Source organism: Metabacillus dongyingensis, from assembly GCF_019933155.2.
In the GTDB taxonomy this organism is placed as follows: Bacteria; Bacillota; Bacilli; order Bacillales; family Bacillaceae; genus Bacillus_P; species Bacillus_P dongyingensis.
This window is the reverse complement of the sequence record NZ_CP082944.1, coordinates 3,429,156-3,486,125: the sequence shown is the minus strand read 5'-3', so window position 1 is coordinate 3,486,125 and position 56,970 is coordinate 3,429,156. Positions and strand designations below refer to the sequence as shown.

Here is a 56,970-nt window from a genome sequence, read left to right as displayed (position 1 = left end):
AAGAACAATGCCAGTCATTTCTTATATAGATGCTGTCACGATGGCGATTCGTGAAGAGATGGAACGTGATCCAAAAGTTTTCGTGCTTGGGGAAGATGTAGGCAAAAAAGGCGGAGTTTTTAAAGCAACAGCTGGATTGTACGACAAGTTTGGAGAAGAGCGTGTCATTGATACTCCGCTTGCAGAATCAGCGATTGCAGGTGTAGGAATTGGCGCAGCCATGTACGGAATGAGACCAATTGCAGAAATGCAATTTGCAGACTTTATCATGCCTGCAGTCAATCAGATCGTTTCAGAGGCAGCCAAAATCCGCTATCGTTCAAACAATGATTGGAATTGCCCGATTACGATTCGCGCTCCTTATGGCGGCGGCGTACATGGCGCTCTCTATCACTCTCAATCGGTCGAAGCTTTATTTGCCAATCAGCCGGGTCTTAAAATTGTGATGCCTTCAACTCCTTATGATGTTAAAGGACTGTTAAAGGCTGCAATCAGAGACAATGATCCAGTTCTGTTCTTTGAGCATAAAAGAGCTTACCGTCTCATCAAAGGCGAGGTTCCGGATGATGATTATGTGCTGCCGATCGGAAAAGCTGATGTAAAGCGCGAGGGTGAAGATCTTACAATCATCACTTACGGCTTGTGCGTACATTTTGCTCTCCAAGCTGCAGAAAAGCTTGCGCAAGATGGAATTTCAGCGCATATTCTTGATTTGCGCACAGTTTACCCGCTGGATAAAGAAGCGATTATTGAAGCTGCATCTAAAACAGGAAAAGTCCTTTTACTGACGGAAGATAACAAAGAAGGAAGCATCATGAGCGAAGTGTCAGCCATCATTGCTGAAAACTGCCTATTTGATTTGGATGCACCAATCATGCGTCTTGCAGGTCCTGATGTGCCGGCAATGCCATATGCTCCAACAATGGAAAAATATTTTATGATCAATCCAGATAAAGTTGAAGCGGCTATGCGGAAGCTTGCTGAATTTTAAATAAGATTTTCATTTGAGGAGGGAACAGACATGGCAGTTGAACAGATGACCATGCCCCAGCTTGGGGAAAGTGTAACGGAAGGCACCATCAGTAAATGGCTTGTATCAGTCGGTGATACAGTAAACAAATACGATCCGATTGCTGAGGTTATGACAGATAAGGTAAATGCAGAGGTTCCATCTTCATTTACAGGCGTAATCAAAGAATTGGTTGCAGATGAGGGCGATACGCTTGCTGTCGGCGAAATCATTTGTAAAGTCGAAGTCGGCGGAGGAAGCGAAGGGTATTCAGCAGAAAATGAACCCGTCACGCCGGCTTCTGAGGAAACAATAAAAGAGCAGCCTGAACAGCAAACGGATCAGTCAAATAAGAAACGATATTCTCCTGCTGTCCTGCGCTTGGCCCAGGAAAACGACATTGATCTTGAACAGGTTACCGGTTCAGGCGCCGGCGGAAGAATCACAAGAAAAGACCTGCAGCAAATCATTGAGAGCGGAAATATCCCCTCATCAGGAAACAGGGGAAATGCAGCTGTTCAAGAAGCGCCAGCTAAAGCTGAAGCAAAGCAAAATGTACCTGCAGCTGCACCTCAGAAAGCTGCACAACCAGCTGCAGCTTCTGTTTCGGCACAGCCGGGAGATATTGAAATTCCTGTTACTGGCATCCGCAAAGCGATCGCCTCTAACATGCTTCGAAGCAAGCACGAGGCACCTCATGCCTGGACGATGATTGAAGTGGATACAACCAATCTGGTTGAATACCGCAATTCTATCAAGAATGAATTCAAGCAAAAAGAAGGATTTAATCTTACATTCTTTGCGTTTTTCGTCAAAGCTGTCGCTCAAGCACTAAAAGAATTCCCGCAAATTAATTCTATGTGGGCTGGCGAAAGCATTATTCAGAAGAAAGACATCAATATCTCTATCGCGGTTGCAACAGATGATGCTCTGTTTGTGCCGGTGATTAAGCATGCAGATGAGAAGACAATTAAAGGCATAGCCCGTGAAATTTCTGAACTTGCAGGCAAGGTCCGTGCAGGTAAATTAACTGCAGATGAAATGAAAGGCGGCACCTTTACTGTAAACAATACAGGTTCATTTGGATCTGTGCAGTCTATGGGAATCATCAACTACCCGCAGGCTGCGATTCTTCAGGTGGAATCAATCGTAAAGCGTCCTGTTGTAATGAACAACGGCATGATTGCAGTGCGGGATATGGTGAATCTGTGCATGTCGCTTGATCACCGTGTGCTTGACGGATTAGTGTGCGGCAGGTTCCTGGCCAGAGTAAAAGAAATTTTAGAGAATACGTCTAAAGACACGACTTCTGTTTATTAATAGAAAAGCCATCACATTTAGTCATGTGATGGCTTTTTTTGTTTTATGGAAGAATAAAATCAGCAGTGTATTTGTACTGCGTTCCTTATTTTTCATCTTTAGGAGCGAGCATTTGAAAATGATTATGTAAAATCGTGATGGTTTCCGGTGTTTTTGAATAAACCTCACCGTCTGTATCAACGCTCATTTCTTCTTTTGTTTCAATTTGCATGCTGCTTGCCTGATAGTGCATCAGCTGAGAATCAATATGATCCCACTCAATGTTGTCTTTCATTGTCATAACTTCTTTGATAAGCGAAAAACTGGCTTCCTTGATAATGAAAATATCGGCGAGACCGTCATCGATTTTGATATCGGGATAAGGCAGCACATTAGTGCCGATGATTTTGCCATTGGCGATCAGCACCATGATCGCTTCATCTTTAATCCAGGTATCATCAAGCTTCAGTTTGAAGTGAAAAGGCTTCATGCTTTTAATCGTTCGAAAGGCACTCAAAAAATAGCTGACTTTTCCGAACAGAGCTTTTTCGGTGTCATTAATATTTTCAGATGTTTCAGCCACAAGACCGATTCCCCAAAAGTTGAGGAAGTAACCCCTGCTTGTTTCAGCAGCGTCCGTACCCTGAATTTTACCTGCGAACAATGCTTCAGCAGCTTTCTTTAAGTTTTGCGGAATGCCAAGCGTTCTTGAAAAGTCATTGCATGTGCCGCCTGGCAAAATGGCGATTACCGGCCTTTGAATCAGTCCTCCAAGTCCATTGATACACTCATGCACCGTGCCGTCCCCGCCCAGAATAATCACGATGTCCATGTCTTCACCGTGCTTCCTGCAGTATTTCTGTGCATCAAGAGGCTTTGAAGTCTGAAGCAGCAATAGCTGTTCCACATGCAGGGAAATAATCGGAACGCAGATGCCAAGTGTTTTTTCAGCATCTTTCTGGCCGGCATTTCCATTATAGATCAGCATGCCTTTTTTATATTTTGCCATAAAAAAACCCCTTACGAGCTTACAGAATAGTTTTAGAAATTTAGTAAATTGATAAAGAACCTTATAGTAGAGATAAGGATTCTAAACGGAAGAAGAATTAGAAATTCAATGAGGTCGGGTACACTCCAGTAAAGTGTCGAACACCTAATTTCCCCTATTTTTTCCGTTTCTTTTTTTCTCCGAATTTTCTCTTCATTTTTAAATTAACCTCTCTTTATATAATTGAAACATTTATTTAATAAATACGCCTCACTAAGCTTTAAGGTTTCAAAAGTGAATTGGAATTGCTGATTTCCTAAAGGTATAATAAAATGAAATAGATTAAGTTTTTACTATTTTCAAAAATGTAAACGCATTCTTTTGCGTCAAGGGGGTGGGCTTCCTATCCGGGAAGCAGTAGGATGAAGCAAAGAATCAATCACGAAATAAATGATTTTGAAAAAGCATCCGAACAAATGTGGGTGGAAGAGGCTGAGAAAGCTTTAAAGGGGAAAAGCATTCAAAGTCTTTCAAAAAAAACATATGAAGGCATTACACTAAATCCATTATATACTGAGCACAATACGCAATTCAGCGGGGAAAAACTTGGTATGACAGCCCAGGAGAAAAATGAATGGTCTGTGAGCCAAAAGCTTCAGCGGTCAAAAACACCTGAACAGCTAAATGAAGAAATTCGGGAAGCCATGAAGCGTGGACAGGATATCATTCACTTAGAACACATTGGGTATTTAGAAACCTATCAGGATATTTGCACAGCATTTGATGGGCTTGATTTGGAACAAATAGAATTCCATCTTTCACTGCAGGGCAATATCGGATTTTTCCCATTGTTTATTACTTATTTGAAAAACAAGAAATGTAGAGGCACATTCGCTTTTGATCCATATGGAGAATGGATTGGCGGAACGGATCTGCTTCCTCCAGCTAAGAAGATAGAATTGCTCGCCGAGATGATCACGATACTGGATGAGGAGAATTTGCCTAATGTAAGAGCTGTTTTATTTGATGGTGAAATGTTCCATAATTCGGGGGGATCTGCAAGAGAAGAGCTGGCATATACGTTTTCCAACTCAATTGAGCTTTTTAATGCATTAAAAGAACGCGGTTTTTCCATTGATAAACTTGCTGATAGGGTCGGCTTTTCTTTCTCAGCCGGATCTCATTTTTTTATCGAGATTGCCAAGTTCAGAGCGGCTAAAAAAATATGGGCAACCATTTTGGCAGCATTCGGGACAAGTCCCGATCGTCATCCAATCATTTTACATGCTGCAGCATCTTCTTTTAACAAAACAAAGCATGATTTGCACGTAAATATGCTGAGAGCAACTACAGAAGCATTTTCAGCCGCTATCGGCGGAGTGAACAGCATAACAGTCGCACCTTTTGATGAAGTGCTTGGAGAAGTCAGTAAAACAGGTGACAGGATTGCAAGAAATACTCATTATATTTTAAAAGAAGAAAGTCTGCTGTCTAAAGTCGCTGACCCTGCAGGCGGCTCGTGGTACATTGAAGAGCTAACAGCAGAGCTTGCAGATCTTGCCTGGAAGGAAATTCAGTCTATCGAAACCATGGGCGGATTCGTGCAGGCAGCAAGGCAAAATTATATTCAGGACAAATTGCGTGGACTTCTAGCTCGAAGGCTGGAAGATGTCAATAAACGAAACGTACATCTGATAGGAACGAACCATTATGCGAATTTGCAGGAGCCCGAAAGAGAAATCCAAAAAGCTGAAGCGTATATCCCTATTACAGAAGCTGCTGAGAATAACCCCGGCAAGAGATTGAAAGATTGGATGATAGAAGCAAAAACGGTTAAAGCAAGTGAAATAAATGCAGGAATATTTAGTGACAAGTCCATGGCTGAATTGAAATCTCTGACCTCAATGAGGCTTGCTGAACAATTCGAAGGATTAAGGGCTGATTCAATTAAATACAAAAGCATTTTCGGGCATTATCCGAAAGTTAATATTATCGTGCTCGGAAAGCTGCTTGACTATAAACCAAGACTTGATTTTGTTACAGGTATGCTTTCTGCAGGAGGAATAGAAGCTGTGATCTTGAAGCCTGATCAGCCTGAATGCTCTTCAGTGGACAAGCCTATAATCGTATGCGGGAAAGATGAGGCATACGAATCGTTTGATTTTACACAAGTAACCCAAGGCGCCAATGTTTACGCAGCGGGCCGCCTTAATAAAGATCAGCTTGATCAGTCCGGCATTCATGAATGCATCTATCAGGGGATGGATGTTTATGTCTTCTTGAAAAAATTGCAGTTTCAACTGGGGGTATCGTAAAATGGCTCGAATTAATTTTGCAAATGTAGAATTGATCAGCGATCGTTTTGCTGAAAAAAATCAGGAGAACGGACACGCAGCAGAACCTTTTAAATCGAATGAAGGAATTCCTTTAAAAGCTGCTTATACTTCAGAAGACAGGAAAAATATGCCTTATTTGGACAGTTATCCGGGTATTGCGCCATTTCTGAGAGGTCCTTATTCAACCATGTACGTGAACAGACCGTGGACAATCAGACAGTATGCCGGTTTTTCAACCGCAGAAGACAGCAATGCTTTCTACCGGCGGAATTTGGCAATGGGACAAAAGGGTTTATCAGTCGCTTTTGATCTCGCGACGCACAGAGGATACGATTCAGATCACCCGCGGGTCGAAGGGGATGTGGGTAAAGCAGGCGTAGCTATTGACTCCATTCTTGATATGAAAATCCTTTTTGATGAAATTCCATTGGATCAAATGTCTGTATCGATGACGATGAATGGAGCTGTCCTGCCCATTATGGCATTTTATATTGTGACAGCTGAGGAACAGGGTGTTTCAAAGGAGAAACTTGCAGGCACCATTCAAAATGACATTTTAAAGGAATATATGGTCCGGAATACATACATTTATCCTCCTGAAACATCGATGAGAATAATAGGGGATATTTTTGAGTATACAGCGAAGTATATGCCAAAGTTCAACAGCATAAGTATTTCCGGGTACCATATGCAGGAAGCGGGTGCTACAGCGGATATTGAGCTCGCATATACCTTGGCCGACGGGCTTGAATATATTCGGACAGGGTTAAAAGCAGGACTTGATATTGATCAATTTGCTCCGAGACTTTCTTTTTTCTGGGCAATCGGCATGAATTATTTTATGGAAGTGGCAAAAATGAGGGCTGCCAGATTAATGTGGGCAAAAATTGTGAAGGGATTTGATCCTAAAAACCCTAAATCACTGGCCCTCAGAACGCATTCACAAACTTCAGGATGGAGTTTGACTGCACAGGATCCATTTAACAATGTTGTCAGAACATGCATTGAAGCCCATGCCGCCGTTATGGGACATACCCAGTCACTTCATACCAATGCTCTGGATGAAGCCATCGCTCTTCCAACTGATTTTTCAGCACGCATTGCCAGAAACACTCAGCTTTATTTGCAGCAGGAAACCGGAATATGTGATGTGATCGATCCATGGGGCGGTTCTTATTATGTAGAATCACTTACAAAACAGCTGATGGATAAGGCCTGGGCGCATATCGAAGAGGTTGAAAACCTTGGCGGAATGGCAAAAGCGATTGAAACAGGACTGCCTAAAATGAAAATCGAAGAAGCAGCAGCCAAGCGCCAGGCTAAAATAGATTCCGGAACGGAAACCATTATTGGCGTCAATAAATTTCAAGTGGAGGAAGAAGACCCAATTGAAATTTTAAATATTGATAACACAGAAGTAAGAAGAAAACAGATTGAGAGACTTCAGACTTTGAAGGATACACGCGATCAGGTCAAGGTGGACCAAACCCTTGAAGCGTTAACAGAAGCTGTAAGAAGCGGAGAAGGCAATCTGCTTGAGCTTGCTGTAGAGGCAGCAAGAGCTAGAGCAACCTTAGGCGAAATATCCGATTCGGTTGAGAAGGTATCCAAACGGCATCAGGCAGTGATCCGTTCCATCAGCGGTGTGTACAGCTCTGAATTTTCAAATGAAGAAGAAATCGAAAGTGTAAGAAGAATGACAGATGAATTTTCTGAGCTAGAAGGAAGAAGACCCCGCATCTTAATTGCCAAGATGGGCCAGGATGGTCATGACCGCGGAGCAAAAGTTGTGGCAACGGCATATGCAGATCTTGGTTTTGATGTGGATATCGGTCCTTTATTTCAAACACCGGCGGAAACTGCTGCACAGGCAGTTGAAAATGATGTTCATATTGTCGGCATGAGTTCTCTTGCTGCCGGCCACAAAACTCTTCTTCCTCAATTAATAAAAGAACTGAAGGCGCTCGGCAGAGAAGATATTGTCGTGATAGTCGGGGGCGTGATTCCTTATCAGGATTATGAATTTTTATTAAACAGCGGGGCATCTGCTATATTTGGACCCGGTACCGTTATTCCGAATGCAGCAAAAGTGATGCTTGAGAAGATCTACGAAAGACTTGGCTATGAGGATGCAGAAAAATGACAGGAAGTCCTCAAAAGCGTAAAAAAGCGGGAAGCATTGAAAAGAGTGCAGAGCAGTATATTGAGGGTGTGCAAAATGGCGACAGAGTGGCTGTTGCGCAGGCTATCACTCTAGTGGAAAGCAACGCCGAAAAACATTTTGAAAAAGCGCAGCAAATGATTGAAGAGCTTCAGCAAAAAGAGACCTCTTCCATAAGAATTGGGATAACAGGGGTTCCGGGTGCAGGAAAGAGCACGTTCATTGATGCTTTCGGGACGTATTTGTGCAGTCTCGGACATAAAGTGGCAGTGCTTGCTGTCGACCCGAGCAGCCAGGTTTCAAAAGGAAGTATATTGGGTGATAAAACGAGAATGGAGAGGCTCTCCCGTAATCCTGATGCTTTTATCAGACCTTCTCCATCAAGCGGAACACTTGGAGGGGTAACGAGAAAAACAAGGGAATCCATTATTGTCTGCGAGGCGGCAGGGTACGATGTGATTCTCGTTGAAACGGTGGGTGTCGGGCAGGGGGAGTTTGCAATAAGGGGCATGGTCGATTTTTTCCTCTTATTAGTATTGACCGGTGCCGGAGACGAGCTGCAGACAATGAAAAAAGGAATTATGGAACTTCCCGATCTCGTGGTTGTCAACAAAGCAGATGGAGATAACCTTAAAAATGCAAAAAAAGCTGAACAAGAGTACAATCATATTCTTCATTTTCTAAAATCCTATACACAAGGATGGGAAACTAAAGCAGTGACCGCTTCTGCCCTTTATGAAACAGGAATACGCGAAATATGGGAGACAATAACCGTTTTCGCAAATGAAACGAAAGAAAACGGAACATTTGAAGGCAGAAGGAAACTTCAGCAGAAGGAATGGCTCTATGAAATGATTCAGGAACAGCTGAAGCATCACTTTTTTCAGCATAGCTATATAAAAGGCAATATGCTGAACTATGAAAAAGACGTGGTGGAAGGAAAGCGGCCGGTTTCAGGCAGTGTGAAAGAGCTGATTTCTGCTTTTTTAAGCAGATAAGCAGTTTTTCTGCCGAAGCTTTGGTGGCGGAGCCTTATCTGTCTGCCTGCGCTATACATGCAGTTCCGCATTTCGGTGGTCATTTACCGCAAATCTTGGTAAAATGTATTTATTGTAAGCAAAGGAGAGATTATGACGTGAATATCGATTTTAATATGTTTATGAATGATGTAGTCGCACAGGCAAGAAAAGAAATCACGGCTGCAGGATATACAGAATTGACATCGCCTGAAGAGGTGGAAGAAACGTTTAAAAAAGAGGGAACAACCCTTGTGATGGTCAACTCGGTTTGCGGCTGTGCAGGCGGTATTGCAAGACCTGCAGCTGCACACTCTGTTCATTATGATAAAAGACCTGACCGTCTTGTGACTGTTTTTGCTGGCCAGGATAAAGAAGCAACAGCATATGCAAGAGAGCATTTCACTGGATACCCGCCTTCTTCACCATCATTTGCCCTGTTAAAAGACGGCAAGCTTGTGGCTATGGTTGAGCGGCATGAAATTGAAGGACACGATCCAATGAGTGTTGTATCAAAGCTTCAAGAAGCTTTTGATCAGCATTGTGAAGAAATTTAAGCTGCCGTTAATACGGCAGTTTTTTTTGTGATTTTTTTATTTCTGAAAAGTTTAACATTCTTTTCCACTATAGTAATATTGCATAAAAACAAATAATTTATCTTTATATTGCATATTTATAAGTATGTGTTAAAATACATTAAGTCGGATATTTATTAGTAAAAAATTGCTTGTAATATATTATTCTATAGAAGATAATATTATTAAATTTAGAATGTTAAGAAAATAAAAGGAGGAAGAAAATGAAGAAAGTATTATTGTTTATGATTTCGATCTTAGTAATTGGAGTTCTCGCTGCATGCGGATCTTCAGACAATGGATCAGGAGAAGAGAAAAAGGTATTAAAAATGGCAACATCTGCAGATTATCCTCCGTTTGAGTACATTGATACGGCAAAAGGCAGCGATATAATCGGATTTGATGTTGATCTTGCAAAAGCAATCGGAAAAGAGCTTGGCTACGAAATTAAAGTAGAAGACATGGATTTCACTGGTTTAATTCCAGCACTTCAGGCTAAGAAGGCTGATATGGTTTTAGCTGGGATGACGCCAACGGAAGAACGCAAAAAAAGCGTGGATTTCTCAGATGTATATTATACAGCTAAACATATGATTATTTCTAAAAAAGGCAGCGGCATTAAATCTGTTGAAGACTTAGAAGGCAAGACGGTTGGTGTTCAGCTTTCTTCCATCCAAGAGGGTAAAGCGGAAGAACTTGCTAAAGAAGTAAATATCAAAGTTGAAAACCGCAACAGAATTCCTGAACTTATCCAAGAAATGAAATCAGGCCGTTTCGATGCAGCAATTATTGAAGATACTGTAGCAAAAGGCTATTTTGAAAAGGATAAAGAGTTAGAAGGCATAACAATTGAAGACGGGGAAACTGAAGAAGCAGGTTCTGCGATTGCTTTCCCTAAAGACAGCAAATATACTGAAGAATTCAACAAAGTACTTCAGGAAATGAAAGAAAACGGCGAGCTGGAAAAATTAGTAGTGAAATGGTTCGGCGGAGAAGCAAAATAAGCAGAACAAAAGAAAAGCGGAATCGACCGTTTAGCGCAGATATGACAGATATGAATCCTGCAGAAAAGTCCGTGTTTGGCTTTTTTGCGGGATTTGTTCTGGCTGAGGCGTTGGGGCGATTGAGCCAGAGCAACATTGCTCAAAACTTTTTCTATAAATAAATGTTCAACGGAACGAATGTTGAACGTTTTTTATTTCCATATACAGAAAGGAGTGTCATGAAAAATGAATCTGGATTTTCCGGCTATAGCGCCTTCCATACCCTTTATTCTTCAAGGGATACCTGTTACATTGAAAATTGTCGGTCTTTCTGCTTTAATTGGATTTATTCTGGCTGTCATTCTTGCTCTCATGAAGATCAGCAGAATTAAGCCGCTGATGTGGATTGCTGACGCATATACGTCCGTTTTTCGCGGCACGCCGCTCATTCTGCAATTATTAATTATTTATTATGGTGCACCGCAAATACTTGGCTTTGAGATTGATCCTTATCCTGCAGCAGTTGCAACTTTTGCCCTGAATTCAGGTGCATATATTTCTGAGGTAATCAGAGCAGGCATCATGGCAATCGATAAAGGTCAGCGCGAAGCTGCGATGGCTCTTGGTGTTCCTTATTCAAAGATGATGAAGGATATCATTTTCCCTCAGGCCATTAAAAATATTCTTCCTGCCTTAATGAACGAGTTCATTACACTGACAAAGGAATCAGCTATTGTAACCATCATTGGAGTTCAGGATATTATGAGAAGTTCTTATATTGTCGGCGGACAAACATACCGTTATTTTGAACCGATCTTAATTGCGGGTTTAATCTATTATGTCATGGTTATCATATTAACGCTCCTTGGCAAACTCGTTGAAAGGAGAATGGCGCGCAGTGATTAAAGTAGACAAGCTTCATAAGTCATTTGGGAAATTAGAAGTGCTGAAAGGAATCACTACATCTATTGCTGAAAAAGAAGTAGTGGCGATTATTGGGCCATCGGGCTCCGGAAAATCAACCTTTCTCCGCTGTTTAAATCGTTTGGAAGACCCTACAGACGGACATGTTTGGATTAAAGATCAGGATATTACGAATCCCAAAACAGATATAAACAAAGTACGTCAAAATGTTGGCATGGTCTTTCAGCATTTTCATCTTTTTCCTCACAAAACCGTTCTTGAAAACCTAACATACGCTCCATTAACTGTTAAGGGAACTTCTAAAAAGGAAGCAGAAGCACAAGGGCACGAGCTTTTAAAGAAAGTTGGTCTTGCTGAAAAAGCTCAAGTATATCCAAGCAAGTTATCAGGCGGACAAAAGCAGAGGGTTGCCATTGCCAGAGCACTTGCGATGAACCCGGAGGTTATGCTGTTTGATGAACCGACCTCTGCTCTTGACCCAGAGATGGTCAAGGAAGTGTTAGAGGTTATGAAAAATCTGGCGTTCTCAGGTATGACAATGGCAATTGTTACCCATGAAATGGGATTTGCAAGAGAAGTAGCAGACAGAGTCCTCTTTCTGGATGAGGGCATTTTAGTTGAAGATGCACCGCCTAAGGAATTTTTTACAAATCCTAAAACGAAACGTGCTCAAATTTTCCTTGAAAAAATGCTATAATCCTAAAGTAAAAGATGATCATGATGATCATCTTTTTCTTTTTGGCGCTTTCTAATGATTTAGACCTATTCATTTATAGATATCGAATTCAAAAGAAACGCCTTTTCATTAACTGCTCAAAAAAGAATCTTCAGCAGCGAACATGTAAATTATTCAAAAAATCATTCTTCTTTTGGTTACACTAATAAACAGAATGATGAAGCAAGGGGAAAGCAAATGTTTAAAATCGGATACCGCACACTTAAAACAGCATTGGGAGCAGCGTTTGCCATCAGTCTGGCACAGCTGTTTCAGCTTGATAATTTTGCCTCAGCCGGAATCTTAACGATTCTCTGTATTCAGGTAACAAAGAAAAAATCATTGCAGACTTCCTGGGCTAGATTTTTTGCCTGTTTAATTGCCATTCTTTTTTCTTTTGTTTTCTTTGAAGGAATTGGGTATTATCCTTTTGTAATCGGACTTCTTCTATTATTCTTTATCCCTGTGACTGTGATTGTTCATGCAAAAGAAGGGATTGTAACTAGTTCCGTCATCATTTTGCACTTATACACATCCTCACATATTACGTTCAGCCTTGTTTTGAATGAAATCGCACTTATCTCCACTGGAATAGGGGTGGCCCTGATTATGAACCTTTATATGCCAAGTGTTGATAAAAAGCTGAAGGAATATCAGCTGAAAATTGAAGATAATCTTTCAAAAATCTTTCTGGAGATCGAGGAATATTTACTTTCAAACGATAGTTCATGGGACGGTAAAGAAATAACGGAGACCGCTCAATTAATTAATGAAGCAAAAACTCTGGCATTCAGAGATGTGGAAAACCACTTTATGAGGCATGAAAATCTTTACTACCACTATTTCAAGATGAGGGAAAAACAATTTGAAATTATTGAACGTGTTCTCCCAATTATTACGTCTATTAATGTGACCGTTGATCAGGCGCAAATTATCGCTGAATTTATTCAGGAAGTAAGAGAAGCGATACATCCTGGAAATACGGCACACAAGTTTTTAGTCAAGCTGCATCATATGAGAAAAAGCTTTGAAGAGATGCCGCTTCCTGAAACACGCGAAGAATTTGAAGCAAGAGCTGCTCTCTTGCACTTTGTGCGGGAGATGGAGCAGTATCTTGTTTTAAAAAGTCAGTTTAAAGGCATAATTGCAGAGCATGAATTTCGCCCTTCCCGTGCAACATAAAGAAAAAAGGGTGATTCGTAATGAAGGCATTGCTTCTATTCATCATGTTCCTTTCTCCGCTTTGGCCGCTTGGAGAAAATCCATCTGTAGGCGATCCATATGTCATTATCAATAAGCAGACAAACGAACTTGCATTTATTGATAATGGTCAGGTAGTGAAAGTATTTGACGTTGCTACAGGCAAGAATGAAGAGCTTACACCCGAAGGGGAATTCACCATCACCGTGAAAGCGGCAGATCCGTATTACCGAAAAAAGAACATTCCGGGCGGTGACCCTAAAAATCCTCTCGGCACCAGGTGGATTGGATTCGACGCGGAAGATTCAGATGGCAGAACGTACGGCATTCACGGAACGAATAATGAAGATTCAATTGGCTCCTTTGTTACACAGGGATGTGTGCGCATGTACAATGAGGAAGTAGAAATTCTGTTTGAACATATTCCAATTGGAACAAAAGTATTTATAACAAAAAACGCCAAGCCGTTTGAAGAAATTGCTGCAGAAAAAGGAGCAATGAAAAAAGGTGATTCCTGACCTGAGGGAATCACCTTTTTTGTTTAATAAATGCCGGTCATATGCCGATTACGATTTTTCACGATGCCAGGCCAGAGCTAAACGGGCGAAGCCGCTTTTTTATTAAAACCACATACTCATTCCAGCAAGTAAAGTTGTGGCAATCATTACGGCAAGCATCAGATATATAACCACTTTTTGAAATCTTTTAGACATAATTTTCACTCCTATATAGGATTCTATTTATATTTTAACGTGAATAAATGGGCTGGACAAGGGATGAGATATGAACAAAATTGCACATTTTAGTCGAAGCAGCAGGAATTTTGACAGCAAATAAAGAAGTAAGTCATGTTCATAGGAGTTAAGCGTTTTCATCAAGAGGAGGGGAAAAGGTGATTAAAAAGGTAGATCACATAGGGGTAGCTGTTCGTTCGATTTCCGAGGTGCTTCCGTTTTATGAGGAAACTCTCGGTTTAGAGCTTCAAGGCATTGAGCATGTAGAAGAGCAAAAGGTGAAGGTCGCTTTTTTGAAAATAGGCGATACGAAAATTGAATTACTTGAGCCCGCTTCTGAGGACAGTGCTGTAGCCAAATTTATTGAAAAACGGGGAGAAGGCATACATCATTTGGCTCTGGGAGTGGATGATATAAAGAAAAGGATTGAAGAATTGAGGGTAAATGGAGTGAAAATGATTGATGAAACTCCAAGGAACGGTGCAGGCGGTGCTGCCATTGCCTTTTTGCATCCGAAATCTGCAAACGGAGTATTAGTGGAACTATGTGAAAAGAGAGAGGGTACAGTTCTATGAGCATTGATATTTTCGATAAAATAAATGAATTATATGATCGAAGACGTGAAGTGGAAATGGGCGGCGGAGATGAGCGCATTGAAAAACAGCATGAAAAAGGAAAGCTGACAGCAAGAGAGCGCATCGATCTTCTCATCGATAAAGGAACATTCGTTGAAATGAATCCATTCATAGAGCACCGGTGCAATGACTTTGGTCTGAGCGGGAAAAAAGGACCGGGTGACGGAGTCGTCACAGGCTACGGCAAAGTGCACGGACGGCCTGTCTATTTATTTTCACAGGACTTTACGGTTTTTGGAGGAGCCCTTGGAGAGATGCATGCCAAAAAAATTGCTGCGGTCATGGACCTGGCAGCCAAAAGCGGAACTCCGTTCATTGGCCTTAACGACTCCGGAGGTGCTAGAATTCAGGAAGGTGTGGTATCATTAGATGGATATGGGCAGATTTTTTACCGCAATACCATCTACTCGGGCGTAATACCGCAGATTTCGGTTATCCTTGGTCCGTGCGCAGGCGGTGCTGTATATTCTCCTGCGATTACAGACTTTGTCTTTATGGTCGAGAAAACAAGTCAAATGTTTATAACAGGTCCTAAAGTGATTGAAACGGTAACAGGCGAAAAAATCAGTTCCGAAGATTTAGGCGGAGCTAAAGTACATAACACGATCAGCGGAAATGCCCATTTTTCAGGTGAAACAGAAGAAGAGGTGCTTTCTCAAGTCCGGAAATTAATCACCTATTTGCCGCAGAATAATCAGGAGAAAGCGCCGATTTTGCCATTTGATGATGATGCGGATTATCGTCCGAACCTGACAGACTGCATCCCATTTGATGCTCTCAGGCCTTATGATGTCCGAGTGGTTATTCAAGAAGTGGCTGATGCCGATTCTTTTTATGAAGTGCAAAAGGACTTTGCCAAAAATATAGTTGTTGGTTTTGCGAGAATAAAAGGTGAGGTCGTTGGACTCGTCTGCAATCAGCCTAAATACATGGCCGGCGGACTTGATATTGATTCTTCAGATAAAGCTTCCCGCTTCATCCGGTTTTGTGATTCATTCCAGATTCCGATTATTACGTTTGAAGATGTTACAGGGTTTTTCCCTGGTATTAAGCAGGAACACGGGGGAATCATCAGACACGGAGCAAAGATTTTATATGCCTATTCAGAAGCAACCGTTCCTAAATTGACGGTTATTTTGCGAAAGGCCTACGGCGGAGCATACGTTGCACTGAACAGCAAATCTATCGGAGCGGATCTTGTTTTTGCATGGCCGAATGCCGAGATTGCCGTGATGGGTCCTCAGGGTGCTGCGAATATCATTTTCGCTAAAGAAATTGAAAACAGCGAAAATCCTGAAGAAACAAGAGCAAATAAAATCGAAGAATACAGAGAGAAGTTCGCAAATCCATATGTTGCTGCGAGTCAGGGTATGGTTGATGATGTCATTGATCCGCGGGATACAAGAATTAAATTGATTCAGGCACTTGAAATGCTCCGGACAAAGCAAGAGCAAAGACCTGCCAAAAAGCATGGGAACATTCCGCTTTAATACACTTTATGGAGGAATACATATGGTTAATCAAGAACGCTTAGTTAATGAGTTTCTGGAGCTTGTGCAAATTGATTCAGAAACGAAATTCGAAACAGAAATTGCAAAAGTGTTAAAAGAAAAGTTTTCATCACTTGGTGTTCATGTTGTTGAAGATGATACAACGGGTGTTACCGGGCACGGTGCTGGAAATTTAATTTGTACTCTGGAAGCTGTAAAAGACGGAGTAGATCCGATTTATTTTACTTCACATATGGACACTGTTGTTCCTGGAAAAGGCATTAAGCCCTCTATTAAAGATGATTACATCGTAACAGACGGTACGACGATTTTAGGTGCTGATGATAAAACAGGTTTATCCGCGATGCTTGAAGCCGTTCGTGTATTGAAGGAAAATAATATTTCTCATGGAAAAATCGAATTTATTATTACTGCCGGTGAAGAATCAGGCCTTGTAGGAGCGAAAGCCATTGATGGATCTCAGATCACGGCAAAATTCGGATATGCATTAGACAGTGATGGAAAAGTCGGGACAATTATTGTTGCAGCTCCAACACAAGCTAAAGTAAAAGCAACCATTTTTGGCAAGACGGCTCATGCTGGTGTCGCCCCTGAAAAAGGCGTATCTGCGATCACGATTGCTGCAAAAGCAATTGCTAAAATGCCTTTAGGCAGAATTGATCAAGAAACTACAGCTAATATTGGCCGTTTTGAAGGAGGCACGCAAACAAACATTGTTTGCGATCAAGTGAATATCTTGGCTGAAGCGAGATCTTTGGTTTCTGAAAAAATGGAAGCTCAAGTGGCGAAAATGAAAGAAGCTTTTGAGAGCGTTGCTGCTGAAATGGGCGGACGTGCTGAAGTGGATATTGAAGTAATGTACCCAGGCTTTAAATTTGGCGAGGGAGATCATGTTGTAGAGGTCGCTAAAAAAGCGGCAGCAGCAATCGGCCGGACAAGCGAGCTTCAAACAAGCGGCGGAGGCAGCGATGCCAATGTTATTGCCGGGTTTGACATTCCAACTGTGAATTTGGCAGTCGGGTATGAAGATATCCATACAACCAATGAAAAGATGCCGATAGAAGAGCTTGTGAAAACAGCTGAGCTTGTTGTCGCAATCATTGAGGAAGTAGCTAAAGGCGAATAATCCAAAAAGAATGGCAGGCGCAGCGATTGCTCCTGCTGTTTCTTATTTCAGAAAATAGAGGTGTTCAGCATGAAAAAGAGAGAAAAAGCAACTTTTGCCGGAGGATGCTTCTGGTGTATGGTGAAGCCGTTTGACGAGCAGCCTGGGATCATTGAGGTTGTTTCTGGCTATACAGGAGGAACCTTAGAAAATCCTTCTTATGAACAAATTAAAACAGGTGAAACAGGCCACCTGGAAGCTGTGGAAATTACATTTGAACCTGAAGTATTTTCATATGAAAGACTGCTCGAGTTATATTGGCCGCAAATTGATCCGACAGATGATGGCGGTCAGTTCTTTGACCGGGGCAGCCAGTACCGCACAGCCATTTTTTATCATACAGAAGAGCAAAAGCTAAGAGCAAAGCAGTCAAAAGCTGCGATTGAAGAGAGCGGGCGCTTTAAAAAGCCGATTGTAACTGAAATCCTGCCGGCAGCTCCTTTTTACCATGCAGAGGAATATCATCAAAAGTTTTATGCAAAAAATCCGGAGAAATATAAGCAAGAAAGAGAAGAATCCGGAAGAGAAGAATTTATAAAGAAAAATTGGAAGAAGTAAAAACAAAGCTCACTGCCTTATAACAAGACAGCGAGCTTTTTTGAAGTTTTTCATAACGTATTTTCGCTTTGTGCCGATAATAGTTTGTCAAAGTGTGCAGCAGGGTACCTTCCTTTCCACGGCCGCCTTTCTTGTTTAAGAGCAGATTAGGGTACTGATTCTTGCCTTCATCATAGGTCCCTTTCAGATTTAAAGGACAGTCGGAAAAAATGAACAGTGCCGCCATTTACCTGATGGGGCTTTTTTGGATTATATGATAAAATGGAAAGAGAACGATTGTTTGGAAAGAAGATGAATAAGATGAAAGAGCTAAGTGGACCAAGAGTAATTTTACATGTGGACATGAACAGCTTTTATGCATCTGTTGAAATGGCTTTTGAACCCGAACTTAGAGGAAAGCCGCTTGCAATTGCAGGAAACGTTGAAGAACGAAAAGGAATTGTGGTTACTTGCAGTTATGAAGCGAGGGCTAAGGGAGTGAAAACGACCATGCCGCTTTGGCAGGCGAAACGGCATTGTCCTGAACTAATTGTCCGAAAACCAAACTTTGACCGTTACAGAAAAGCCTCTAAAGCCATGTTCGGCCTTTTACGGGAGTTTACACATCTGGTAGAGCCCGTTTCAATTGATGAAGGATATATGGATTTAACGGAGTTTTTAAAGGAGGGCAACCCTCTTCAAATCGCTAAGACCATTCAGGACAGGCTGATGGAAGAGCTTTTGCTGCCGGCAAGCATTGGTGTAGCACCTAATAAATTTCTCGCCAAAATGGCATCCAACATGAAAAAACCCCTCGGCATCACTGTACTCAGAAAGCGGGAGCTGGCTAAGACCCTTTGGCCCCTTCCTGTAAGTGAAATGCATGGGGTTGGAGAAAAAACGGCCGAGAAATTAAAAACAATTGGTATTCAGACGATAAAAGACCTTGCAGGTGCTGATGCGATCGGATTAAAGCAGCTTCTCGGAATCAACGGCGAGCGCCTGAAAAAAAGAGCAAATGGAATAGATGAAAGAGAGGTAAACCCTGACTCCATCTATGATTTTAAAAGCATTGGAAACTCAACTACTTTATCAAAAGATACGACAGAGGCAAAAATCCTGTATGAAACTCTGAACCGTCTGTCACATTCAGTAAGCAGCAGAATGAAACGAAAGGATGTTCTCGGCACGAAAATCTTTACGACGATTCGTTATTCTGACCGAAGCACATATACTCGAAGTAAGAAACTGAATAACCCAATTGTTGAGACAGAGGATATTCTTACACATGCTAAAGCGCTGTTTGATAAGCACTGGACGGGTGAACCAATCCGGCTGCTTGGCGTAACATGCCAGGATCTCGTTCCGAAAGAAGATGCTTATAAGCAGCTGGATCTTTTTTCTTTTCAGGAGGACGCAAAAAAAGAACCTCTTTACAAAACGATTGAAGATATTAATAGAAAATATGGCGGCAGCATGGTGAAACGCGGGATGAAAGTGGACAAATCAGAAGATGATAAAACAAGCGGCACAAGTTTTAATAAAGATTTTTTAAGGGAATAATTAAGGCGCTTTACTTGATAAAAGCAAGGCTCCTGTGTTATTTTTACATGAAGAATCCATGTAACTGTATACATGAGCTCTGTATATAAAAAATAGATTGAGAAGGGAAGTAACATAATGTCAAAACAGCAAATTGGCGTCATCGGTTTGGCCGTCATGGGCAAAAACCTCGCTCTTAATATAGAAAGCCGCGGATATTCCGTATCGGTTTATAATCGTTCTTCTGATAAAACAGAGGAGATGCTGAAAGAAAACAGCGGTAAAAATCTGGTTGGTACATACAGCATTGAAGAATTTGTTCAGTCACTTGAAACTCCCCGCAAAATTTTACTGATGGTCAAAGCGGGCTTTGCAACAGATGCTACAATTGAACAATTGCTTCCTCATTTAGATAAAGGGGATATTTTAATTGACGGCGGAAACACGCTGTATACTGACACACAGCGCCGCAACAAGGACCTTGCCGAGAGCGGCATACATTTTATCGGCACTGGGGTATCCGGCGGTGAAGAAGGGGCACTTAAAGGGCCATCAATTATGCCTGGCGGCCAAAAAGAAGCATTCGATCTAGTAAAGCCTATTTTCGAAGCGATTTCTGCAAAAGTTGATGGTGATCCATGTACTACATACATCGGTCCTGATGGTGCAGGCCATTATGTGAAAATGGTCCATAATGGAATTGAATACGGCGACATGCAGCTGATTTCAGAAGCTTATTTTATTTTGAAAAATGTTCTTGGTCTATCTGCAGAGGAATTGCATGAAGTATTTGCGGACTGGAATCAAGGCGAGCTTGACAGCTATTTAATTGAAATCACAGCAGACATCTTCACTAAAACGGATGAAGAAACAGGAAAGCCGCTTGTTGACGTCATTTTAGATACTGCTGGCCAAAAAGGCACTGGAAAGTGGACAAGCAAAAGCGCCCTTGATTTAGGTGTTCCTCTGCCGATTATTACAGAGTCTGTTTTTGCACGATTCATTTCTGCCATGAAGGATGAGCGCGTGAAAGCAAGCAAAATCTTATCAGGACCTGCTGTTTCTCCTTTTGAAGGCGATAAGTCAGAACTGATTGAAGTTGTGCGCAAAGCTCTTTATATGAGTAAAATCTGTTCTTATGCTCAAGGCTTCGCTCAAATGAGAGCAGCTTCAGATGAATACAAGTGGGATCTTCAGTACGGCGATATCGCCATGATTTTTAGAGGCGGCTGCATCATTCGCGCTGCATTCCTGCAAAAAATCAAAGATGCATATGACCGTGATGCAAACCTTGCAAATCTGCTGCTTGATCCATACTTTAAAGAAATTGCAGAAAGCTACCAGGGAGCTCTTCGCAAAGTCTTAACGGTTGCGATTGAACAGGGAGTACCGGTGCCTAGCTTCTCAGCTGCGTTATCATACTATGACAGCTACCGGACAGAAACGCTTCCTGCCAACCTTATTCAGGCACAGCGCGACTATTTTGGAGCTCATACGTATCAGCGTACGGATAAAGAAGGTATCTTCCATACGGAATGGATGTCAAAATAAAAAAGAAAACACGGTGCCATCTGCGCCGTGTTTTCTTTTTATTTTCTCCTTATGATATCTGGGTAAAAAAGAAACAGAATGATTGAATGGGGTGAAAACGGATGCTTTATTTACTGGCCATCTTATTGCCGCCTGCAGCGGTGCTTTTTGTCGGAAAACCATTTCAGGCTCTCCTGAATTTAATATTAACTTTGATTTTTTATATTCCGGGAGCCATTCATGCGGTACTGGTTGTAAAAGATGCGAAGGCAGATAAACGAGCAAAAAAATATGGCACTCATTATTAATAGATAGGCCGGGCATGTAAGCGGATGTCCGGTTTTTTCGTGAATTCAAATTGGTTGACGATTTTGGATGGAGCGCGTATATTTCATTAGGTACACGAAATAAAAAGGCGGGATCACATGTCAGCTATCACAACAGAAATACTTATTGAAAAAAAAGAACATGGATTAGCCCACGAAACAAAGATTGTTTTGTTATGGAGCTTAACAGTCTGGCTTGTCGTAATGAACACGACAATGTTCAATGTAGCGCTGCCAAGTGTGTTAAATGACCTGAGCTTATCATCTGGAACAGCATCATGGATTGTATCCGGCTATTCGATTGCCTTTGCAATTTCCACTTTGACATACAGCCGCTTATCTGATTTTATTCCGATTTCAAAGCTGCTTTCTATTGGGTTAATCCTGCTTGGAATCTCGTCCATCATCGGATTTTTCTCAAACAATTTTTATATGCTTTTAACTGCCCGTGTTCTGCAGGCTGCAGGTGCAGGGGCTGTTCCTGGTCTTGCAATGGTTCTTGCAGGGAAATACATTCCTATATCAAGACGGGGAAAAGCAATGTCGCTTATTTCATCAGCTGCCTCTCTTGGTTTTGGTCTAGGTCCTGTTATAGGCGGAGCCATTACACAATATTTAGGCTGGCATTATCTTTTTTTAATTACGGGATTTGTCATCCTGCTTTTGCCGCTCTTTCAAAAACTCTTGCCGAAAGAAGATGCAAAGCAAGTCCACTTTGATTCTTTCGGAGGCTTGCTGACTGGACTTGGCGTTACTGGATTGCTGCTATTTTTATCAACGATGTCCATACCATTGCTTGCCGGCACAATCATTCTATTATTTATTCTCTGGAGACATGTGCATAAAGTCGACATACCGTTTGTCCAGCCGTCGCTTTTGCGTAATCGGCCATACTTGAAATTAGCCGGAGTCGGATTTTCTGCTTTTATTGTTCATTTCTCAACTCTGTTTTTAATGCCGATTATCCTGACAGTCATTTTTGAGAAAGATCCGGCTGCCATCGGAATGATTATCTTCCCGGGAGCTATTCTGTCTGCAGTCGCAGCTCAGTTTATTGGCCGGTTGATCGATAAGTTCGGAAATCTTCCGCTCATCTTTTTTGGTCATGCAGCACTGTTGATTTCAACCGTTATTCTGATCTTTTTCTCAGGCTTCTCACCTTACGCGATTTTAATTGCCTATATGTTTATGAGCACAGGTTTTTCAAGCTTAACATCAAGCATTGCAAATGAGGCAACCCGCATCCTTCCGAAAAAAGAAATTGGAGCGGGTATGGGTATGACACAGCTTGTGCAATTCTTTGGGGGAGCTTTCGGAGTTGCTCTCTCCGGGCTGTTTATTGAATGGCAGCACGGACTTGCACCTAAGCTGATTTATACTAATATTTTTGCAGGGCTAGCGGGACTAATCATATGCTCACTGACCGTTTTTCTTATGTATTATAAGAATAGTAAAAAGGATTTCAACTAAGCAGCCTCTCTGAGAGGAGGCTTTTTTTATTCAAAAATAAAACGCCTGGAATTTCCAGGCGTTTAAACTTTTTATTCTACAATATCTGTAATCGGCCACCAGTGGAAGCCGTCTTTTTCAAGCATTTCATCTGCTGCTTTCGGGCCCATTGAGCCGGAAGCATAGTTAGGAAAGTCTGCTTTTGCTGATTCCCACGCTTTAGAGATGGTATCAACATAGCTCCATGATAATGAAACCTCATCCCAGTGCGTGAAGTTTGTAGCATCTCCGCGCAGGCCATCGTAGATTAATTTTTCATAGGCTTCAGGCGTATTGAACTGATCGACACAATTGCTGCAGTAGTCGAGTTTGATCGGTTTCACATATGATCCGCCGCCTGATTCTTTTGCATTCAAATGAAGAGTAATGCCTTCATCAGGCTGAATATGAATGACGAGCAGGTTTGGATGCTTGCTGTCGACATCTTTGGAATATAGGTTCATCGGCAAATCTCTAAATTGAACAACAATCTTTGTGGATTTTGCCGCCATTCGCTTTCCAGTACGGATGTAGAATGGAACACCTGCCCATCTGAAGTTATCAATCATGACTTTGCCTGCCACGTATGTTTCTGTGTTGGATTCGGTATCCACATTGCTTTCCTCGCGGTAGCCAGGAACCGTTTTTCCTTCAGATTCGCCTTTACCATATTGTCCGCGCACGAAATAATCCGCAACATCTTTTTCCATCATTGGGCGAAGGGCTCGCATGACTTTCACTTTTTCAGAACGGATTTCATCTGTTTCAAGCTTAATCGGCGGCTCCATCGCCAGCAGGGCAACCATCTGCATAAGGTGATTCTGGACCATATCCCGAAGTGCGCCGGAGTTTTCATAGTAACGTCCGCGGTCTTCAACACCCAGCACTTCACTTGAAGTAACCTGGATATTTGAGATATAGCGGTTGTTCCAGACAGACTCAAACAATGCGTTTGAGAAACGGATCACTTCTATATTTTGGACCATTTGCTTTCCTAAGTAATGATCAATCCGGTAAATTTGATCTTCAGAAAAAGCTTCGCGGATTTCATCATTTAATTCCTGTGCTGAAGGCAGATTATGTCCAAACGGTTTTTCGATTACAAGTCGGCTCCAGCCCTCTGTTGCAGTTAATCCCTCTTTTTTAAGATTGCGTGCAATCGTTCCGAAGAATTCGGGTGCCATGGCCATGTAGAACATCCGGTTTCCCGGGATTTGATACTTGCTGTCCATATCGGACAGGATGCTTTTTAACTCTAAGTATGAAGATGGATTTGTCACATCAAACGGATGATAATAAAAGTGTGATGAGAATTCTTCAAGCTCTGATGATTGCTTAATAGATGATTGAATCGATTCACTGACATTTGAGCGGAATTCCTCATTAGTCCACGGTCTTCTGCCTACACCGACAACTGCGAAGTCAGCATCGATTTTCTTGCTGCGGTACAGGCGGTAGATGGAGGGGAAAAGCTTGCGTTTTGCAAGGTCTCCTGTTGCTCCGAATATTACGATAACTGCTTTTGGTTTTTGTTCCGTATTCATGTATTGAACCTCACTTTATATCAGCCGGATTTATTAAAAAGTATGTAACCTGTTCAAGTACTTAATTTTAATGCTAAAAATGAAGTAAATCAAACATTTAAGTTTATTTTCATACATAAGTAGTATGAACCAATTAATTAGAATACATAAATCGGAAAAAAAGATAAAAGATGAAATGAAAATTAATAAAAATTTCAAATAAACCTGTCGAAGGAAAGCTCCTTGTTTGATGTTAATCGAAATCTGCATTAACCAGCTTTTCGCATTAATTCAGGCGTTCTATTCTTTTAAAAGGATCGGTTGTCCAGGTTTCGCAGGGAACGGCTGATTTAGAGACCATGGCATCAAGTACACGGGGAACTAAGTGATCCCGGCTAATATAGTGTTTGATCGTTTCTTCCTCCAGTTCAAAAAAAGCCGCTTCCATGATTTCATCGGGCTGTTTTTCAAGTTTCCCGCTCTGCAGCTCAGCATGAAACACGATGTTTAAAATGCTGCCTGTCGCATTGAAATAAACTCCGCTTATGCCTGTTGGCTGAATAATAAACCCTGTTTCCTCATGAATCTCGCGGCAGAGGGCCTGCTCGAGCGGCTCGCCTTCTTCAACCTGGCCTCCTGGAAGCTCCCATGTGTCTTTTCGGTGGAATGTTTTCACAAGCAGCACTTCATTGTTTTTATTTGTAATGAATGCCGATACAGCCACGATATGTTTTGGAGTTTTCATAGAATCCCCTTTCTTCAAGTTATTTATATTCTTCTAAACCATTTAAATCCCTTTTCATTCTTCATATTTTCCGGGAAGTCATGTATTCTAATAGATAAGAAAATCGGACGAGGTGAAGCAATTTTGGATCTGCTGTTTTTAGGAACGGGTGCGGGAATGCCCGCAAAAGCAAGAAATGTCAGCTCAATCGCCCTGCGTCTTTTAGAGGAACGCAAAGCCGTCTGGCTGTTTGACTGCGGGGAGGCAACGCAGCATCAAATTTTATATACTTCAATAAAACCGAGGAAAATTGAAAAAATCTTTATAACACATATGCATGGCGATCATATATTCGGATTGCCGGGTTTTTTGGGGAGCCGTTCTTTTCAGGGCGGGGAAGAGCCTCTGACGATTTATGGTCCGGCCGGAATTAAAGAATATGTTCAGTCATCTCTTCAGCTTAGTTTTACACATTTAAAATATCCGCTTGAAATCGTTGAAATTGATGAAGGTCTTGTTTTTGAAGATGAGCAATTTACTGTTGAAGCGAAGAAACTGGAACACGGGGTTCCTTCATACGGGTACCGGATTACTGAAAAGGATGCTCCGGGCATGCTCCTTGTGGACAAGTTAAAAGAGGCAGGAGTAGGACCGGGGCCTGTTTATAAAAAATTAAAAGATGGCGAAACCGTTCAATTAGATGACGGCAGAGTGTTATCTGGCGCTGACTTTCTTGGAGCCCCTAAAAAAGGAAGAGTAGTGGCATTATTAGGAGATACGAGAACATGTCCGCAAATTCTGGATCTTGCACGAAACGCAGACATGCTTGTCCATGAGGCGACGTTCGGTGAGGAAGATGAACTGCTTGCATACCAGTATTTTCATTCCTCGACAACCCAGGCTGCAGCGGCTGCTTTAGAGGCAAACGCAAAAAAACTGGTTCTTACTCATATTAGTGCCCGTTATCAGGAAGACGATAAGGACACACTGTTAAGTGAAGCAGCCTCAATTTTTCCTGACACATCGGTTGCGGAGGATTTTTCATGTTTTGAAGTCGAGAGAGCAAATGACTAAAATCATATATGCTGTTCGGCATTGTCAGGCGAAGGGTCAGGCATTTGAAGATGAGCTTACAGATGAAGGGCTTATCCAGGCTTTAGGTCTTGCTGAGTTTTTTAAAGGACTTGAAGTTGACATAATCATCTCAAGTCCTTTTCTCCGTGCCATTCAAACGGCAGCTCCGCTTGCCGAAAAGAAAAATCTTGAACTGCGTCTTGATGAGCGCTTATCCGAAAGAGTGATGAGCGGAAAGAACATGGAGGATTGGAAAGACAGGCTTAAGGATACATTTGACGATCTGTCTCTTGCCTTTGAAGGCGGCGAGTCTAACCAATCGGGCTTAGAGCGGATTTGTTCTCTTCTGGCCGAGATTACTGCTGCAAAAGAAAATCATACAGTACTCGTCAGTCATGGAAATTTAACAACCCTGCTGCTCAGATCTTTTGATAATTCGTTCGGATATGATCACTTGATGAGCATGACGAATCCCGATGTGTTTAAAATTATTCTCAAGCACGATGGGAAAGCGGACATTCAGAGAATATGGAGTTGACAAAGTAGATAGAACCGGCTAAAATGATATTATCAAATCGTAACTATTACGTTTTATGATTTAGTAGGAGGAAATATGACATGAGAGTAAACGTAACCCTGCAATGCACTGAGACTGGTGACCGCAATTATATAACAAAAAAGAACAAACGAAACAATCCAGACCGCCTGGAATTGAAAAAATATTCACCCAGACTTAAAAAAGTAACCCTGCACCGCGAAACAAAATAATGATTTTAGGGAGGAACGGCATCAGATTTTGATGAAGTTCCTTTTTTCTTGCCTGAAAATAGCGAAATAGTGCAGATTATTTCCCTCTAAGGATAAAAGGAATACAGCTTAAAGGCCTAGAATATAAAAAATAACAGGAGACACTTGAAGAATGGGGGGATTTGGTGAATAAATACAAAGTAACCTTAGGTTTATTCATTTGTTTTGGTCTGGCCTTTGTCATCTGGTCAATGACAGAAATATCACAATCCTTCGATGAGCCTCTTGAAGCGCTGCAGCATACGAAACATGATCTGGAAGTAGTTATTCCAGCTTATAAAATAAACGATGAAGCCCTCTTCTTTTTTATTGACCAAAAGAATCATCTTGGAACGGCTTTTTTAAAAGAAGGAATTTATGGATGGAAAGCTGGGTCCATCTCAACAAATCCGCTCGAAGACCGTCAAGCTGAAAGTGAACTTTTAAATTATCATTTCTACGGAAACTCAATGATCTATGGTCTTCTCTCAGATGAGAAAGGATCTCTGGAAGTGAAAATAAACGGGGCCGAAGCACGAACTCTCCAAGTAGGGGGCATGCTGGAGAAAGAAATCGCCCAAAAATACAATCTGCAAAACACGGTCCTCTGGTATTTTCAGCAAGATGAGCTGGTGCCTGGAGGAGGAGAGGTTGAGCTTCTTCAGGATAACGTGAAACTGGTAGATGAAAAGGGATTTTAGCGATAGTTGAGAGGGGCTGATGCAGCTCTTCTTTTTATTGAATTTACATTTTCTGTACTGATTGCACAATCGTATTCCAAGGTGATCATTTATCAGGAGCAGTTAATAAATATAAAGTTCATCACAAACGACTTGGTGCTTGCTCTGAAGTGAAAGAAACAGGAAGAAAAGGTCTGGGTCCTGCAACTGGGTTTTCAACAAGGAAGGATGGAACGGAATTTGAAAAGGCATTAAGGTGATTGTAATTTTGTCTTGGTGCCAGAGAAAAGAGTAAATGAATGATATTCTGAAAAAAGCAGCCGTCATGGCTGCTTTTCCAATTATAAACTTAAAATATCTTTACCATCCTCGTGAATATTGCTTCGGAGCTTCAATTTCCGCCCCAAGCTCCATTGCTGCTGTCCGAGGCCAATACGGATCGCGCAGAAGCGCGCGTGCAAGGAAAATCAAATCCGCACGTTCGTTTCCGAGAATCTCATCTGCCTGGATTCCTGATGTGATGAGTCCGACCGCACCAGTGTCAATGCCTGCTCCTTCCCGGATGCGCTCGGCGAATTTTACTTGATATCCAGGGAAAACCTTTATATCTGCAGGCACTAAAGCCCCTGAGCTGACATCAATTAAATCAACGCCCTGTTCCTTCATCCAGGTGCTGAATTCCACATAATCTTCTACGTCTAATCCTTCAGGATGATAGTCTGTTGCGGATACCCTGACAAACAATGGGCCATCCCATACATCTTTTACTGCTTCTATCACTTCATGCAGGAAACGGTAGCGGTTTTCTTTGCTTCCGCCATATTCATCTGTCCGTTTATTTGACAAAGGGGACAGGAATTGATTGATTAAGTAACCATGCGCACCGTGAAGCTCAATGATATCGAATCCCGCTTTTTTAGCGCGGATCGCTCCGTCCTTAAATGCTTGAATGGTTTCAGAGATCTGTTTCTTCGTCATTGCAGCGGGTGTTTTCATTTTTTCATTAAAAGCAAGTGCTGAAGGAGAAATGATTTCACCTTCTAAAACAGCCTTTCGTCCCGCATGTGCAAGCTGGATGGCTGTTTTTGCCCCGTATTGCTTCATGCCGTCTACAAGCTTTGCAAGTCCATCTGCATGTTCATCGTTCCAAATCCCTAAATCCTGAGGGGAGATTCTTCCTTGAGGAGTGACAGATGTTGCTTCTATCATGATCAGTCCGGCACCGCCGACTGCCCGGCTGATATAGTGTGTCATGTGAAAATCTTCAACCATGCCGCCTTCGCGATGGGAAGAATACATACACATTGGAGACATCACTATGCGATTTTTCAGTGTGACATTTTTTACGGTATATGGTGTGAATAAATGGTTTTTCATCTAGCTTTGCCTCCCTGAAATGAATTTCATAAAAAGTATAACAGCTTTAAATGCATACTTCATTCAAGTTGCCTGACACCTCTTTTAATAATTGCGAAAATTCTATAGAATAGAAACAGCATTTATTATAGGAGGTCTCATCATGAATTCAAAATGGCAATCAAAACAGCAGCTGACGGAACTTTTAACAGGCCTAGTGAACCTTGCAAGCATTACAGGATCAAAAGATGAGATTGCACTTGCACAGCATCTTTATTATTTACTGAATGATTTTCCTTATTTTAAAGAAAATCCTGATTTTCTTCAGCTGCATCCGCTGGCTGATGGACGGTATTTTCTGACTGCGCTTGTAAAAAGCAAGAAGCAGACAGACGAAACCGTTCTTTTATTGAGTCATTTTGATGTTGTTGATGTGAAAGATTATGGTCACCTGCAGCATTTAGCGTTCCATCCCCACGAATTAACGAAGGAGCTGCTGAATTCAGCTGATCTGCTGCCTCCTCATGTAAAAGAAGATATTGAAACAGGCGACTGGCTGTTTGGCCGGGGCACAATGGATATGAAAGCGGGTCTGACCGTACAGCTTGGAATGCTTGAGCAAGCAATGGCTGGTGAGTTTGATGGGAATCTCCTTTTGGTGACCGTTCCTGATGAAGAAGTGAATTCTGCCGGTATGCTTGGCGCGGTACCTGTTTTGAAAGATCTGAAAAACCAGTTTAACCTTTCATACCGGGCATGCGTAAACTCGGAACCAATGTTCTCGAGATATCCAAACGATGAGAATTATTATGTATACTCGGGTTCAATCGGCAAAGTGCTTGCGGGATTTTACTGCAGCGGAGTTGAAACCCATGTTGGGGAGCCTTTTTCAGGATTAAACGCAAACTTGATGGTATCAGAGCTTAACAGGCTGCTTGAACTGAATGAACGCTACAGCGAAAATGCGGATGACGAAGTTACACCTCCGCCGATGAATCTGATGCAAAAGGATTTAAAGGAAGAGTATTCGGTGCAAATTCCGCATGAAGCCGTTACGCTTTTTAATATTTTAACAATGAAACGCAGCATGCTTGAGCTGCATGATATGCTTTTGAAAACAGCAGAGGAAGCGGCAAACAATATTGAGCGCTTCTATGACGAGAAAGCAAGACGCTACAGCCAGTCTGTCACATATACACCTGCGTCCTATCAAGTAACCGTTATGTCCTATGATGACCTGCTTGAGTACGCTGTGAAGAAAGTCGGAGAGGCTGAAGTGAACAGACATATTCATTATTTAAAAGCCAACCGCGGGGATCTGGATGACCGCCATTTCACAAATAAAATTGTCTCTGGCTTATCCGGCTTGTGCAAGGAGCTTGCGCCTTTGATTGTTGTTTTTTACAGTCCGCCGTTTTATCCGTCTGTTTCTTCAAAAGAGGATGATTTTATACAAGGAATTCTTTCAGAGGTTCAAAGCTATGCGAAGGATCAGTTCCAGATTTCACTCAAGAATCAGCAATATTTTGCCGGACTTTCAGATTTAAGCTTCCTGCAGATCAGAGAAAGCGAAGAATCCATCCGTGAGCTGACTGCCAACATGCCGATTTACGGGGACCATTATCAGCTTCCTCTTGAGGAAATCAAAGCCCTGAACATACCCGTTTTAAATGTCGGGCCATTCGGCAAGGATCCTCACAAATGGACGGAGCGTCTGCATCTCCCATATTCTTTTGAAACGTGTCCAAAGCTGCTTTCCTTTACACTGAAGAGGATTTTTGAGAAGAAATAGGGGGCGTTTAAATGTTTTGAAGGAGTCTTTAAATGACTGGTTTTAACACTCCGCCTTGGCGTAAAAACAGCATCCAGCCCTCTGACTCTTTAAAACTGAAAAAAGAGACTGGCCTGATCTTTCCATGATCGGGATCAGCCTCTTTTTTTAGTTTAATGGGAATGTGTTCGGTTTTCTTCAGCATGTATGTGATTCTTGTATTCCTGGACTGCTGCATGCTCATCACCATTCAATAACAATTGAGCAAACTCCAGAGCATGAGAATTCTTCAAAACAGAATACCCCGTTTCTCATTCTTTTTCTTTTTCTATTAAAAGCGAGCGGGTGCAAGCATCTAAATAAGAGAAATAAGCTGACACTGTCCCTTCAACTTCAGCAGAGGGGAGCACTTCTTTACGCTTATCGTTTTAGAGAAGGGGTAAACTGCAAATCCCTCCGCCGTGTCTATCATGCGGGAACGATTTTTATATATTGCAATGAGTTCATCAGCCTTTTTATCCGTCACATATTTTATCCCTTGTAAAATTATGACCTGCCTGACCTTGTCTTTTTCCTGCATGAAATCTCTTTAAATATGCTCTTTTAATGCATTTTTTGCAAAGATCTCTCTGAGCTCTTGCGATCGCTCAGTCGCTCTGTTAATACAGGCAGCAATGGCTTCGCTGACTTGATATTCCTCCAGTTTTTCTATGCCGGCTTCAGTCGTGCCCCCAGGACTTGTTACTTCTTTTCGGAGGAGCGCAGGCTCTTTTGGTGAACTAAGGAGCATTTCTGCTGCCCCGAGCAGGGTCTGCGCAATCAATGCTTTCGCTGTCTCTTTTTCAAGGCCGGTTTCTGCGGCTGCTTTTTCAAGCGCTTCTGCGATGTAATAAACGTAAGCAGGACCGCTTCCGGAAAGACCTGTTACAGCATCAAGCTGATGTTCTAAAACACGGGTAACGGTCCCGATTGCTTCAAAAAGACCGGTTGCCTGCTTCAGCTGATCCGCTGTTACCGCTGAATTGCATGCAAGTGCTGTTGCCGATCTCTGAATCGCAGCCGATGTATTTGGCATCGCCCGGATTATGGACAGCTCTTTTCCGAAAAGTTCCCGGATGGTTTCACTCGAGATGCCGGCGAGGACGGAAATAATGACCTGACTGCTGTCCACATAATCCCTGATGCTTTCAATTCCTGCTTTTACATCTTTTGGTTTCATTGCAAGGATAATTATAGAAGCACCTTCAACTGTTTCTTGTTTGTTTTTTGTAACCGAAACCCCGTAAGCCTGATTGAGACAGGACAGCCGTTCAATGCTTGAGCGATTTGTGACTTTTATATGTTCAGGGAGGCAGACACCGCCGCTGATTAATCCATTAATGATGGCTTCTGCCATTGAGCCTGCACCTACAAATGCGATGTGTTTCATGTGAATTCCTCCTGATTTTGAAAAATAAAAAAACCTTTTCATCCAATTAAAAATAAAGGACGAAAAGGTTTCCGCGGTACCACCTTCATTGGGAAATGCATGATGCATGACCCCAACTTAATATCCCGTAACGAGGGATCACGTCAAGTTTGCCTGAGAGCTCACAGGGCAGGTTCAATCAGCAAGAGGACGGTGAAACCTTTCAGCCGGCGGATTTCACTCTCTGGTTATCATTGCTTGATTTACTATTCCTGTTCATTGCTCAATCTATATTCATTTCCTGCATTCGTGCATTAAAGTGATTTGTTCATCATTATGCTAGGTTGGACATGTGTTTGTCAAGCGGATTTTTTTCCTATTTCTGCAATGAATTATTTGAAAATAATGACACATTTGCAGTGAACGTGTAAAATAAGCTTTATAATTAATGAATATACATTCATAAGTCATGCGTTGAATATATTAGACTTATATAAAAATAACAAATGAGGAAGATGGTATGAAAACAAAATCAGATATGATCATCAAATTAACCTTGCCGACTCCTTTTCCAGTAGGAGATGTGAATGTATACCTTGTAAAAGGAGATAGGCTGACACTGATTGATGCCGGACCTAAAACACCAGAAGCCCTCACTGCCCTGAATACTCAAATGGAGCAGGCGGGATACAGGATTGAAGACATTGAACAGGTCATCCTGACGCATCATCATCCAGATCATGTCGGGCTGCTTGATTACCTGCCCCAATCGGTGGATGTGACCGGGCATCCATATAATGCGCCTTGGATCATGCAGGATGAGTCATTTATGGCTTCTCAAAAAGAATTCTTTATGAAACTGTTCACGGAATTTGGCATTGATGAGCGGCTGCTTCCTTATTTGGCTCAGTTTGATTCGTCGATGAAATATGCATGCAAACGGAACTTAACATCATCTCTCAGGGAAGGAGACTCTGTTCCTGGCATGGACGGCTGGCATGTGATTGAAACCCCGGGACATGCCCAAACGCATATCGCCCTTTACCGTGCGGAGGATGGCCTGATGTTTGGCGGCGATCATCTTCTTCAGCATATTTCGGCAAATCCGCTGCTTGAGCCTCCAATGGATGGGGGAGAGCGGCCAAGACCTCAGATCCAATTTAATGAATCATTTAGATCCCTGCTGAAAATTCCAATTTCAAACGTATTTTCAGGACATGGGGAAACGGTGCTGCAGCCGCATGAACTCATTCGCTATCGCTTGAAAAAACAGGAGGAACGTGCATTTGAAGTGCGCGGCTATATAAAAGAAAAACCGATGACAGCATTTGAAGCTTGTCAGAGGCTCTTTCCGCATCTTTATAAAAGACAAATGATGCTCACTATGTCGGAAACGGTTGGACAGCTGGATTATTTAGAGGCATTGGGAGTAATTAAAGGGCATATGGAGGGAGCAAAGAAAATTTATTCTTGCTGAGGTGTACGAAATGAATGAAAGACTGAAAAACCGCTACGTAGTCATAACAGGAGCGTCAGGCGGAATTGGCGAAAAAATGGCGGTGCTTGTGGCTAAGAGCGGCGGACATCCCATTTTACTTGCGAGAAGATCGGACCGTTTGGCTGCTGCTGCTGAACACATTACAAAAAATTACCAGGTTTCTTGTCTTTACTATCAGCTCGATGTCAGTGATCTGAATGCTGTTCAGCAGACATTTGACCAGATGATGAATGACATTCCGCAAATTGATGTTCTGGTTAATAATGCCGGATTCGGTATTTTCAACACTGTTCTGGATGCTACTCTTGAGGAAATGAAATCGATGTTTGAAGTGAACGTCTTCGGCTTAATCGCATGCACAAAAATGGTGCTTCCTTCCATGAAGAAGCGAAACGATGGCCACATCATCAATATCGCTTCACAGGCAGGAAAGCTTGCCACGCCTAAATCAAGCTTATATGCTGCTTCCAAGCATGCCGTGCTCGGGTTTACAAACAGCCTGCGGATGGAGCTTTTAGAAACGAATATTCATGTCACATCGGTTAATCCTGGCCCTATTAAAACGGACTTTTTCGAAATCGCCGACCAAAGCGGCAACTATGTAAAAAATGTGGAGCGTTTTATGCTGAATCCTGATAGGGTGTCAGAGAAGATTGTGGGCTCCATGCTCTCTGACAGGCGTGAAATTAACTTGCCCGGCTGGATGAATGCGGGCAGCAGCTTTTATCAGCTTATGCCCCGTTTGTTTGAAAAAGTGGCGGGGAAGGCGTTATCAAGGAAATAAAACAAAACCGGCCCATCGGCCGGTTTTGTGCTTTTACAGGAGAATTCCGGATAATAACATTGTGCTGTTCGCTTGCCGGCTGAATTTCTCTGCTTGCGGTATTCGGCTGACAAACGGCAGAAGCAAAAAAAAACGCTTTGGCTGATTAAAATCCGAAAACGGCTGAAAGATTTGCAAAAACGGCTGTGAAAATCCTCATTTCGGCTGTATGATACAAGCGGCTGGGTCAAACCTGCCCTTTTCTGTTGAGTTCTTATCTCCCTGCCATATCTGAATGGCCTGTTCCGCTTTTCTGACTATAGCTCCTGATTCGTCACATATCCATACACAACATCCTCAACTACTTCAAACCATTCCGTTTCTTCCTGCTGCTTTTTTTCTATTACTTTTGCCACAAGATCATGTGCTTCTTTTTCACTAAGCGATCCCTCTAGCTCATATTGCTGAAAGGATTGCTGAATCATTTTATAAATCCATTTTTCATCCATGTTCCACCTCTTCTTACACATGATTATAAGCGGGTTTTCAGCGGATGCCAAGCCGGTGTTTTTAGGAGTATAGGATCTATAAAATTTTACGTATTGTCCAGCTCCGCCGCCCAACTCTTCGGCCAGAACGGATTCGTCAGCAAAGTTATCTGACTCCCGGAGTTAAACGGGCGATTACGCTTTTTGCGGGAAAAACTACCATTGAAATCGAACGTATATTCGCTTACTATTAATCATACAATAGAAACGAACATATATTCTGTCATGAGGAGTAAGAACTATGATTGAGGATTACAGTCAATTTCCAAAACGAAAAATTCTGTGCATTGACATGAAAAGCTTTTATGCAAGCTGCGCAGCGGTCCTGTATGGACTCGATCCGCTGACATGCCATTTAGCTGTTGTCGGCGATACAGAGCGGCAGGGGAGTATTGTGCTTGCAGCTTCACCTTGTCTGAAAAAGGAATTTGGCATTAAAACCGGATCTCGTTTGTTCGAAATTCCAAAAGATCCCCGCATTCGCATTGTAAATGCAAAGATGGCCTCCTTTGTCCGGATCTCAACCGAGCTTACGCGTCTCTTCCACCGGTACGTTCCAAAGGATGCCATCCATACGTACAGTGTGGACGAGAGCTTTATTCAAGTCGATGGAGTCGAGGGGATATGGGGAGATGCCTGGACCATTGCAGACAAAATCAGAGATGATATGGAACGCGAATTTTCCCTCCCGTGTGCGATTGGCATCGGTCCTAATATGCTGCTCTCTAAAATCTGCCTTGATTTAGAGGCGAAGAAAAAAGGAATTGCGGAATGGACGTACGATGATGTGAAGGAAAAGCTCTGGAAGGTCGCGCCGCTCCGGGAAATGTGGGGCATCGGCAGCCAGGTTGAAAAAACACTGAACCGGATGGGAATCTTTAATGTGGGGCAGCTTGCGCGTCATCCGCTTGAGGTCCTGGAGAAGAAATTCGGCATTATGGGAAATCAGCTCTATTATCATGCCTGGGGCGTTGACCTGTCTGAAATTGGTGCACCGATTCTGCAGGGGCAGATCAGCTTCGGCAAAAGCCAGATTTTAATGAGGGACTATCCCGACCCGAAAGAAGTGAAGCATGTCATCCTTGAGATGTGCGAGGAAGTCGCAAGAAGAGCACGCAGCCACCGGAAAGCGGGCAGAACAGTCAGCCTTGGGATCGGCTACAGTCACGATGAACTTGGAGGCGGATTTCACCGCTCCCGGACGATGCGCCAGCCAACCAATATCACAATGGAGCTTTACGAAACATGCATCGCATTATTTGATCAATTTTATGCAAATAAAACCGTCCGGAAAATTTCAATTGCTCTGTCCAATATTGAAGATGATGCCGAAATGCAGCTGGATTTGTTTCAGCCTAACCGTGAAAAAGAACAGATCCTCGGTTATGTGATGGACTCCATTCGGGGAAAATACGGCTCAGATGCCCTGCTGCGCGCCGTTTCCTATACAACCGCCGGCACCGCGAGGCACCGCGCCAAGCTTGTCGGCGGACATAAAGCTTAACAAAAGGAGGGATCGTCATGATTCGGGACCGGGGCAATATCAAATGGACATCCATGATGCTGCCTGAGCATGTGAAAATTTTACGGGAGCTTGAGATCGAACAGGGATATGCAGCCAAGCCTGCGGTGGATGAGCAGCAGCTGGAGCATTTCAATGAATTGATCAGTCTTGCCATGGAAGAAAACCGTGAGCTTGCTTTTACGTACTATGAAAATCATGGTTTCCATGTGCAGGAAGGATATGTGCATTATGTAGATCCGATCCGCGGATGCATTCGGATCGTGAATGGAGAAGAAGCCCGCTTTGATCTGCCATTGAACAAAATAACAGATATCCGCGAGAAATAGACTGTCTTTTGAGACAGTCTTTTTTGGTTTTGCAATTTGACTAATGAAAATGGCAATTCAGCTATAAAAATCAGAAGTTTGGCTAATAAAAATCTCGAAACGGCTAATAAAATCAGGTTTTTCGCTATAAAACTTTTTCAACATAGTGAATTTATCAGCGGCCTTATTCAGCGCGCACAACTGACTGAAACGTCCCCTTGTGAGATCCATCACAAAACGGCATCCTCTTTGATAACCCGCAGCGGCAAAGGGAAAAGCTTTGTTTCGTTTGAAACACGCTGCCCTCTGCATCAACTAATTCCACATCACCGGTGACACGGAGCGATCCATTATCATTCACTTTAATTTGAACTTTATCCATCTTTTATAACCTCCTTTTTTCTATACACACAAGTATTCATTCGGGCATTCCAATGTGACAAAGCAAGCTCTCATCCCGCATTAACGGGCAGTAATATCCCCGACTCCATGTTTTATGGCTCTATAAAGTAATCAGTGGGGAAACCTGCCCGTAAAAGCCCGATTGGTTCAACTAATCATCAAAAAGGGCAAAATCATCCCTTTTTGATGAATTTTCACCTTATGCGTGTTTTGGAAACTTATGATAAAATGACCGTAAGCAAGCTGAAATGAGGAGACATAGATGATGGAAATAAAATGGACAGATCGAGCAATCAAAAAAATTTCAGGGAACGTACAGAAGAATTCAGGTAAGCACATCAAACTAAAATATGATACAGACGGCTGCGGCTGCGTTGTCAGCGGTGTTACGGCACTTTGGCTCATAGATGAAAAAGACAGTGATGATCTGGAAATCGAAACAAATGCATTTTCAGTTCTTGTTGAGAAATCTAAAATGGTTTTCTTAGATGAAAAAATGACCATCGATTTTAATGAAACAGCAAACACATACATGCTGACATGTCCTTCGCAAATCTTGAATCCCCGCATGAGCTTGACAGTAAAGTGAGGTGGAGAAAAAGATGAAGGATCGCTTAACGTCACTTAAAAATATTGCATTGAATAAAACATGGGTTTCCTTTTTAAACAGCAATCATCCTTATACACTGCTTCATTGGTCCATCGGCGGCGTATACGAGGATAAGAAAGATGTCTGGCTTCTGCAGGATGAAATGACCTTTGAGGCAAAAGAGTTCGCCACAATTGACGAAGCCATCGCCTATATGGGTGAAAACATGAAAGAAATAACAGATGTTCTTGGTTAAAACGAAATGCCCGGATTCAGGGCCCTGAATCCGGGCATTTCTCTTATAGCTTGGCAGTATGCCGTTTTTTCTTCAATTCCTCAAAAAACTCATCAATGATGCGTTCATATTCTTCCCGGTTTTCGGTATAGGACATAGCATGCGCACCTTTTTCAGCAAAGTAAATCTTTTTGAAGCCAGGCTTTTTATCAAACAATTGCTGTGTCATTGCAGCTGGTATGTAATCGTCGTCCTTGCTGTGAATAAATAAAACAGGATGATGGATACGGTCAATTACAGCAATGGGGGAGACATCCTGCAGAGAATAGCCGTCGCGGAGTTTAAGAAAGCGTCTTGCGATCGGCATAACCAGGTAACCCGGAAGTTTAAAATCGGATTTTAAGCGGTACAGCAGCTGCTCCTGTAAATCAGAAAATGGGCAATCGGCAATATAATAATCAGCCCCGTCTTCAACCAGGCCTGCATAAAGCAGCGTGGTAACAGCTCCCATTGATTCTCCGTGAATGCCGAGATGCAGTTCATCGCCAACCCGATCTTTCAGCCAGTGCACAACAGACTGGAGATCAAATTTTTCATAATGCCCAAAGCTCGTCGTTTTACCGCCCGTTTCCCCGTGTCTCCGGTGATCATAGATCAGCACGTTCATACCCCTGTTTAAAAAGAGCTTCATGTACTTGATGGAATTATACCGGTTCATCGTGACCCCGTGGCAAATAATCACATACGAATAGGTTTTATGAGGGGCGATAAGCATGCCTTTAATGTCATAGCCGAATTTCGAAGGGATGGAAACTTCAATTTTGTTATAAGAATCAAATTCCTTCTCATCGTAATGTCCGTCCTTTTTTTCACGGTCAATAATTTCTTTATCCGTCTTCTTTTTCATGTACATCATCTGATTGGTAAAAAAGAATCCCACGATAAAAATGTAGGAGAGAACAATGCCTGCTCCGATCAGCCATTTTTTCATATGCATTTTCCTCTCAAAGGTTATGAAATTATTTTAGCATGAGAAAAGCCGGACGGGAAATAAGGATAGTCGCATTTCAGGCAAAAAAAACAAGCCAGGACGGCTTGCTGCATGATCACTGTTCAGAATTTTGACGCTTTGTCGGATGTACAGCCTTTTCCATTTCTTCAAACGCCATCGTTTTCTTTACGGTATCAGCATTTGGTTTTCCTTTTTGACTTTTAGAACTTTTTTCTTGTGACATGAGACCTCGCTCCTTTCTATAATCCTAACGTTTGGAAAAAGAAGAGAAATTATACGGCTAAAATGAAACATCCTGCTATCCAATACGTTTAAAGAGGAGGGAGCGTGAAAACATGAAAGCATTGGGAACTGGAATTGTAATTGCATGTATAGCGGGTATCATCAGTTTTGCTGCAAAGAATCTTCAATCGTTTTTCATCATGATGTCCGGGGGTGTCCTCATTTGCTACGGGATCTGATCCTGCTGACAAATGCATTTCTCAGCGGAGACCCAGCTGTTTTTATTAGGTTTGCCAAGCTGTGCTGCCGCCATTGTTTCCGCATTTCTTACTTAACCGCATTCTCCCGTTTGCTCAGCTGATACTGTTTGCTTTGAATCGCTCCTGCAAGATGGGGCTCAATCACTTCTACTGCTTTTAAAAGCTGATTCATCTCAATCCCAGTCTCAATGTTCATAGTCTCCAGCATATGAAGAACATCTTCAGTCGCTGCATTTCCAGTGGCGCCCGGTGCAAACGGACAGCCTCCAAGTCCGCCGGCAGAAGTGTCAAACCTGTCTACTCCAGCCTGCAAAGCAGCATAAATATTCGCAAGTGCCATGCCGCGCGTATCATGAAAATGAGCCGTCAGCAGCGTGTCAGGAAATTGAGCTTTCAAGCGGGAAAAAAGCTCATAAACCTCAAGAGGATTCGCCATTCCAATTGTATCAGCCACACTTAAATCATCCACTCCGGCATCAGCAAACTGCTGACAAATGTTCAGAACAGCATCAGGATGAATTTTTCCTTCATACGGACAGTAGAAAGCAGTGGAAACACATGCCCGAATAAAGTATCCTTCTGCTTTTAACTCGCGGATTTGAGGCAGAAGCTTTTCCATGCTTTCTTTCGTTGTTGAATTAATATTCTTTAAATTAAAGGACTCGCTTACACCCACGAAGAAGGCTATATTCAGGCACTTTGCCTCTATTGCCCGCGCCACGCCTTTTTTGTTCGGAGTCAGCACAAGATTCCGGCTCTCATCCGTGCAGTATTTAATAATATCTCCCGCATCCTTCAATTGGGGAACCCACTTTGGAGAAACAAACGATGTCAGCTCCATTTCCTTAAATCCTGCTTTTTTTAACTCCTTGATAAACTGAACCTTAATATCGGTCGGAATTTCATTTTTTTCATTTTGAAGCCCATCACGGGGGCCAACTTCAATTAATGTCACCTGTTCAGGAAGATTCAACTTGAAGCACCAGCCTTTCTAAAATGAGTGTGTCAGATAGATGCCTGCAGCCGATCGTTCGGCACAGCCTGAATGCATTTCCTGTTTGCGGGGCGTAACAGGGGATTCCGCAGCGAACGCCACCGCAATAACGAAAGTCTCGGAATAAAACGAGAAAGTCTCGGGAAAAACCGAAAAAGTCATGGAATAAATCGAGAAAGTCTTGGAATAAATCGAGAAAGTCTTGGAATAAATCGAGAAAGTCTTGGGATTAATTACAAAAGTGTCGAATTATCGACTTTCACTTCAATTGGCCTATTCCAGTTGATTCTTTTCTGTCGTATCCTTATCTGCCTGTCGGGGCTGAACGGGCGATTCCGCTTTTCGTGTTGTCTAGCTCCACCTCCTAACCCCTCGGTCAGAATAAATTCCCCCAAAAAGTCAAAACCGGACTTTTCGAGTGAATTCTTATCTGCCTGTCGGGGCTGAACAGTCGGTTCCGCTTTTCTATGAAAGGGTTTACATATTTCTATATTAGTAGTTTACTAGCATTAGATGCAAATGAAATTTGAATCTTGAAAATTTTGAAGGAATTTATCTTTATTTAGCGAAACCAATCTATGAACCAATGAAAAAAGGGGATGAATGAGAAAATGAGCAACAATGAAGTGGTCATCGTAAGTGCAGTCCGTACGGCAATTGGAAGTTTTGGGGGATCGCTGAAGGGTGTATCTGCTCCTGAGCTTGGAGCTATCGTTATTAAGGACGCTCTCGAAAAAGCGGGATTAAAAGGGGAGCAGGTGGACGAGGTCATTATGGGGAATGTCCTTCAGGCAGGCCTTGGCCAAAATCCTGCACGACAGGCAGCTATTAAAGCAGGATTGCCGGAAAACATTCCTTCTATGACAATCAATAAAGTTTGCGGTTCAGGGCTGAAAACGGTTCACCTTGCTGCACAGGCTATACTGTCTGGAGATGCTGATATAATCGTAGCCGGCGGAATGGAAAATATGAGCCAGGCACCGTACATATTAAAAAATGCACGCGACGGATTTAAAATGGGTGATCAAAAGCTGATTGACACAATGGTTTCCGACGGGTTAACGTGTGCTTTCAACAATTATCATATGGGAGTAACCGCGGAAAATTTATGCGATAAATATGAAATTTCAAGAGAAGAGCAGGATGAATTTGCTGCCTGGAGCCAGAAAAAGGCAACAGATGCGATCCAGGCTGGAACGTTCAAAAATGAAATTACGCCAGTAGTTATCCCGCAGCGCAAAGGAGATGCCGTCACATTTGATACGGACGAGTTTCCGCGAGCGGGTTCAACAGCTGAAAAGCTTGGAGGATTGCGGGCTGCTTTCAAAAAAGACGGATCAGTAACAGCCGGCAATGCATCTGGAATAAATGATGGTGCAGCTGCCGTAGTTGTGATGAGCCGGAAAAAAGCGGAAGAGCTTGGCATTCAGCCGCTGGTTAAAATTACAGCCAACGGCAACGCTGGCGTAGATCCAAGCATCATGGGGATTGGACCGGTTGCAGCAGTGCAAAAAGCCTTTAAGAAGAGCGGACTCAGCATGAAGGATATTGATCTTGTTGAAGCAAATGAAGCTTTCGCAGCACAATCCATTGCGGTTGACCGCGAACTTCATTTTGATAAAGAAAAGCTGAATGTAAACGGAGGGGCAATTGCTCTTGGACATCCGATCGGAGCAAGCGGTACAAGAATCCTTGTTACACTCATTCACGAAATGAAACGCAGAGATGCAAAACGCGGATTGGCGACACTTTGCATCGGCGGGGGACAAGGCGTAGCAACAATCATAGAAAATCTATAATTCCGGGGTGAAATAAATGAAAACGGTGAATACATCTTTTACAGACGCAGTGAAAGACATTAAAGACGGATCAACATTAATGGTTGGCGGGTTTGGCTTATGTGGAATTCCTGAGAATTTGATTCTTGCTTTAGTAGAAACAGGCGTAAAAGATTTAACGATCATCTCTAACAATTGCGGAGTAGATGACTGGGGTCTTGGCCTGCTTCTTAAAAATAAGCAAATCAAAAAAATGATCAGCTCATATGTTGGTGAAAACAAAGAATTTGAACGCCAGGTTCTTTCCGGGGAAATTGAAGTGGAACTTGTCCCGCAGGGAACGCTCGCTGAAAAAATCCGGGCAGGCGGTGCGGGTATCCCTGCTTTCTACACGCCTGCAGGTGTAGGCACGCCAATCGCAGAAGGTAAAGAGACGCGCAGCTTCGGGGGAAAAGAGTATTTGCTGGAAGAAGCGCTAACGGCAGATTTCAGTCTTGTCCGTGCGTGGAAGGCAGATAAGATGGGCAATTTGCTTTACAATAAAACAGCTCAAAACTTCAATCCGATGATTGCGGCAGCCGGAAAAGTAACGATTGCTGAAATTGAAGAACTTGTAGAAGCTGGAGAGATTGATCCAAGTGAGATTCACACTCCAGGCATATATGTACAATCATTGATACTCGGTGAACAGCAAAAACGCATTGAACGGTTAACGGTTCAAAAGATAGGATGACAGGAGGCAAAGCGATGATACAGGATAAAGTAGGAGTACGTGAAAAAATTGCAAGAAGAGCAGAACAGGAGATTGAAAACGGTTTCTATGTCAACTTGGGAATCGGCATGCCGACACTTGTTGCCAATTATATCAGCGAAAACAAACAGGTTGTTCTTCAATCTGAAAATGGACTTCTTGGAATTGGACCCTATCCGAAAGAAGAAGATGTGGACCCTGACTTAATTAATGCCGGAAAAGAAACGGTAACGGCTATTCCGGGTTCTGCTTATTTTAACAGTGCTGAGTCATTCGCCATGATCCGCGGAGGACACGTCAATGTGGCTATTCTCGGGGGAATGGAAGTATCCGAAACAGGAGATCTCGCAAACTGGATGATTCCAGGCAAGATGATAAAAGGAATGGGAGGTGCCATGGATTTAGTTCATGGCGCAAAAAGAATCATTGTCATCATGGAGCATGTAAACAAAAAAGGCGAACCAAAAATTCTGAATGAGTGCACATTGCCTCTTACGGGGAAACAGGTTGTCCACCGCATTATTACAGATCAGGCTGTCATAGATGTGACAGAGCTTGGACTAAAGCTTGTTGAAGTGGCAAAAGGCTACACGATCGAAGATATCAAAAAATCTACAGAGCCTGCGCTGATTATCGGAGACGATGTAAAACTCGATGCTTATTAAAAGGGTCAAATCGCTTTCTATAAACCACCTTTCTTGTATATAATGAAAGGATACGGGAGTGATCATCATGGCTAAAAAACAAAAAAAACAGCAAAGACCTCAGCCTAAAAAAACTGACGATAGCCTAAACTTAAAGAATCATATTGAGTCTGACTTGTTCCAGAAGCTTTCAAACATGAAAAAAGGTTTGCTGGAAGAACAGGAGCAGAAGGCAGAGCAAGAACGCCTTCAAAAAATCAAAGAGAAAAAAGAAAAAGAAAAGAACAAAAGCTTTGAAGAGCTGCTTAATGACAGCAATATGAATTGGTCTGATTATAAATGACTGGATGGTAGAGACTCCGCAAAATGGAGTCTTTTTTTGTGTGTGTGTTTTTGCTGTGACATTAATTACTTCTTGTTTAGAAACATTTTTAGAGGATCAACTACAGATTTTCCTGTTGCTGCTTCTTGGTTTATTCTTGACCGTTAATTTTTAATAAAGAAAATAGTTTTTCATCGTTTAAGAAATAATCCGCAGTATAATCAGGCTTACCATTTGCAGAAAAAATTCGAAGGTGTAACCTTACCTTTTTATGGAATTTCTTTAGTGGTTTAGGCAGTACTAATGACTTATTATTATTTTGCAAGGTAAATTAGCCAAATATAAAGTACCAAAAGAGATAGAATTGTTAAGTGAATTGCCTAAGAATAGCACAGGCAAAATTTTACGAAGAGCATTACGTACGACCATAGAAAGCAAGGTAAATACTAACTAGAAATTCTAATTTAACATTCACAAAAATTAATTATAAAGGTAAAAAAAGTCATGTCACTTATCATAAGTGACATGACTTTTTTTCATGATTGATTAGCAATTCCGCCATTTTTAAGGCTTTATTAGTTTGTTTAAATTTAATGTAATAGTTAAACAATTCTTTTTTTGAACGCTGGATCAAATAGACAAAGCCAAATTGTGTAAACATTGGTAAAGCTTGATCACATAAGTATTGATGGTATTCTTTTTCTTTCTCTTCAATTAAAAAACTAAGTAGATTAAATAAGATAATAAAAAGTCTTTCATTTTTCTTTATAGCAGTTTCAAGTCCCTCTTTAACAAGATGTATTAGTTCCTCTCGAGTAAGTATGCTCCCATTTAATGAACTTCTAATATATCCGTCTAAAGATAGTAAATAAGGACTTGAATCATTATCTTTGAGACTCATTGACTCTTTATAGTACTTACACGCAAGCTCAAATTTATTCCGTCTGAAGTATTCAAAAGCTAAGTTGTGTAATACCCTTGCTTTTCGAACAGGTGAATGACAAAGTTCGCAGCTTTTGATCAGGTTTTGGAACCTTTGAATCGTCTCTTTAAATTCGCCATCATCTTTAACTTGGATCAGCATAAGCATTTCTGCATCAATCACTCTAAGATAGTTATTAATTTCTTTAAAAAATTGACGCGACTTATCTGCGTAATAATAAGCCATGACAGGTGATTCAATGGAATGGTATGCAGCTGCTAGATGGTAGGTATATTCTTTGTTATTGTAGTCTGATTCATCGATAGATTTTAGTGTATGGACTGCATGAAGATTTTCATGTTTTGCTAAATAGTAAATGCCTAATACGTGTTTTAATAAGTTGGCTTCGTAGGATGATAATTTATGTTCATTCTTTTGGATTCCATGGATGATATTAAAAGCATCATCGGGTAAATTATGCATCAGTAAGTACCTGACTCGAAGTAATTGATAAAGATTTATATACTCTGAGATTTGAATTAAATCTTCTTTTTCAAGTTCATCATTGATAAGATCCATTTCATCAAATAATTGCATGATAATAACATCCTGCCATTGATATAAGCGATCTTTAAGATTACGGAGTTTTGTTATTTCATATTTCATATTTATACCTAGACGTTCTGATAAAAGGGTGACAATTTCAGGGGCATATTCAGTGTGTAAACGCTCAATTTTACTAATATGAGTACCAGAACAAATACCTTTTCCTAATTGCTCTTGAGTTATTTTATTTTTTTCACGATAAAATTTTATGATTTTCCCCTCATACATAACGTATTTCTCCTTTGAAAAATATTCATATTTACGTATTTGTACCAAAATTCCCCCAAGTATAAAATGGATAATTTCATTAAAATTACCTATTTAATTGGTGCGATTTCTCTGATAACGCGTATTTCTACAAATATTAACAATGTATTTTAAATGGTTTTACTATTCTTCAATTAAAAACAGGTCCATTGATGAGACAATTCCCCCAATTTACCTTACATATAAGCTCAAGTACAATATGAATTAATAGAGTTTTCTAATTATTCTACTCTAATTTTACACTATCTTTCTATCGGGAGGAATGCGATGAAACAAGGAATATTGAACCAATTAGTTTCCATAAAATGTTATACTATAAGGAGAGTTGATGGATGAAATTTCGGAAGAAGAAAAAAATACTAAATGTTATGTTAACGGGTGTATTAGCATCTAGCATTCTCACATCTTTTTTAATGCCTCAACAAAAATCTTATGCGATTTCAAATTCTGCTGAATCGATCTTAAAAGGATTATCAGAAGAACAAAGACAGTCTATTAAACGTTTAACCCCACAAGAAGGCTTCATTATTGATCCGAAATTATTGTCACTTAAAGATAAAACCGCAAATATCATTGTTGAGTTCAAAACAGCTCCGAACGATATTACGCAGCAATCAAACTCAAAAGGCACATCAAAAAATAAAGCAGAAAAGATTAACGGAGAACAGGAATATTTCAAGCAGCGCTTAGAGGAGCTTTTCAATAAAAAGAAGGAATTGAACCCGAAGTTAAAAGAAAATTCACTTCACTATAAAATTAAACAAACTTACCAGAATGTATTTAACGGAATGGCTATGACGATTCCTGCAAATGAAATTAATACCTTGCTTGAGACTGGTGTAGTTAAAAGGATTTGGAAAGACAATGTCGTTAAATTACCGATAAATGAATCGACTGCTGCTCAAGAACAAGCAACTGCAAAAGTAATTCCGCCAGCGCTTCCTCATATTGGAGTTGATCGTTTACATAATGAGGGCTTAAAAGGACAAGGAATAAAAGTTGGGGTGCTTGATACAGGGATTGACTATAATCACCCTGATTTAAAAGATGTTTATAAAGGCGGATATGATTTTGTCGATAATGACTCTGATCCAATGGAAACAACTAGAGCGCAATGGCTTGCATCTGATCAACCTGAATCGATTAATGGTAGTTCATACTATACAGAACACGGAACTCATGTTGCTGGCACCATCGCATCCAACCCTAAAAACGATGTTGAATATGCCATGACAGGTGTAGCTCCGAATGTTGACTTGTATGCATATCGAGTATTAGGAGAATATGGATCAGGTTATGATTCATCGGTTATCGCAGGTATTGAAAGAGCTGTAGAAGATGGAATGGATGTGATAAATCTATCATTGGGTAATAGTAATAATCATTCCTTAGACGCAACATCTGTAGCAATCAACAACGCAGCATTAAAAGGGGTCATACCAGTTATAGCCGGAGGAAATGCAGGGCCAAGTCCTGGTACGTTAGGTTCACCAGGTGCTTCTCCACTGGCAATCACTGTTGGTGCAAGTGATGTTCCGACTGATATTCCAACCGTTAAAGCAAGTTTAGCAGATATTTCAGTTCAAAATACTTTAATGGGGCATGGTCTTGGTAAAGATTATCTAAAGTTAATTGATAAAGAGTATGATGTTGTTGAAGTAGGAATTGGCACAGAAGAGGATTATACTGACAAAGAAATTAATGGGAAAGTGGCATTAATCTCTCGCGGCACAATATCATTTGATGAAAAAATTCGACGTGCTCACGATAAAGGTGCTGCAGCTGTATTGATATTCAATAATGTTGATGGCGAAATTCCAATTTACCTAGGTGAAAATCATGGTTATGTCCCAACATTTAAAATGTTACATGACGATGGAGTAAAACTTACAGAAAAATTAAAAGCAGATCCTGCAGCTAAACTTAAATTAACAGACTTACAGTCAAATATGACTGCAGGTGATGTGTTAGCTGATTTTAGCTCACGCGGTCCTGTCAGTAATAACTTTGATATTAAGCCTGATGTAGTAGCACCTGGAGTTTCTACATTCTCTACTGTTCCAGAATATATTAATAGTCCAGAAGATGGTGTCGATTACTCAAGCGGTTATGCGAGTTTAAGCGGAACATCCATGGCAACTCCACATGTTGCGGGGGTTGCAGCCTTATTATTACAATCACATCCAGATTATACAGTTGCAGATGTAAAGGCAGCATTAATGAATACTGCAGATCCTTTAAAAGGCCGTACGTACAATGTGAATGAAGTTGGAGCAGGACGTGTAGATGCATATGAGGCAGTCCACAATACAACGCTTTTTGAAGTGCAAAATAAGACGACTTCCTTAGATGAAAATGGATTAAAAATAGAAATCGATGACATTTCGGGATCTATACCTTTTGGCAGTATTGCACAATCAAGTGAGACGCAAAATAGAGCAACCTCGATTTCTATTAAGAATTTAAGCAGTGAACTAGAAACATATCATACAAGGGTAGAATTTTTAACAATCGATGGCGTCTCAAAGGAAGCTGGCAAGAATGGTGTGACGCTTCAATTACCATCGACGATTGAAGTGAATGGAAATGAGAATAAAAATATTAATGCAGAAATATCAATTCCAGCTAATGCAGAATTTGGTGTATATCAGGGATATATTTATATTGAAAATGAGTCGAAAACTGCAGAATATCAAATTCCTTTCCATGTTCGTTATGCTAAACCTGGATTCGAAAAGCTAAAATTTTATAAACATGCAATAACGAATGACCTTAGTAACTTTCATCCATACATCCAGCCGTTTACACCAGTCGATTTCAAGTTAAATAGTCATATGAAAACGATTGATGTAGTGGTTAGCGATCTAGATGGAAAACCAATTGGGTATTATGGCACGTTTAATTTAGAAAATGCGTCAGTTGATACGGATTACTTTATATTCTTCGGATTTTCAGGTGAGGTAAAACATTTTACAGGTGATCCGAATAAACCATTAGCACTTGAATATGAACCACTTAAAGAAGGTAAATACATTGTTTCTTATATCGGTACAGGAGTAGATGGTAAAACATATAAAATCGATAATGACATGGTGATCGATAATACAGCTCCAACACTGGAATTTGATAAGAAAACAGGAATCAAAGAACTTACAAGTTCAGATTTAACAACTGAAAGTTACGACGGACAAGATTATACAGCATATTGGGTGCATGGAAAATTGTATGATGATACGATTGACTATTTAAAAAGCAGAGGACATGACATCACTCAAGAAGAAAATACCGCCTACGCATATCAAGATTCTTTTTGGCCAACAGCTGAATTTTTCCCAAATGCAAATGGTGAATTTAAATTTGGTGTCCTGCCAGAAGAATATGCAAACGATCCAACAAATGTTGCTATCTATACTTATGATTACGCAACAGCAGGAAATCCGGTTTTTCCAGACTTTACTTTTATTAACAAAGGGGATAAATATTCTACAATAAAACCAAATGCAAAAAGTGTAAGTCTTGGATCAGAGTTTGTAAATACATTTACAGTTCAAAACGCGAAAGATTTAACAAGTGCTTCTGTCACAATCGATGTCCCTGATTTCTATAAAGTTGCAGGCGTTAAGCCATCAAAACAGCTGGAGGATCTTGCAAAGAAAAATAATTGGACTGTTCGCGTTGCAAAGCCGCAATTTACAGAAAACACTTGGTCTAACATTTCAACATTTGCTTTAGATATTTCAGACAAAAAGACAAAATTGCCAGTTTCAATTAATAATGATATTGATTTACTGGATATCACATTAAAAGTAGTCGATGACCATAATTATATGGTAGAAAGTGCATTCTATTATCAAGAATCTTCATATCAAACAAGCTCTGGCAGTAAGTATTCTTTACCAACATTTGCTGAAAAGTTTAAATTCATCTCTCAGCACTCATGGGCAGAAGGTTACTATCATGGTGAAGCAGTTAATCTAGACAACTATGATTTAGATTATTCGAAAATTGGAACAAAAGCTTATCTAGTAGATAAAAAAGGCAAACAGTACCGTGCAGATATTTCAGATAAAGGGTATATGACGTTTAAAGATATTCCTGCAACAAAAGATGATTATACGTTAATAGTAGATATTCCTGGTCATTTCCTATACAGTAAAAAACAAACTTTAAGCAGGACAATTGATGGAAAAGTCCAAGGTAATTTCTTTACTATCTATACGGATACGGCTGCTGCAGGAGACGTCAACGGAGATCATGTAATCGATATTTATGACGCAAAACTTGTTGCAAATAACGCTGGTAATACAGGGGATAAATTGAAAGAAGATCTAAACAAAGATGGAGTCGTTGACATTATTGACTTTAACTTTGTCGAAAAGAACTTCATGTCGATCAACCCATATTTCCCAACGTCCAATAAACCAGTTGAAAAAACTAAGGATTTAACATTAGAAGAATTGAAAAAGAGATTTAATTAAGAAACAGAATGATTTTCGTTTTAATGACCTGTATCCCATAAAAAAAGAGAAATGCTGCTGATAAATGGCCTCGGTATTGAACGAGGGCACTGAAAAAGTCCAATAATTTATAAATTAGGCAGTTGAAAGATCGATCGATCTTTCAACTGCTTTTTACTTTATAATGTTTGCAGGTGATTTCCAAAATGATTTCAAACCAAGAATCTCTGAATCTTATTCCATTTATGGAAATTTACAATAGAATTAGATGAAAAAATTATGCCAGAAGCAGGATTAAATATATCCTTAAAGAATCAGAATGAAAGTAGTCTATAAATAATGAAATAAAATCTTTCAGTAACGATGAAAAGCAGGAAGGAGAAAAAAAGTGAAAAACAAAATCCAAAAAATCACAACTAACTTGTGGTTTGATTTAAAAGCTGAAGAGGCAGCAGTCTTTTACACTTCAGTCTTTAAAAATTCGAAGATAGAAAAAATCACTCGATATGGAAAAGAAAGACATCATATCAGCGGGATCTCAGAGGGAACAGTGATGACTGTGAAATTTCAGCTGGAAGGACAAGAATTCGTAGCTTTGAACGGCGGTCCACAATACAAATTCACAGAAGCAATCTCATTCATTGTCAATTGCGAATCACAAGAAGAAATCGATTATTATTGGGAAAAGCTCACAGAGGGCGGAGATGAAAAAGCCCAGGTTTGTGGCTGGCTTAAAGATAAGTACGGTGTATCGTGGCAGATCGTTCCAACCTGTCTTACCGAAATGATAAGCAGTTCTGATTCTGAAAAATCAGAAAGAGTTCTAAAAGCAATGTTCCAAATGAAGAAAATGGATATTAAAACCTTAAAGCAGGCTTATGAAGGATAAAATTACGATAGATAAGCTGAGCAAAACCTTATAAAACGGAATTTGAATTTCTGCAATCAGATAAGAAAGTGTGACGTTAATTAGAGTATCACCGCTTCTCTGATGAGGCTTTCGCTATCTGCCAAAACCGTTATCAAGAATTTCAATGTTTCGTATGGCGGCTTTTCCTGCCTCTTTGGTATTATGTACTAATTGAATAAGATCCGGATGGGCTTTTTTCGCTCCTATTACTAATAAAGGTACACCAATAAAGTCTATTTTTAATCTTCGCGAAAAAAGTCCTCCAAGGGTCATCGCTAATGGAACTGTGGGTGAAGTGTTTGAAAAGATGATCTTTTCTTCCAGTTTTCCTTTTTCATTAAGTATTTCCAGCATACTTTGAATGGAGGGTACAATAAGCTTAGAAGAACCCCGCCCTAAGGAAAACACTTTATTTCCATCTGAGTCAATGCCATGAAAGAAAATCTTTCCCATATCTTTTGAAGTTAGTTTATTGAACATATCAACAGAAAGTATTTCATTTTTAGATGGTATTGTATTGCTTGCTAACTTCTCTAAATGGTAGGCTGCTGCAAGTGCAGAGGAATGTGTGCCGCCATAGCAATTATAAATATAAATCATAAAATCATTCCTTTCTTTTATCCCTTTTACATATCTTCTGCTTAAAAAGATAAAAAATGTAAATGCCGCAGAAAAAACTGCAGCGTGATGAAGCGGCTTTATTGGAGGCTGTTCCCTCTGCTTTTCTCCAACTAGCTGACAGACCTGGAGGCAATTTGGAGATCAACAAAAATAAAAAGGATTCTCACCGTATCCGGAAAGAATCCCTAAAAAAGCTTTAAATATTACGAACGATGCTGCTCATATTTATCAAACTTCGTCAAAGCCTGCAGCGCTATATATTCCTCCCCAGATAAAGGACGTGCATTTGCAGCACGGCAATTAGCCTGAACCTGTTCAATTTTGCTGGCACCCGGAATAATAGATCCGACTGCAGCCTGCTTCAGTGAGTATTGCACGGCAGTTTCTGTCAGAGTCAGATCCGTTTCTGCATCGATGGATGGAAGCAGCTGGCGGAGTTTGTCCTCACTGTAGGAAAGGTATCCTTTTTCAGATAGCTTGGATTCCCATTTATCTGTCAGCAGTCCTTTTGCTAAAGGACCTCTTCCAATCACGCTGACGCTGTGATCTTTAAGAAGAGAAAACCATTCCTCAGGCCTTCTGTCGAGCAGACTGTACTGCATCATGACTGAAACAATCGATGATTTTTCCAGGTACTGTTTAATGACATTTGGGCGGATCGATGATATTCCGTAATAGCGGATAACGCCTTCTTTTTTCAGATCTTCAAACGCTTCAATCGTTTCGTCAATGTTATCTTCAATCGTGCCGCCATGCAGCTGATACAAATCGATGTAATCTGTCTGCAATCGTTTAAGGCTGTGTTTCACAGCTTCTTTTATATAGGCTTTAGATGGGTCCCATGTCCAGCTGTCTTTGTTCTCGTTCCAGCGGTTGCCGGCCTTCGTTGCAAGGATCAGATCCTGTCTTCGTTTTTTTAGTGCATCTCCGACGAACTCTTCATTCAGTCCAAAATCATACAAATCTGCTGTATCAAAGTAGTTAATTCCTTCGTAAAGGGCTGCATCGATAACGGACTCTGCCTGTTCTTTATCTGCCCCAAGAGACATGCAGCCAAGTCCAAGTTCGCTGACAAATAAGTCTGATGTGCCTAACTGTCTTTTTTTCATCGTATCACTCCTGACTGTACGTCTTGCTTTGACATTAGTACAAGAGAGATGAAAATGCAATTGTGACGCTTACTTATCTTTTGTCCACTGCTCAACCGTTGCATATTTCCTGCTGTATTCCTTCAGTTTTTCACGTACTTCCCAAGCTTTGCCGACCAGCACGACGCCTTTTTCAAGAAGGTAGATCTTCATATGCGCTCGCCTCGTTTCTTCGTTAATTGATAAAGAGGTATAAAGTTTTTCTCATCTATGTCCAGTTCCATCGCCCAACTCCTCGGCCAGAACAAATCGTCAAAAAAGTCAAACCCGGACTTTACTGCCGGATTCTTATCTGTCAGGCCCCAAGCTAAACGGGCGATTCCGCTTTTCTTAATATGATAGAATGTATGTGAAAAGCAGAATTTGTAGAACGCGGAGGAATGAGTATGAATCATTTAAAAGAAACAACAAAATCATCTGAAAAATTATTTTCCGGTCGCATTATTGATTTGTACTTAGAAGAAGTAGAGCTTCCGAACGGAAAAACAAGCACAAGAGAAATTATCAAGCATCCGGGAGCGGTTGCTGTGATCGCCATTACTAAAGAAAACAAAATTGTCATGGTTCAGCAATACCGGAAAGCGATGGAGCGAGTCCTCGTTGAGATCCCTGCCGGCAAGCTTGAAAAAGGGGAACAGCCTGATGTCACGGCTAAACGGGAACTGGAAGAAGAAACAGGGTATACAACGGAGTCGCTTCAGCACTTACTTTCGTTTTATACATCACCAGGGTTTGCAGATGAGCTTGTGCATTTATATTTTACGGAAGAATTGGAGATTTTAACCGAAAAGGCAGAACTTGATGAGGATGAATTTGTAGATGTTCTGGAGGTGACACTTGAGGAAGCGCAGGAAATGATTGATAATCAGCGGATTTTCGATGCGAAAACAGCTTACGCTGTTCAGTATCTGCAGCTGAAACTGGCTCTTCAAAAATAAAATGAATACCTATTTTGCAGATTTACATATTCATATCGGACGGACACGTTCAGGCAAACCAGTTAAAATAACTGCTTCAAATAAGCTTACGCTTGAAAATATTTTGATTGAAGCAAGCGAGCATAAAGGAATGGACATAATCGGAATCATTGACTGCCACGTACCGGAGATTTTGGATACCCTGGATCAGGGTTTAAAAGAAGGAATATGGTCAGAACATGCCCAGGGCGGTATTCAATTTAAACAGACCACAATGATTCTCGGCTCCGAAATTGAAGTTTATGATAACTCGTGCAAAGGTCCATTGCATGTGCTTGTCTTTATGCCGGCTATTCATCAGATGAAGCAGTTTTCTGAATGGCTGTCGCTTAGGGTTAAAAATATTACATTAAGTACTCAAAGAATGTATGAAGATGCGAGAGTTCTTCAGAAAAAAGTAAACGAGCTTGGAGGCCTGTTTATTCCCGCTCATATCTTCACACCACACAAAAGCCTTTACGGCAGCGGGGTATCCTCTAGGCTTGATCAAGTATTAGATCCGGACTTGATTGATGCGGTTGAGCTTGGTTTAAGCTCTGACACGGGTATGGCCTCTCAGGTTTCTGAACTGAATCCGTATCCTTTTTTAACAAACTCTGACGCACACTCACTTGCTAAAATTGGGAGGGAGTATCAGAAGCTTCAATTAGAGGAACCTTCTTTCGAAGAGCTGAAAAAGGCTCTGAAACAAATAGGAAACCGGACAATTCTTTCAAATCATGGATTAAATCCGCTATTAGGCAAGTATTATGGCACAACCTGCGAGAAATGCGGCATCCAAAAAGAGGCAGTGAACACGTTATGCCAAAGCTGCGGCAGCAAGAGAACGACTAAAGGGGTCAGCACCCGCTTGAAGGAGCTGGCAGACAACAACACTGAGAAACCAGAACGTCCTCCATATGTGCACCAGGTGCCTTTGCAGTTTATTCCCGGAATCGGCCCCAAGACTCTTGGGAAATTAAAAATGGCCTTTGGTACCGAGATGGTTATCTTAAATGAGATCTCAAGACCGGACCTATTAAAGGTTCTGCCTCCTAAAACAGCAGATTATATAATAGCTGCCAGGGAAGGAAAGCTTAGTGCTGTCCCTGGAGGCGGCGGAGTTTACGGGAAAATTGCCCCTAACTAATAAAGGCACTTCAATGTGAAGTGCCTTCAGCAAATATAAGTTTGAAAGGTATTAGAACATGATAAAAACGTATTTGATTTCACTTGCGGTCTCACAAAGTAATTTTTTTCTGCTGCTGCCGCTATGGCTGAGCTTAACTGCTTATTTACACCCGATTGTCATTGCTGTTGTATGGTTCTGTGTCACGGCGCTAGCGGCATTACTTCTTTTTTTATGGAAGAAGCAGGTGATGGTTGTCCCGCAAAAACTGTTTCATGCTTGTCTTATCCTATATACGGTTGGTCTGCTGATCTTGCTGTTTATTAGACCGGATTCTGGAGGGAACAGCTATAATCTCGTGCCGTTTTACACGATCAGCTATTATTTTTCAGGACAGGTTTCACCGATTATTGCCGTCTATAATCTTGCTGCTAACATCGGTTTATTTATCCCATATGGCATTTTCCTTAAGAGCAGAGCAGCTTCAATGAGAAAAACATTTGCCTATTCTGTGTTTGTATCGCAGCAGTGGAAATCGCACAATTTGCAGCAAACAGGGGCAGCCTTGATATGGATGATCTCATTTTAAATGTTTTTGGTATATTTGCAGGATATGCTTTCTTTCCAATTTTCAGCAAAGCTGTTTATGTGAAAGAAAATTAAAAAATCTTTGAAAAGACGCATGTATTACGCAATGACATGCCGTCTGCTGAAACATCATCCTGCCTTAGAACTCCTTCTAATATAAATCCCAATTTCTCTGGTATGCGGCGGCTTCTTATATTCTCAGGATCACATCTGATTTCCACACGTTTAGCGCCGAATTCTTTTACTGCAAACAGCGTCAGAGCTTCAACTGCTTCCGTCATATAGCCTTTTCCAGCATATTTCGTTGAAATCCAATACCCAATCTCTACCTTAGGTACATCCCAGTCCATCCGGTGAAAACCGGTGCTTCCAATAAAGTGGCCTTTCTTACGATTAAAAATGAGCAGCCTCAGATCCTCGCGCAAAATGAACTTCGCGCACGATTGTCTGATATTTGCTTCCGTCTCTTCGAGTGTCGGAGGCTTTTGAGCAAAAGGCATCCACGGTTTAAGCTCATTCATAGATTCATTGATGGCGGCATTGACTTCTTTTCCATCGCCTGGACGGGGAGCCCGGATGCAGAGTCTTTCTGTCGTAATTTCAGTCGGAAAATCAATTAATAAAGGATTTTTCAAGACAAAACCGCCTTTCTGATTTTTTAGTATTATATAACACTTGGAAAAAAATGCAATGATAGAATGGCATAGTTTCTTCCTTTTTTCATACAATCTAGTAAGAGAACGCTAGGAGGAAGGTATATGCGCAAACATCCATTAAAAGCAATGATTTTTCAGCATATAAAAGAACGCTCATCGCTTTATGTATTTGTATTTGTATTGTTTTTGATGGGGGTTATTTTCGGTGCGGTCATTGTCAACAGCATGAATTTTACTCAAAAAGAAGATTTGTATTTTTATTTAAGCAGGTTTTTCGGACAAGTATCTGAAGGGAAAGTGGCAAGCTCGGTTGAAATGCTTCAGCAGAGTTTCTTTCATAACCTGAAATATCTTGGTCTGATGTGGGTGCTTGGCATCTCAATTATCGGGTTGCCGGTTATTCTGATTATGTTATTCTTAAAAGGAATGGTCGTAGGATTTACGGTAGGTTTTTTAGTGAATCAAATGGGATGGCAAGGCTTTTTGCTTTCATTTGTATCGGTTTTGCCTCAAAATATAATCTTAATACCGGCATTTATTATCATGGGTACGGTTGCCATCTCTTTCTCATTGAAAATTGTCAAGCAGCTGCTGATGAAGAAAACAAATTTGACAGAATCGCCTTTCGCACTTTTTACGAAATACGCGGCTGTTTTTATGTTTATTTCGGCACTGACGATTATCGCCTCAACTCTTGAGGCTTATGCGTCGCCGATTCTCATGAAAAACATAATTGAACTTGTTTCAAAATAGAATAGTTTTTACTTAATAATGATTTCATTTATTAGATTGTAATTATTTTCGTTGGACACATCCCTTTCTTTTGATATAATGAATGAGGAACGTGGCGAGGGAGGAATGTGTGT

The 56,970-nt window shown here is 41.2% G+C and carries 60 protein-coding genes; 42 read left to right on the top strand and 18 right to left on the bottom strand.

Annotation, left to right across the window (positions count from 1 at the left end; translation table 11 throughout):
* Positions 1–7: 7 nt before the first annotated feature.
* Positions 8–991, top strand: coding sequence for an alpha-ketoacid dehydrogenase subunit beta (locus tag K8L98_RS17225; RefSeq protein ID WP_223436565.1), 984 nt, complete (start codon positions 8–10; stop codon positions 989–991).
* A gap of 30 nt (positions 992–1,021) precedes the next feature.
* A complete protein-coding gene (locus K8L98_RS17220; RefSeq protein WP_223436563.1) occupies positions 1,022–2,329 on the top strand; it encodes a dihydrolipoamide acetyltransferase family protein in 1,308 nt (435 codons plus the stop codon).
* An 85-nt stretch (positions 2,330–2,414) separates the two neighbouring features.
* Here the strand turns inward: K8L98_RS17220 and K8L98_RS17215 are convergent, their stop codons facing one another.
* Positions 2,415–3,317, bottom strand: coding sequence for a diacylglycerol/lipid kinase family protein (locus K8L98_RS17215; protein ID WP_223436561.1), 903 nt, complete (start codon positions 3,315–3,317; stop codon positions 2,415–2,417).
* Positions 3,318–3,718: 401 nt separating this feature from the next.
* Here K8L98_RS17215 and K8L98_RS17210 point away from each other — a divergent pair, with 401 nt between their 5' ends.
* The 9 genes from K8L98_RS17210 (at position 3,719) to K8L98_RS17170 (ending at position 13,724) form a co-directional block, all read left to right on the top strand.
* Positions 3,719–5,611 (top strand): methylmalonyl-CoA mutase family protein, encoded by a 1,893-nt coding sequence (locus K8L98_RS17210; protein ID WP_223436560.1) that lies wholly within the window; start codon positions 3,719–3,721, stop codon positions 5,609–5,611.
* Between the two features lies 1 nt (position 5,612).
* Positions 5,613–7,775 (top strand): methylmalonyl-CoA mutase, encoded by a 2,163-nt coding sequence (gene scpA, locus K8L98_RS17205; protein ID WP_223436558.1) that lies wholly within the window; start codon positions 5,613–5,615, stop codon positions 7,773–7,775.
* A complete protein-coding gene (gene meaB, locus K8L98_RS17200; RefSeq protein ID WP_223436556.1) occupies positions 7,772–8,791 on the top strand; it encodes a methylmalonyl Co-A mutase-associated GTPase MeaB in 1,020 nt (339 codons plus the stop codon). The genes scpA and meaB overlap by 4 nt, the downstream gene beginning before the upstream one ends.
* Positions 8,792–8,928: 137 nt before the next feature.
* Positions 8,929–9,366 carry a BrxA/BrxB family bacilliredoxin gene (locus K8L98_RS17195; RefSeq protein WP_223436554.1) on the top strand — a complete coding sequence of 146 codons (438 nt, stop codon included), beginning with the start codon at positions 8,929–8,931 and terminating at the stop codon, positions 9,364–9,366.
* 242 nt (positions 9,367–9,608) lie between these two features.
* Positions 9,609–10,388, top strand: coding sequence for a transporter substrate-binding domain-containing protein (locus K8L98_RS17190; RefSeq protein ID WP_223436552.1), 780 nt, complete (start codon positions 9,609–9,611; stop codon positions 10,386–10,388).
* Positions 10,389–10,613: 225 nt separating this feature from the next.
* Complete coding sequence (locus K8L98_RS17185; RefSeq protein ID WP_223436550.1) at positions 10,614–11,273, top strand: amino acid ABC transporter permease; 660 nt, start codon at positions 10,614–10,616, stop codon at positions 11,271–11,273.
* Positions 11,266–11,988 (top strand): amino acid ABC transporter ATP-binding protein, encoded by a 723-nt coding sequence (locus tag K8L98_RS17180; protein ID WP_223436548.1) that lies wholly within the window; start codon positions 11,266–11,268, stop codon positions 11,986–11,988. The genes K8L98_RS17185 and K8L98_RS17180 overlap by 8 nt, the downstream gene beginning before the upstream one ends.
* Before the next feature lie 216 nt (positions 11,989–12,204).
* Positions 12,205–13,188, top strand: coding sequence for an aromatic acid exporter family protein (locus K8L98_RS17175; RefSeq protein ID WP_223436546.1), 984 nt, complete (start codon positions 12,205–12,207; stop codon positions 13,186–13,188).
* A 20-nt stretch (positions 13,189–13,208) separates the two neighbouring features.
* The gene (locus K8L98_RS17170) at positions 13,209–13,724 is read left to right on the top strand and encodes a L,D-transpeptidase (RefSeq protein ID WP_223436544.1); all 516 of its coding nucleotides are present in this window, start codon (positions 13,209–13,211) and stop codon (positions 13,722–13,724) included.
* A 102-nt stretch (positions 13,725–13,826) separates the two neighbouring features.
* Here K8L98_RS17170 and prli42 read toward each other — a convergent pair whose 3' ends face one another.
* Positions 13,827–13,919, bottom strand: a complete 93-nt coding sequence (gene prli42 / locus K8L98_RS17165; RefSeq protein ID WP_307432596.1) for a stressosome-associated protein Prli42 — start codon at positions 13,917–13,919, stop codon at positions 13,827–13,829.
* A gap of 179 nt (positions 13,920–14,098) precedes the next feature.
* Here prli42 and mce point away from each other — a divergent pair, with 179 nt between their 5' ends.
* From mce to K8L98_RS17125, 8 genes are all read left to right on the top strand, one after another.
* Positions 14,099–14,515 (top strand): methylmalonyl-CoA epimerase, encoded by a 417-nt coding sequence (mce, locus tag K8L98_RS17160; RefSeq protein WP_223436542.1) that lies wholly within the window; start codon positions 14,099–14,101, stop codon positions 14,513–14,515.
* A gap of 2 nt (positions 14,516–14,517) precedes the next feature.
* On the top strand, positions 14,518–16,065 hold the full coding sequence (locus K8L98_RS17155; protein ID WP_223443534.1) for an acyl-CoA carboxylase subunit beta: 1,548 nt from the start codon (positions 14,518–14,520) through the stop codon (positions 16,063–16,065).
* Between the two features lie 22 nt (positions 16,066–16,087).
* Positions 16,088–17,212 carry a M20/M25/M40 family metallo-hydrolase gene (locus K8L98_RS17150; protein WP_223436540.1) on the top strand — a complete coding sequence of 375 codons (1,125 nt, stop codon included), beginning with the start codon at positions 16,088–16,090 and terminating at the stop codon, positions 17,210–17,212.
* Between the two features lie 69 nt (positions 17,213–17,281).
* Positions 17,282–17,809, top strand: a complete 528-nt coding sequence (gene msrA, locus K8L98_RS17145; protein ID WP_223436538.1) for a peptide-methionine (S)-S-oxide reductase MsrA — start codon at positions 17,282–17,284, stop codon at positions 17,807–17,809.
* Between the two features lie 300 nt (positions 17,810–18,109).
* Positions 18,110–19,351 carry a DNA polymerase IV gene (locus tag K8L98_RS17140; RefSeq protein WP_223436536.1) on the top strand — a complete coding sequence of 414 codons (1,242 nt, stop codon included), beginning with the start codon at positions 18,110–18,112 and terminating at the stop codon, positions 19,349–19,351.
* Positions 19,352–19,468: 117 nt separating this feature from the next.
* Complete coding sequence (gndA, locus tag K8L98_RS17135) at positions 19,469–20,881, top strand: NADP-dependent phosphogluconate dehydrogenase (RefSeq protein WP_223436534.1); 1,413 nt, start codon at positions 19,469–19,471, stop codon at positions 20,879–20,881.
* Positions 20,882–20,982: 101 nt separating this feature from the next.
* On the top strand, positions 20,983–21,168 hold the full coding sequence (locus K8L98_RS17130) for a YqaE/Pmp3 family membrane protein (protein ID WP_223436532.1): 186 nt from the start codon (positions 20,983–20,985) through the stop codon (positions 21,166–21,168).
* Positions 21,169–21,285: 117 nt separating this feature from the next.
* A complete protein-coding gene (locus tag K8L98_RS17125) occupies positions 21,286–22,656 on the top strand; it encodes an MFS transporter (RefSeq protein ID WP_223436530.1) in 1,371 nt (456 codons plus the stop codon).
* Positions 22,657–22,727: 71 nt separating this feature from the next.
* Here the strand turns inward: K8L98_RS17125 and zwf are convergent, their stop codons facing one another.
* Entirely contained in the window at positions 22,728–24,218 is a 1,491-nt protein-coding gene (zwf, locus tag K8L98_RS17120) for a glucose-6-phosphate dehydrogenase (RefSeq protein WP_223436528.1), read from the bottom strand.
* Between the two features lie 265 nt (positions 24,219–24,483).
* Entirely contained in the window at positions 24,484–24,942 is a 459-nt protein-coding gene (locus tag K8L98_RS17115; RefSeq protein WP_223436526.1) for an NUDIX hydrolase, read from the bottom strand.
* A gap of 123 nt (positions 24,943–25,065) precedes the next feature.
* Between K8L98_RS17115 and rnz the strand changes: the two genes are divergently transcribed.
* The 4 genes from rnz to K8L98_RS17095 all read left to right on the top strand — a co-directional run bounded on the left by rnz (position 25,066) and on the right by K8L98_RS17095 (position 27,482).
* Positions 25,066–25,995 (top strand): ribonuclease Z, encoded by a 930-nt coding sequence (gene rnz / locus K8L98_RS17110; protein WP_223436524.1) that lies wholly within the window; start codon positions 25,066–25,068, stop codon positions 25,993–25,995.
* Entirely contained in the window at positions 25,988–26,533 is a 546-nt protein-coding gene (locus K8L98_RS17105; RefSeq protein WP_223436522.1) for a histidine phosphatase family protein, read from the top strand. The genes rnz and K8L98_RS17105 overlap by 8 nt, the downstream gene beginning before the upstream one ends.
* 80 nt (positions 26,534–26,613) lie before the next feature.
* Entirely contained in the window at positions 26,614–26,763 is a 150-nt protein-coding gene (gene rpmG, locus K8L98_RS17100) for a 50S ribosomal protein L33 (protein ID WP_070876717.1), read from the top strand.
* A 164-nt stretch (positions 26,764–26,927) separates the two neighbouring features.
* Positions 26,928–27,482 (top strand): hypothetical protein, encoded by a 555-nt coding sequence (locus K8L98_RS17095; protein WP_223436520.1) that lies wholly within the window; start codon positions 26,928–26,930, stop codon positions 27,480–27,482.
* Between the two features lie 339 nt (positions 27,483–27,821).
* Here K8L98_RS17095 and namA read toward each other — a convergent pair whose 3' ends face one another.
* Positions 27,822–28,838: an NADPH dehydrogenase NamA gene (namA, locus tag K8L98_RS17090; RefSeq protein WP_223436518.1), complete on the bottom strand. Its 1,017-nt coding sequence runs from the start codon at positions 28,836–28,838 to the stop codon at positions 27,822–27,824.
* A gap of 142 nt (positions 28,839–28,980) precedes the next feature.
* Here namA and K8L98_RS17085 point away from each other — a divergent pair, with 142 nt between their 5' ends.
* Positions 28,981–30,609, top strand: coding sequence for a M20/M25/M40 family metallo-hydrolase (locus K8L98_RS17085; RefSeq protein WP_223436516.1), 1,629 nt, complete (start codon positions 28,981–28,983; stop codon positions 30,607–30,609).
* Positions 30,610–30,637: 28 nt separating this feature from the next.
* On the opposite strand, the gene K8L98_RS17080 is transcribed toward K8L98_RS17085, so the two are convergent.
* The 3 genes from K8L98_RS17080 to proC form a co-directional block, all read right to left on the bottom strand.
* Positions 30,638–30,826, bottom strand: coding sequence for a hypothetical protein (locus K8L98_RS17080; RefSeq protein ID WP_223436514.1), 189 nt, complete (start codon positions 30,824–30,826; stop codon positions 30,638–30,640).
* Between the two features lie 117 nt (positions 30,827–30,943).
* Positions 30,944–31,168, bottom strand: coding sequence for a hypothetical protein (locus K8L98_RS17075; RefSeq protein ID WP_223436513.1), 225 nt, complete (start codon positions 31,166–31,168; stop codon positions 30,944–30,946).
* Between the two features lie 9 nt (positions 31,169–31,177).
* On the bottom strand, positions 31,178–32,017 hold the full coding sequence (proC, locus tag K8L98_RS17070; protein ID WP_223436511.1) for a pyrroline-5-carboxylate reductase: 840 nt from the start codon (positions 32,015–32,017) through the stop codon (positions 31,178–31,180).
* A 499-nt stretch (positions 32,018–32,516) separates the two neighbouring features.
* On the opposite strand from proC, the gene K8L98_RS17065 reads away from it, so the two are divergent.
* Positions 32,517–33,473, top strand: coding sequence for an MBL fold metallo-hydrolase (locus K8L98_RS17065; RefSeq protein WP_223436508.1), 957 nt, complete (start codon positions 32,517–32,519; stop codon positions 33,471–33,473).
* 10 nt (positions 33,474–33,483) lie between these two features.
* Positions 33,484–34,278, top strand: coding sequence for an SDR family NAD(P)-dependent oxidoreductase (locus tag K8L98_RS17060; RefSeq protein WP_223436506.1), 795 nt, complete (start codon positions 33,484–33,486; stop codon positions 34,276–34,278).
* 296 nt (positions 34,279–34,574) lie between these two features.
* Here the strand turns inward: K8L98_RS17060 and K8L98_RS17055 are convergent, their stop codons facing one another.
* Entirely contained in the window at positions 34,575–34,766 is a 192-nt protein-coding gene (locus tag K8L98_RS17055; RefSeq protein WP_223436504.1) for a YqzH family protein, read from the bottom strand.
* Positions 34,767–35,046: 280 nt separating this feature from the next.
* Between K8L98_RS17055 and K8L98_RS17050 the strand changes: the two genes are divergently transcribed.
* Both K8L98_RS17050 and K8L98_RS17045 read left to right on the top strand, forming a co-directional pair.
* The gene (locus K8L98_RS17050; RefSeq protein WP_223436501.1) at positions 35,047–36,309 is read left to right on the top strand and encodes a Y-family DNA polymerase; all 1,263 of its coding nucleotides are present in this window, start codon (positions 35,047–35,049) and stop codon (positions 36,307–36,309) included.
* 17 nt (positions 36,310–36,326) lie between these two features.
* A complete protein-coding gene (locus tag K8L98_RS17045; protein ID WP_223436499.1) occupies positions 36,327–36,656 on the top strand; it encodes a YolD-like family protein in 330 nt (109 codons plus the stop codon).
* A gap of 163 nt (positions 36,657–36,819) precedes the next feature.
* Here K8L98_RS17045 and K8L98_RS17040 read toward each other — a convergent pair whose 3' ends face one another.
* The gene (locus K8L98_RS17040; RefSeq protein WP_223436497.1) at positions 36,820–37,017 is read right to left on the bottom strand and encodes a CDGSH iron-sulfur domain-containing protein; all 198 of its coding nucleotides are present in this window, start codon (positions 37,015–37,017) and stop codon (positions 36,820–36,822) included.
* A gap of 285 nt (positions 37,018–37,302) precedes the next feature.
* On the opposite strand from K8L98_RS17040, the gene K8L98_RS17035 reads away from it, so the two are divergent.
* Together K8L98_RS17035 and K8L98_RS17030 are read left to right on the top strand one after the other, a co-directional pair.
* The gene (locus tag K8L98_RS17035; RefSeq protein ID WP_223436495.1) at positions 37,303–37,626 is read left to right on the top strand and encodes an iron-sulfur cluster biosynthesis family protein; all 324 of its coding nucleotides are present in this window, start codon (positions 37,303–37,305) and stop codon (positions 37,624–37,626) included.
* 13 nt (positions 37,627–37,639) lie between these two features.
* Positions 37,640–37,882 (top strand): DUF2552 family protein, encoded by a 243-nt coding sequence (locus tag K8L98_RS17030; RefSeq protein WP_070876733.1) that lies wholly within the window; start codon positions 37,640–37,642, stop codon positions 37,880–37,882.
* A 43-nt stretch (positions 37,883–37,925) separates the two neighbouring features.
* On the opposite strand, the gene K8L98_RS17025 is transcribed toward K8L98_RS17030, so the two are convergent.
* Complete coding sequence (locus K8L98_RS17025) at positions 37,926–38,852, bottom strand: alpha/beta hydrolase (RefSeq protein WP_223436493.1); 927 nt, start codon at positions 38,850–38,852, stop codon at positions 37,926–37,928.
* A 115-nt stretch (positions 38,853–38,967) separates the two neighbouring features.
* Positions 38,968–39,096: a hypothetical protein gene (locus K8L98_RS26605; protein WP_275976716.1), complete on the bottom strand. Its 129-nt coding sequence runs from the start codon at positions 39,094–39,096 to the stop codon at positions 38,968–38,970.
* Positions 39,097–39,208: 112 nt separating this feature from the next.
* Between K8L98_RS26605 and K8L98_RS26600 the strand changes: the two genes are divergently transcribed.
* Positions 39,209–39,334: a hypothetical protein gene (locus K8L98_RS26600; RefSeq protein ID WP_275976715.1), complete on the top strand. Its 126-nt coding sequence runs from the start codon at positions 39,209–39,211 to the stop codon at positions 39,332–39,334.
* An 88-nt stretch (positions 39,335–39,422) separates the two neighbouring features.
* Here K8L98_RS26600 and K8L98_RS17020 read toward each other — a convergent pair whose 3' ends face one another.
* A complete protein-coding gene (locus tag K8L98_RS17020) occupies positions 39,423–40,328 on the bottom strand; it encodes a hydroxymethylglutaryl-CoA lyase (RefSeq protein WP_223436491.1) in 906 nt (301 codons plus the stop codon).
* 632 nt (positions 40,329–40,960) lie between these two features.
* Here K8L98_RS17020 and K8L98_RS17015 point away from each other — a divergent pair.
* The 4 genes from K8L98_RS17015 to K8L98_RS17000 all read left to right on the top strand — a co-directional run bounded on the left by K8L98_RS17015 (position 40,961) and on the right by K8L98_RS17000 (position 43,865).
* Positions 40,961–42,148, top strand: coding sequence for an acetyl-CoA C-acetyltransferase (locus tag K8L98_RS17015; protein WP_223436489.1), 1,188 nt, complete (start codon positions 40,961–40,963; stop codon positions 42,146–42,148).
* 16 nt (positions 42,149–42,164) lie between these two features.
* Positions 42,165–42,860, top strand: coding sequence for a CoA transferase subunit A (locus K8L98_RS17010; RefSeq protein WP_223436487.1), 696 nt, complete (start codon positions 42,165–42,167; stop codon positions 42,858–42,860).
* Positions 42,861–42,874: 14 nt separating this feature from the next.
* Positions 42,875–43,543: a CoA transferase subunit B gene (locus K8L98_RS17005; protein ID WP_223436485.1), complete on the top strand. Its 669-nt coding sequence runs from the start codon at positions 42,875–42,877 to the stop codon at positions 43,541–43,543.
* 67 nt (positions 43,544–43,610) lie between these two features.
* The gene (locus K8L98_RS17000) at positions 43,611–43,865 is read left to right on the top strand and encodes a DUF3886 domain-containing protein (RefSeq protein ID WP_223436482.1); all 255 of its coding nucleotides are present in this window, start codon (positions 43,611–43,613) and stop codon (positions 43,863–43,865) included.
* A 493-nt stretch (positions 43,866–44,358) separates the two neighbouring features.
* Here the strand turns inward: K8L98_RS17000 and K8L98_RS16995 are convergent, their stop codons facing one another.
* Positions 44,359–45,600 (bottom strand): helix-turn-helix domain-containing protein, encoded by a 1,242-nt coding sequence (locus K8L98_RS16995; RefSeq protein ID WP_223436480.1) that lies wholly within the window; start codon positions 45,598–45,600, stop codon positions 44,359–44,361.
* 371 nt (positions 45,601–45,971) lie between these two features.
* Between K8L98_RS16995 and K8L98_RS16985 the strand changes: the two genes are divergently transcribed.
* Positions 45,972–50,117 (top strand): S8 family serine peptidase, encoded by a 4,146-nt coding sequence (locus tag K8L98_RS16985; protein ID WP_275976714.1) that lies wholly within the window; start codon positions 45,972–45,974, stop codon positions 50,115–50,117.
* A gap of 367 nt (positions 50,118–50,484) precedes the next feature.
* Entirely contained in the window at positions 50,485–50,985 is a 501-nt protein-coding gene (locus K8L98_RS16980; protein ID WP_223436478.1) for a VOC family protein, read from the top strand.
* Positions 50,986–51,099: 114 nt separating this feature from the next.
* Here the strand turns inward: K8L98_RS16980 and K8L98_RS16975 are convergent, their stop codons facing one another.
* The 3 genes from K8L98_RS16975 to mciZ form a co-directional block, all read right to left on the bottom strand.
* A complete protein-coding gene (locus K8L98_RS16975; protein ID WP_223436476.1) occupies positions 51,100–51,606 on the bottom strand; it encodes a DUF3189 family protein in 507 nt (168 codons plus the stop codon).
* Positions 51,607–51,830: 224 nt separating this feature from the next.
* Positions 51,831–52,736, bottom strand: coding sequence for an aldo/keto reductase (locus K8L98_RS16970; RefSeq protein ID WP_223436474.1), 906 nt, complete (start codon positions 52,734–52,736; stop codon positions 51,831–51,833).
* Positions 52,737–52,805: 69 nt separating this feature from the next.
* Positions 52,806–52,928 carry a Z-ring formation inhibitor MciZ gene (mciZ, locus tag K8L98_RS16965; protein WP_223436472.1) on the bottom strand — a complete coding sequence of 41 codons (123 nt, stop codon included), beginning with the start codon at positions 52,926–52,928 and terminating at the stop codon, positions 52,806–52,808.
* A gap of 233 nt (positions 52,929–53,161) precedes the next feature.
* Here mciZ and K8L98_RS16960 point away from each other — a divergent pair, with 233 nt between their 5' ends.
* Genes K8L98_RS16960 through K8L98_RS26910 form a run of 4 tightly spaced genes read left to right on the top strand, consistent with a single transcriptional unit; the run spans position 53,162 to position 55,523 of the window.
* Positions 53,162–53,713, top strand: coding sequence for an NUDIX hydrolase (locus tag K8L98_RS16960; RefSeq protein ID WP_223436470.1), 552 nt, complete (start codon positions 53,162–53,164; stop codon positions 53,711–53,713).
* Between the two features lies 1 nt (position 53,714).
* Positions 53,715–54,881, top strand: a complete 1,167-nt coding sequence (locus tag K8L98_RS16955) for an endonuclease Q family protein (protein WP_223436468.1) — start codon at positions 53,715–53,717, stop codon at positions 54,879–54,881.
* A 58-nt stretch (positions 54,882–54,939) separates the two neighbouring features.
* Positions 54,940–55,449 (top strand): VanZ family protein, encoded by a 510-nt coding sequence (locus K8L98_RS16950; protein WP_223436466.1) that lies wholly within the window; start codon positions 54,940–54,942, stop codon positions 55,447–55,449.
* Entirely contained in the window at positions 55,389–55,523 is a 135-nt protein-coding gene (locus tag K8L98_RS26910; RefSeq protein ID WP_223436465.1) for a VanZ family protein, read from the top strand. The genes K8L98_RS16950 and K8L98_RS26910 overlap by 61 nt, the downstream gene beginning before the upstream one ends.
* Here the strand turns inward: K8L98_RS26910 and K8L98_RS16945 are convergent.
* Positions 55,520–56,083, bottom strand: a complete 564-nt coding sequence (locus K8L98_RS16945) for a GNAT family N-acetyltransferase (RefSeq protein WP_223436463.1) — start codon at positions 56,081–56,083, stop codon at positions 55,520–55,522. The genes K8L98_RS26910 and K8L98_RS16945 overlap by 4 nt on opposite strands.
* A gap of 123 nt (positions 56,084–56,206) precedes the next feature.
* Here K8L98_RS16945 and spoIIM point away from each other — a divergent pair, with 123 nt between their 5' ends.
* On the top strand, positions 56,207–56,857 hold the full coding sequence (gene spoIIM / locus K8L98_RS16940) for a stage II sporulation protein M (RefSeq protein ID WP_223436461.1): 651 nt from the start codon (positions 56,207–56,209) through the stop codon (positions 56,855–56,857).
* The last annotated feature ends 113 nt before the right edge of the window (positions 56,858–56,970 follow it).

Excerpts from the sequence above, each read along its gene's own strand:
- K8L98_RS17125 (WP_223436530.1), top strand. The coding sequence starts at position 21,286 with ATGTCAGCTATCACAACAGAAATACTTATTGAAAAAAAAGAACATGGA.
- K8L98_RS17005 (WP_223436485.1), top strand. The coding sequence starts at position 42,875 with ATGATACAGGATAAAGTAGGAGTACGTGAAAAAATTGCAAGAAGAGCA.
- K8L98_RS17220 (WP_223436563.1), top strand. The coding sequence starts at position 1,022 with ATGGCAGTTGAACAGATGACCATGCCCCAGCTTGGGGAAAGTGTAACG.
- K8L98_RS16970 (WP_223436474.1), bottom strand. The coding sequence starts at position 52,736 with ATGAAAAAAAGACAGTTAGGCACATCAGACTTATTTGTCAGCGAACTT.
- K8L98_RS17030 (WP_070876733.1), top strand. The coding sequence starts at position 37,640 with ATGAAGGATCGCTTAACGTCACTTAAAAATATTGCATTGAATAAAACA.
- K8L98_RS17170 (WP_223436544.1), top strand. The coding sequence starts at position 13,209 with ATGAAGGCATTGCTTCTATTCATCATGTTCCTTTCTCCGCTTTGGCCG.
- K8L98_RS17115 (WP_223436526.1), bottom strand. The coding sequence starts at position 24,942 with ATGAAAACTCCAAAACATATCGTGGCTGTATCGGCATTCATTACAAAT.
- K8L98_RS17075 (WP_223436513.1), bottom strand. The coding sequence starts at position 31,168 with ATGCAGGAAAAAGACAAGGTCAGGCAGGTCATAATTTTACAAGGGATA.
- K8L98_RS16995 (WP_223436480.1), bottom strand. The coding sequence starts at position 45,600 with ATGTATGAGGGGAAAATCATAAAATTTTATCGTGAAAAAAATAAAATA.
- K8L98_RS26600 (WP_275976715.1), top strand. The coding sequence starts at position 39,209 with ATGAAAGCATTGGGAACTGGAATTGTAATTGCATGTATAGCGGGTATC.
- K8L98_RS17085 (WP_223436516.1), top strand. The coding sequence starts at position 28,981 with ATGAATTCAAAATGGCAATCAAAACAGCAGCTGACGGAACTTTTAACA.
- meaB (WP_223436556.1), top strand. The coding sequence starts at position 7,772 with ATGACAGGAAGTCCTCAAAAGCGTAAAAAAGCGGGAAGCATTGAAAAG.
- msrA (WP_223436538.1), top strand. The coding sequence starts at position 17,282 with ATGAAAAAGAGAGAAAAAGCAACTTTTGCCGGAGGATGCTTCTGGTGT.
- proC (WP_223436511.1), bottom strand. The coding sequence starts at position 32,017 with ATGAAACACATCGCATTTGTAGGTGCAGGCTCAATGGCAGAAGCCATC.
- K8L98_RS16985 (WP_275976714.1), top strand. The coding sequence starts at position 45,972 with ATGAAATTTCGGAAGAAGAAAAAAATACTAAATGTTATGTTAACGGGT.
- K8L98_RS17190 (WP_223436552.1), top strand. The coding sequence starts at position 9,609 with ATGAAGAAAGTATTATTGTTTATGATTTCGATCTTAGTAATTGGAGTT.
- K8L98_RS17105 (WP_223436522.1), top strand. The coding sequence starts at position 25,988 with ATGACTAAAATCATATATGCTGTTCGGCATTGTCAGGCGAAGGGTCAG.
- K8L98_RS16975 (WP_223436476.1), bottom strand. The coding sequence starts at position 51,606 with ATGATTTATATTTATAATTGCTATGGCGGCACACATTCCTCTGCACTT.
- K8L98_RS17175 (WP_223436546.1), top strand. The coding sequence starts at position 12,205 with ATGTTTAAAATCGGATACCGCACACTTAAAACAGCATTGGGAGCAGCG.
- K8L98_RS17025 (WP_223436493.1), bottom strand. The coding sequence starts at position 38,852 with ATGAAAAAATGGCTGATCGGAGCAGGCATTGTTCTCTCCTACATTTTT.
- K8L98_RS17015 (WP_223436489.1), top strand. The coding sequence starts at position 40,961 with ATGAGCAACAATGAAGTGGTCATCGTAAGTGCAGTCCGTACGGCAATT.
- K8L98_RS16950 (WP_223436466.1), top strand. The coding sequence starts at position 54,940 with ATGATAAAAACGTATTTGATTTCACTTGCGGTCTCACAAAGTAATTTT.
- K8L98_RS17185 (WP_223436550.1), top strand. The coding sequence starts at position 10,614 with ATGAATCTGGATTTTCCGGCTATAGCGCCTTCCATACCCTTTATTCTT.
- K8L98_RS17140 (WP_223436536.1), top strand. The coding sequence starts at position 18,110 with ATGAAAGAGCTAAGTGGACCAAGAGTAATTTTACATGTGGACATGAAC.
- K8L98_RS26605 (WP_275976716.1), bottom strand. The coding sequence starts at position 39,096 with ATGTCACAAGAAAAAAGTTCTAAAAGTCAAAAAGGAAAACCAAATGCT.
- rpmG (WP_070876717.1), top strand. The coding sequence starts at position 26,614 with ATGAGAGTAAACGTAACCCTGCAATGCACTGAGACTGGTGACCGCAAT.
- K8L98_RS17010 (WP_223436487.1), top strand. The coding sequence starts at position 42,165 with ATGAAAACGGTGAATACATCTTTTACAGACGCAGTGAAAGACATTAAA.
- K8L98_RS17215 (WP_223436561.1), bottom strand. The coding sequence starts at position 3,317 with ATGGCAAAATATAAAAAAGGCATGCTGATCTATAATGGAAATGCCGGC.
- namA (WP_223436518.1), bottom strand. The coding sequence starts at position 28,838 with ATGAAAAACCATTTATTCACACCATATACCGTAAAAAATGTCACACTG.
- K8L98_RS17040 (WP_223436497.1), bottom strand. The coding sequence starts at position 37,017 with ATGGATAAAGTTCAAATTAAAGTGAATGATAATGGATCGCTCCGTGTC.
- K8L98_RS17050 (WP_223436501.1), top strand. The coding sequence starts at position 35,047 with ATGATTGAGGATTACAGTCAATTTCCAAAACGAAAAATTCTGTGCATT.
- K8L98_RS17060 (WP_223436506.1), top strand. The coding sequence starts at position 33,484 with ATGAATGAAAGACTGAAAAACCGCTACGTAGTCATAACAGGAGCGTCA.
- K8L98_RS17035 (WP_223436495.1), top strand. The coding sequence starts at position 37,303 with ATGGAAATAAAATGGACAGATCGAGCAATCAAAAAAATTTCAGGGAAC.
- K8L98_RS16960 (WP_223436470.1), top strand. The coding sequence starts at position 53,162 with ATGAATCATTTAAAAGAAACAACAAAATCATCTGAAAAATTATTTTCC.
- K8L98_RS17055 (WP_223436504.1), bottom strand. The coding sequence starts at position 34,766 with ATGGATGAAAAATGGATTTATAAAATGATTCAGCAATCCTTTCAGCAA.
- scpA (WP_223436558.1), top strand. The coding sequence starts at position 5,613 with ATGGCTCGAATTAATTTTGCAAATGTAGAATTGATCAGCGATCGTTTT.
- gndA (WP_223436534.1), top strand. The coding sequence starts at position 19,469 with ATGTCAAAACAGCAAATTGGCGTCATCGGTTTGGCCGTCATGGGCAAA.
- K8L98_RS17045 (WP_223436499.1), top strand. The coding sequence starts at position 36,327 with ATGATTCGGGACCGGGGCAATATCAAATGGACATCCATGATGCTGCCT.
- K8L98_RS17210 (WP_223436560.1), top strand. The coding sequence starts at position 3,719 with ATGAAGCAAAGAATCAATCACGAAATAAATGATTTTGAAAAAGCATCC.
- K8L98_RS17080 (WP_223436514.1), bottom strand. The coding sequence starts at position 30,826 with ATGCAGCAGTCCAGGAATACAAGAATCACATACATGCTGAAGAAAACC.
- K8L98_RS17065 (WP_223436508.1), top strand. The coding sequence starts at position 32,517 with ATGAAAACAAAATCAGATATGATCATCAAATTAACCTTGCCGACTCCT.
- spoIIM (WP_223436461.1), top strand. The coding sequence starts at position 56,207 with ATGCGCAAACATCCATTAAAAGCAATGATTTTTCAGCATATAAAAGAA.
- K8L98_RS17000 (WP_223436482.1), top strand. The coding sequence starts at position 43,611 with ATGGCTAAAAAACAAAAAAAACAGCAAAGACCTCAGCCTAAAAAAACT.
- K8L98_RS17225 (WP_223436565.1), top strand. The coding sequence starts at position 8 with ATGCCAGTCATTTCTTATATAGATGCTGTCACGATGGCGATTCGTGAA.
- K8L98_RS17150 (WP_223436540.1), top strand. The coding sequence starts at position 16,088 with ATGGTTAATCAAGAACGCTTAGTTAATGAGTTTCTGGAGCTTGTGCAA.
- prli42 (WP_307432596.1), bottom strand. The coding sequence starts at position 13,919 with ATGTCTAAAAGATTTCAAAAAGTGGTTATATATCTGATGCTTGCCGTA.
- mciZ (WP_223436472.1), bottom strand. The coding sequence starts at position 52,928 with ATGAAGATCTACCTTCTTGAAAAAGGCGTCGTGCTGGTCGGCAAAGCT.
- K8L98_RS16955 (WP_223436468.1), top strand. The coding sequence starts at position 53,715 with ATGAATACCTATTTTGCAGATTTACATATTCATATCGGACGGACACGT.
- zwf (WP_223436528.1), bottom strand. The coding sequence starts at position 24,218 with ATGAATACGGAACAAAAACCAAAAGCAGTTATCGTAATATTCGGAGCA.
- K8L98_RS17130 (WP_223436532.1), top strand. The coding sequence starts at position 20,983 with ATGCTTTATTTACTGGCCATCTTATTGCCGCCTGCAGCGGTGCTTTTT.